The organism is Chromobacterium haemolyticum (assembly GCF_002081825.1).
Classification (GTDB): Bacteria; Pseudomonadota; Gammaproteobacteria; order Burkholderiales; family Chromobacteriaceae; genus Chromobacterium; species Chromobacterium fluminis.
Map to the genome: position 1 here is coordinate 55,951 of NZ_MUKU01000018.1, position 42,781 is coordinate 98,731.

The 42,781-nt window shown below is 63.9% G+C and carries 42 protein-coding genes and 1 pseudogene; 22 read left to right on the top strand and 21 right to left on the bottom strand.

Annotated features, from left to right (window positions below; translation table 11 throughout):
* Window positions 1–60: 60 nt before the first annotated feature.
* From B0T39_RS14650 to B0T39_RS14670, 5 genes are all read right to left on the bottom strand, one after another.
* On the bottom strand, window positions 61–582 hold the full coding sequence (locus B0T39_RS14650) for a hypothetical protein (RefSeq protein WP_081547849.1): 522 nt from the start codon (window positions 580–582) through the stop codon (window positions 61–63).
* Between the two features lie 483 nt (window positions 583–1,065).
* The gene (locus tag B0T39_RS14655; RefSeq protein ID WP_081547851.1) at window positions 1,066–2,283 is read right to left on the bottom strand and encodes an L-lactate MFS transporter; all 1,218 of its coding nucleotides are present in this window, start codon (window positions 2,281–2,283) and stop codon (window positions 1,066–1,068) included.
* Window positions 2,284–2,679: 396 nt separating this feature from the next.
* Window positions 2,680–3,411: a LytR/AlgR family response regulator transcription factor gene (locus tag B0T39_RS14660; protein WP_043634264.1), complete on the bottom strand. Its 732-nt coding sequence runs from the start codon at window positions 3,409–3,411 to the stop codon at window positions 2,680–2,682.
* Window positions 3,405–5,075: a sensor histidine kinase gene (locus B0T39_RS14665; RefSeq protein WP_081547853.1), complete on the bottom strand. Its 1,671-nt coding sequence runs from the start codon at window positions 5,073–5,075 to the stop codon at window positions 3,405–3,407. Before B0T39_RS14665 ends, B0T39_RS14660 begins: the two co-directional genes overlap by 7 nt.
* A 104-nt stretch (window positions 5,076–5,179) precedes the next feature.
* Window positions 5,180–5,566: a MerR family transcriptional regulator gene (locus tag B0T39_RS14670; RefSeq protein ID WP_081547855.1), complete on the bottom strand. Its 387-nt coding sequence runs from the start codon at window positions 5,564–5,566 to the stop codon at window positions 5,180–5,182.
* A 146-nt stretch (window positions 5,567–5,712) separates the two neighbouring features.
* Here B0T39_RS14670 and B0T39_RS14675 point away from each other — a divergent pair, with 146 nt between their 5' ends.
* Together B0T39_RS14675 and B0T39_RS14680 are read left to right on the top strand one after the other, a co-directional pair.
* Window positions 5,713–7,401: an AMP-binding protein gene (locus tag B0T39_RS14675; RefSeq protein ID WP_081547857.1), complete on the top strand. Its 1,689-nt coding sequence runs from the start codon at window positions 5,713–5,715 to the stop codon at window positions 7,399–7,401.
* Window positions 7,402–7,494: 93 nt separating this feature from the next.
* A complete protein-coding gene (locus tag B0T39_RS14680) occupies window positions 7,495–8,166 on the top strand; it encodes a UPF0149 family protein (RefSeq protein WP_081547859.1) in 672 nt (223 codons plus the stop codon).
* 88 nt (window positions 8,167–8,254) lie between these two features.
* On the opposite strand, the gene B0T39_RS14685 is transcribed toward B0T39_RS14680, so the two are convergent.
* From B0T39_RS14685 to B0T39_RS14700, 4 genes are all read right to left on the bottom strand, one after another.
* A complete protein-coding gene (locus B0T39_RS14685; protein WP_081547861.1) occupies window positions 8,255–8,677 on the bottom strand; it encodes a hypothetical protein in 423 nt (140 codons plus the stop codon).
* Between the two features lie 435 nt (window positions 8,678–9,112).
* On the bottom strand, window positions 9,113–10,213 hold the full coding sequence (gene nemA, locus B0T39_RS14690) for an N-ethylmaleimide reductase (protein WP_081547863.1): 1,101 nt from the start codon (window positions 10,211–10,213) through the stop codon (window positions 9,113–9,115).
* Between the two features lie 48 nt (window positions 10,214–10,261).
* Window positions 10,262–11,002 carry an NADPH-dependent oxidoreductase gene (locus B0T39_RS14695; protein WP_081547865.1) on the bottom strand — a complete coding sequence of 247 codons (741 nt, stop codon included), beginning with the start codon at window positions 11,000–11,002 and terminating at the stop codon, window positions 10,262–10,264.
* Between the two features lie 90 nt (window positions 11,003–11,092).
* Window positions 11,093–11,689, bottom strand: a complete 597-nt coding sequence (locus B0T39_RS14700; RefSeq protein WP_081547867.1) for a TetR/AcrR family transcriptional regulator — start codon at window positions 11,687–11,689, stop codon at window positions 11,093–11,095.
* A 307-nt stretch (window positions 11,690–11,996) separates the two neighbouring features.
* Between B0T39_RS14700 and B0T39_RS14705 the strand changes: the two genes are divergently transcribed.
* Both B0T39_RS14705 and B0T39_RS14710 read left to right on the top strand, forming a co-directional pair.
* Window positions 11,997–12,845: a 5'-nucleotidase, lipoprotein e(P4) family gene (locus tag B0T39_RS14705; RefSeq protein ID WP_081547869.1), complete on the top strand. Its 849-nt coding sequence runs from the start codon at window positions 11,997–11,999 to the stop codon at window positions 12,843–12,845.
* A 136-nt stretch (window positions 12,846–12,981) separates the two neighbouring features.
* Window positions 12,982–13,548 (top strand): MarR family winged helix-turn-helix transcriptional regulator, encoded by a 567-nt coding sequence (locus B0T39_RS14710; protein ID WP_081547871.1) that lies wholly within the window; start codon window positions 12,982–12,984, stop codon window positions 13,546–13,548.
* Between the two features lie 10 nt (window positions 13,549–13,558).
* Here the strand turns inward: B0T39_RS14710 and B0T39_RS14715 are convergent, their stop codons facing one another.
* Complete coding sequence (locus B0T39_RS14715; RefSeq protein ID WP_081547873.1) at window positions 13,559–14,038, bottom strand: VOC family protein; 480 nt, start codon at window positions 14,036–14,038, stop codon at window positions 13,559–13,561.
* A gap of 292 nt (window positions 14,039–14,330) precedes the next feature.
* Here B0T39_RS14715 and pgaA point away from each other — a divergent pair, with 292 nt between their 5' ends.
* The 4 genes from pgaA (at window position 14,331) to pgaD (ending at window position 20,497) form a co-directional block, all read left to right on the top strand.
* The gene (gene pgaA, locus B0T39_RS14720; protein ID WP_081547875.1) at window positions 14,331–16,754 is read left to right on the top strand and encodes a poly-beta-1,6 N-acetyl-D-glucosamine export porin PgaA; all 2,424 of its coding nucleotides are present in this window, start codon (window positions 14,331–14,333) and stop codon (window positions 16,752–16,754) included.
* Window positions 16,754–18,712, top strand: coding sequence for a poly-beta-1,6-N-acetyl-D-glucosamine N-deacetylase PgaB (gene pgaB, locus B0T39_RS14725; RefSeq protein WP_141111235.1), 1,959 nt, complete (start codon window positions 16,754–16,756; stop codon window positions 18,710–18,712). Before pgaA ends, pgaB begins: the two co-directional genes overlap by 1 nt.
* 67 nt (window positions 18,713–18,779) lie before the next feature.
* Entirely contained in the window at window positions 18,780–20,027 is a 1,248-nt protein-coding gene (pgaC, locus tag B0T39_RS14730; RefSeq protein ID WP_254894563.1) for a poly-beta-1,6-N-acetyl-D-glucosamine synthase, read from the top strand.
* A complete protein-coding gene (gene pgaD, locus B0T39_RS14735; RefSeq protein WP_081547877.1) occupies window positions 20,024–20,497 on the top strand; it encodes a poly-beta-1,6-N-acetyl-D-glucosamine biosynthesis protein PgaD in 474 nt (157 codons plus the stop codon). Before pgaC ends, pgaD begins: the two co-directional genes overlap by 4 nt.
* 1 nt (window position 20,498) lies before the next feature.
* Here pgaD and B0T39_RS14740 read toward each other — a convergent pair whose 3' ends face one another.
* Window positions 20,499–21,074, bottom strand: coding sequence for a YIP1 family protein (locus tag B0T39_RS14740; protein WP_081547879.1), 576 nt, complete (start codon window positions 21,072–21,074; stop codon window positions 20,499–20,501).
* An 82-nt stretch (window positions 21,075–21,156) separates the two neighbouring features.
* Here B0T39_RS14740 and B0T39_RS14745 point away from each other — a divergent pair, with 82 nt between their 5' ends.
* Window positions 21,157–21,579 carry a MarR family winged helix-turn-helix transcriptional regulator gene (locus B0T39_RS14745; protein ID WP_081547881.1) on the top strand — a complete coding sequence of 141 codons (423 nt, stop codon included), beginning with the start codon at window positions 21,157–21,159 and terminating at the stop codon, window positions 21,577–21,579.
* A 136-nt stretch (window positions 21,580–21,715) separates the two neighbouring features.
* On the opposite strand, the gene B0T39_RS14750 is transcribed toward B0T39_RS14745, so the two are convergent.
* A complete protein-coding gene (locus B0T39_RS14750) occupies window positions 21,716–22,468 on the bottom strand; it encodes a substrate-binding periplasmic protein (RefSeq protein ID WP_081547883.1) in 753 nt (250 codons plus the stop codon).
* Window positions 22,469–22,548: 80 nt separating this feature from the next.
* A complete protein-coding gene (locus B0T39_RS14755; RefSeq protein ID WP_081547885.1) occupies window positions 22,549–23,154 on the bottom strand; it encodes a LysE family transporter in 606 nt (201 codons plus the stop codon).
* Between the two features lie 100 nt (window positions 23,155–23,254).
* On the opposite strand from B0T39_RS14755, the gene B0T39_RS14760 reads away from it, so the two are divergent.
* The gene (locus B0T39_RS14760; protein ID WP_081547887.1) at window positions 23,255–24,133 is read left to right on the top strand and encodes a LysR substrate-binding domain-containing protein; all 879 of its coding nucleotides are present in this window, start codon (window positions 23,255–23,257) and stop codon (window positions 24,131–24,133) included.
* Here B0T39_RS14760 and B0T39_RS14765 read toward each other — a convergent pair.
* The 4 genes from B0T39_RS14765 to rtcR form a co-directional block, all read right to left on the bottom strand.
* Entirely contained in the window at window positions 24,123–24,533 is a 411-nt protein-coding gene (locus B0T39_RS14765; protein ID WP_081547889.1) for a hemerythrin domain-containing protein, read from the bottom strand. The two genes, B0T39_RS14760 and B0T39_RS14765, sit on opposite strands and share 11 nt — an antisense overlap.
* Window positions 24,530–25,621 (bottom strand): hypothetical protein, encoded by a 1,092-nt coding sequence (locus tag B0T39_RS14770; RefSeq protein ID WP_081547891.1) that lies wholly within the window; start codon window positions 25,619–25,621, stop codon window positions 24,530–24,532. Before B0T39_RS14770 ends, B0T39_RS14765 begins: the two co-directional genes overlap by 4 nt.
* Window positions 25,618–25,950, bottom strand: a complete 333-nt coding sequence (locus tag B0T39_RS14775; RefSeq protein WP_081547893.1) for a metal-sulfur cluster assembly factor — start codon at window positions 25,948–25,950, stop codon at window positions 25,618–25,620. The genes B0T39_RS14770 and B0T39_RS14775 overlap by 4 nt, the downstream gene beginning before the upstream one ends.
* Before the next feature lie 78 nt (window positions 25,951–26,028).
* On the bottom strand, window positions 26,029–27,621 hold the full coding sequence (gene rtcR, locus B0T39_RS14780; RefSeq protein ID WP_081547895.1) for an RNA repair transcriptional activator RtcR: 1,593 nt from the start codon (window positions 27,619–27,621) through the stop codon (window positions 26,029–26,031).
* Window positions 27,622–27,885: 264 nt separating this feature from the next.
* Between rtcR and B0T39_RS14785 the strand changes: the two genes are divergently transcribed.
* The 4 genes from B0T39_RS14785 to B0T39_RS26405 all read left to right on the top strand — a co-directional run bounded on the left by B0T39_RS14785 (window position 27,886) and on the right by B0T39_RS26405 (window position 32,524).
* On the top strand, window positions 27,886–29,112 hold the full coding sequence (locus B0T39_RS14785) for an RtcB family protein (protein WP_081547897.1): 1,227 nt from the start codon (window positions 27,886–27,888) through the stop codon (window positions 29,110–29,112).
* Window positions 29,113–29,465: 353 nt separating this feature from the next.
* Window positions 29,466–30,290: a nucleotidyltransferase domain-containing protein gene (locus B0T39_RS14790; RefSeq protein WP_081547899.1), complete on the top strand. Its 825-nt coding sequence runs from the start codon at window positions 29,466–29,468 to the stop codon at window positions 30,288–30,290.
* A 103-nt stretch (window positions 30,291–30,393) separates the two neighbouring features.
* A complete protein-coding gene (locus B0T39_RS14795) occupies window positions 30,394–31,026 on the top strand; it encodes a lytic polysaccharide monooxygenase auxiliary activity family 9 protein (RefSeq protein WP_081547901.1) in 633 nt (210 codons plus the stop codon).
* 67 nt (window positions 31,027–31,093) lie between these two features.
* Window positions 31,094–32,524, top strand: coding sequence for a carbohydrate-binding protein (locus B0T39_RS26405; RefSeq protein ID WP_081547903.1), 1,431 nt, complete (start codon window positions 31,094–31,096; stop codon window positions 32,522–32,524).
* 54 nt (window positions 32,525–32,578) lie between these two features.
* Here the strand turns inward: B0T39_RS26405 and B0T39_RS14805 are convergent, their stop codons facing one another.
* Window positions 32,579–33,613 (bottom strand): ABC transporter substrate-binding protein, encoded by a 1,035-nt coding sequence (locus B0T39_RS14805; RefSeq protein WP_081547905.1) that lies wholly within the window; start codon window positions 33,611–33,613, stop codon window positions 32,579–32,581.
* A gap of 407 nt (window positions 33,614–34,020) precedes the next feature.
* Window positions 34,021–34,605 (bottom strand): cupin domain-containing protein, encoded by a 585-nt coding sequence (locus B0T39_RS14810; protein WP_081576009.1) that lies wholly within the window; start codon window positions 34,603–34,605, stop codon window positions 34,021–34,023.
* Window positions 34,606–34,742: 137 nt separating this feature from the next.
* Here B0T39_RS14810 and B0T39_RS14815 point away from each other — a divergent pair, with 137 nt between their 5' ends.
* Window positions 34,743–36,698 (top strand): oxidoreductase, encoded by a 1,956-nt coding sequence (locus B0T39_RS14815; protein ID WP_081547907.1) that lies wholly within the window; start codon window positions 34,743–34,745, stop codon window positions 36,696–36,698.
* A gap of 6 nt (window positions 36,699–36,704) precedes the next feature.
* Here the strand turns inward: B0T39_RS14815 and B0T39_RS14820 are convergent, their stop codons facing one another.
* Window positions 36,705–37,478 (bottom strand): NAD(P)H-dependent oxidoreductase, encoded by a 774-nt coding sequence (locus B0T39_RS14820; protein WP_081547909.1) that lies wholly within the window; start codon window positions 37,476–37,478, stop codon window positions 36,705–36,707.
* A gap of 94 nt (window positions 37,479–37,572) precedes the next feature.
* On the opposite strand from B0T39_RS14820, the gene B0T39_RS14825 reads away from it, so the two are divergent.
* The 7 genes from B0T39_RS14825 to B0T39_RS14855 all read left to right on the top strand — a co-directional run bounded on the left by B0T39_RS14825 (window position 37,573) and on the right by B0T39_RS14855 (window position 41,994).
* Window positions 37,573–38,508: a LysR family transcriptional regulator gene (locus B0T39_RS14825; RefSeq protein WP_043634192.1), complete on the top strand. Its 936-nt coding sequence runs from the start codon at window positions 37,573–37,575 to the stop codon at window positions 38,506–38,508.
* A 408-nt stretch (window positions 38,509–38,916) separates the two neighbouring features.
* On the top strand, window positions 38,917–39,438 hold the full coding sequence (locus B0T39_RS14830; RefSeq protein ID WP_081547911.1) for a hypothetical protein: 522 nt from the start codon (window positions 38,917–38,919) through the stop codon (window positions 39,436–39,438).
* 173 nt (window positions 39,439–39,611) lie between these two features.
* Window positions 39,612–40,133, top strand: coding sequence for a PAAR domain-containing protein (locus tag B0T39_RS14835; RefSeq protein ID WP_081547913.1), 522 nt, complete (start codon window positions 39,612–39,614; stop codon window positions 40,131–40,133).
* A 2-nt stretch (window positions 40,134–40,135) separates the two neighbouring features.
* Window positions 40,136–40,747, top strand: coding sequence for a hypothetical protein (locus B0T39_RS14840; protein WP_217806256.1), 612 nt, complete (start codon window positions 40,136–40,138; stop codon window positions 40,745–40,747).
* Window positions 40,744–41,070, top strand: coding sequence for a hypothetical protein (locus B0T39_RS14845; protein ID WP_081547915.1), 327 nt, complete (start codon window positions 40,744–40,746; stop codon window positions 41,068–41,070). Before B0T39_RS14840 ends, B0T39_RS14845 begins: the two co-directional genes overlap by 4 nt.
* Window positions 41,070–41,279 carry a hypothetical protein gene (locus tag B0T39_RS14850; RefSeq protein ID WP_081547917.1) on the top strand — a complete coding sequence of 70 codons (210 nt, stop codon included), beginning with the start codon at window positions 41,070–41,072 and terminating at the stop codon, window positions 41,277–41,279. Before B0T39_RS14845 ends, B0T39_RS14850 begins: the two co-directional genes overlap by 1 nt.
* A gap of 238 nt (window positions 41,280–41,517) precedes the next feature.
* On the top strand, window positions 41,518–41,994 hold the full coding sequence (locus B0T39_RS14855; RefSeq protein ID WP_081547933.1) for an FKBP-type peptidyl-prolyl cis-trans isomerase: 477 nt from the start codon (window positions 41,518–41,520) through the stop codon (window positions 41,992–41,994).
* Between the two features lie 144 nt (window positions 41,995–42,138).
* Here B0T39_RS14855 and B0T39_RS14860 read toward each other — a convergent pair.
* Window positions 42,139–42,781 (bottom strand): annotated as a pseudogene (locus B0T39_RS14860) (hypothetical protein); the annotation flags it as partial.

The window sequence follows — 42,781 nt, forward strand, 5'->3', positions numbered from 1 at the left end:
GCGTAGGGTGGGAGGAGCCGCAGGCGATACCCACCAGCCAGCTCTGTTCCCAGAAAAGTTTTAGCCTTTCTTCTTTCTACGCAGCCTCCGCGGCAAGGCTTCCAGCTCATCCAGGCTGAGATGGAGGCGGTTCACCGCCTCCACATGCCTCGGCAAGTCCACCTGCTCCACCCCCAGGTTCAACAACAACTCCAGATAGTTGAAGAAGCTCTTGCACAGGCGGCGGCGGTGGCCGCGTTGGCTGAAATCCATATCGCTGGCGATGCGGAACAGCAAGCCACGCGCCGAGTGTTGGCGGTTGAGTTTCAGCATCTGCGCCAGATGGGCGGCGTACTGATGGCCCAAGGCGCGGGCTTCACATTCATCCTTGGCCTCGGCCGGCTGCCAGTAATGCGGATAGGTGCGGCCTTTGATGCGGCGGATGAAGGGCAGGCTGAGGTCTTTGGCGTGGGGGCCGGCAAAGCGGTAACGGGAGCGCGGCCCTAGCGGCGGGAGTAGAGAGGCGTCCTGATGGACGTCTTGGGTTTCAGTAGAGGACGGAGAGAGTTCGATGCCTAGCACCGGACGGACAAGCTTTACCATTTGCAACCTCCTGAGCAGAAGGGCCATGCCGCAAAGCGGCAGGGCGGGCACATGACAAGAGTTGGTCTACCGGTGAATACTTGCACAAGCCGGCGCGCCCATCAGGGCGCCACTTGCCACGGCCCGCCCGATAGGCAAAGCAATGGCAACGGATACGCTGTGAAAACAGCGCATCCGCGACAAGTATTCATGATCGGGAGACCAATCCCGAGCGCCGCGATTGTTGCGGCGCGGGGGCTATTGTTGGGGAGGAGGGGAAGGGCGTCAAGCCGGCGGGGTCCGGCAAGGTGGATCTCCGCCATCATCTTGTGTGACGCAGCGGGGTTCCGCGTGGGTATCGCTACGCTCCACCCACCCTACCGAAGGCGAGCGGCGGCCCGTAGGGTGGGAGGAGCCGCAGGCGATACCCACCAGCGATCCCTTCCCGACTCCCCAAACAACAACGCCCCCAAAGCGGGGGCGTTGCAGAGAGCGGCGCGGGAATCAGGCTTTGCCCAGATGCGGCTCGGCTTCGAATTCCTCGTCCTTGGTCGTGCCCGGCTGACGTATGGTCAGCGAGAACAACAGCGCGACGATCAACAGCGCCAGGATCAGATGGAAGGTGGCCAGGAAGCCGCCAAACAGCGAGGCGACGATGGAGCCGACGATGCTGCCGATGCCGAAGCCCAGATAGATCACGCCGTAGTTCTTTGTCAGGTTGTTGAGGCCGAAGAAATCGCTGACCAGCGACGGGTACACGGTGATGGTGCCGCCGAAGCTGAAGGCGACGCAGGCGATGGCCAGGAAGAACAGGGTGGCGTTCAAGGGCACGAACAGCAGGGTCAGCATGCCGGCCAGCGCGGCAATCTGAGCAATGGTGATGACCCGGATGCGCGGCATTTTGTCGGAGAGGATGCCCAGCACCAGGCGGCCGGACAAATTGGCCACGGCGATGACCGCGACGGCGTTGGCGGCGGTCAGCGCCGGCAGGTGCACATAGCTCTCGCCGATGTCCTTGGCCACGCCGATCACGTACAGGCCGCTCATGCACACGGTCAGGAACATCAGCGCCAGCATCCAGTACTGGGGTTGGCGCATCGCCTCGGCCAGGGTGTAGTCATGGCTGGCGGTTTGTTGCGCGGCGGCTTGCTGCTGCGGCGCGTCGCGCATCAGCAGGCTGCCGGCCACCACCATGGCCATGGCGATCAGGCCCCACAGCTCAAAGGTGGTTTCCAGGCTGAAGCGGGCCAGCAGCGCCAGATTGATGTATTTGAAACCCAGGCTGCCCAGGCCGTAAGCGCCGATGGCGCAGGCGGACACCAGGCCCTTGCGCTCCGGAAACCATTTGACGCAGTTGGACAGCGTCAGCAGGTAGCCGGCGCCGTCGGCCAGGCCCACCAGCACGCCGGCGCACAGATACAGCATGATCAGGTTGTTGGCCTGGGCGGTGAGGAAGAAGCCCAGGCCCAGCATCAGGCCGGCGCCCAGGGTGACGCGCTGCACGCCGAAGCGTTCTTGCAGTTTGCCGGCCAGCGAGGAGGCCACCGCCAGCGCCAGGCTCAACAGGCCGAAGGCGAAAGCCACCTGGCTGACCGGCTCGGACAGCTTGGCGGAGAGTTGGGCGTTGAACAGGCTCCAGGTGTAGACGGAGCCGAGGGCGAACTGGGTGAGGACGGTGCCGGCCAGGGTACGGTAGCGGATGGCGTTGCTTGAGGCGTTCATGGTGCTGCTCGCTTAAAGTCATTACTGTTGGTGTGACTATAAGCCTGTGCTTATGTAGGGGGCGCGGCGGCGGCATGAGATGCAGGCGGCGCGGAATGAAGTGCAGGCGGCGGCGAATCAGTTACAGGCCCGGAAAATGGCGCGCATGAGTGGATGGCATTTCCATTGCCAAGCTGGCTTGCCAATGGAATGTCTGGCCTTAGAGCCTGTTCAAAATCTCGCGAGCCAGAGCGAGACAAGGCGAAAACGGCTGAGAAAGCGGAGTGTACATAGGGTACATGAGCATTTCGAAGCCGGTTTCAACGCCGTATCGCCGCAGCGCAGCAGATTATGAACAGGTTCTTATTCAGGAGCCGGCTGGCAGCCGGTTTGATGCGCCGCGTGGGTGACCAACGCTCAAAGATGCATCAACTGCCGGAAAGCCTTGATATTGCTGCGGCTGACCGGAATCTCGGCTTTCAGGTCGTACAGTTTGATGATGTAGGTGCTGTTGAGCCAGGGCGCGATCTCGCGGATTTTGTGGATGTTGACGCAGTAGGAGCGGTGGCAGCGGAAGAAGCTGTCGGCCGGCAGGCGGGCGACGAACTCGCTGATGCTCATCGACATCACGTAGCGGTCGTGCGCGGTGTAGACCAGGGTGACTTTCTCGTCGGCCTCGGCGTAGTAGATCTGCTCGCAGGGGGTGACGATGATGCTGTCGCCCTTGACCAGGTTGACGGTGCGGCTGGCGGCCGGGGCTTCGGCCGGCGCGGCGGCGGCGGCCGGCGGCGTCTGCGCTTCCAGCTTGGCCAGCAGATTGATGATGCGGGCCTCGTTGTAAGGCTTCAGGATGTAGTCGAAGGCCTCCACCTCAAACGCTTCCACCGCGAACTCCTTGTAGGCGGTGACGAAGACGATGCGCGGCGGCCGCGACGATTTGTGCAGGTTCTTGGCCAGCAGCAGGCCGTCAATGGATGGGATGTTGATGTCCAGGAACACCACGTCCACTTCGTGTTCCTGCAGGAATTTGAACGCTTCCAGCCCGTCTTCCACGCTGGCGACGATGTCGATGCGGCTGTGCTCGCGGATCAGATAGGCCAGTTCCTCGCGCGCCAGGTATTCGTCTTCCACGATCAGGGCTTTCAGCATGCCGGCTCCTCGGTGGCGGGCAGGTCGAAACAAACGGCGGTGCCGGGCTCCAGCCGGGTCAGCCGCAAGCCCTCGCCGTACAGCAGTTTGAGCCGCTGGTTGACGTTGCTCAGGCCTATGCTGCGGCTGGACAGCGTGCCAGCGGCCACGCCGTCCAGCACTTCCTGGCTGACGCCGTAGCCGGTGTCGCGAACGCAGACATGCACTTTGTCGCCGTCGCGCTTGACCGCGATGCTGACCCGGCCCGGCTCTTTGCGCGGCTGGATGCCGTGGAGGATGGCGTTTTCCACCAGCGGCTGCAAGAGCAGGCTGGGGATGCGCACGTGCACATCGTCGATATCGAACTCCACCGTCAGCTTGGCGCCGAAGCGCGCCTGTTCTATCGCCACGTAGTCGCGCACTTGCTGCAGTTCTTCCTGAATGTCGATCAGCCGGTCGCCCAACGACAGGTTGTAGCGCAGGTAGTCCGCCAGGTTGGAGATCAGCTGGCGCGCCTGCTGCGGCTGGATGCGGATCAGCGAGGAGATGGCATTGAGGGCGTTGAACAGGAAGTGCGGGTTGATCTTGCTTTGCAGCGCGCTGAATTCCGCCTTGCGCGCCATCTCTTCCAGCTGTTTGACCCGCGACACTTCCATCTGGGTGGAGATCAGCTGGGACAGGCCCACCGCCACTTCGCGCAGCGGCGTGCTGATGCCGTGGCTCTTGCGGTAGAAGATTTTCAGGGTGCCGCTGACGCCGGCTTTTTCGCGCAGCGGGATGATGATGACGGAGTGGAAATCCGCCAGGTGGTATTGCTGCAGATTGTTCTCGATGATGATCTGATCGCCGGCAATGGCCTGGCGAGTGATGGCGCCGATGGCGGAGTGCTCGTCCATCTCGTAGTAGTCCTTGCCCAGGCCCACATAGGCCAGCACGTCCGAGGTGTTGGTGATGGCCACCGCGTCGGCGTCCAGCTGGTCCCGGATCACGGTGCAGACCTGAACCATGGCGTCGCGGTCCAGATTCTGGAAATAGGGCAGGGTGCGGTTGGCAATGGTCAGCGCCAGCTTGGCCTGTCGCGCGGCCAGCAGCTCTTTTTCGTCGTTGACGTCTTGCACCAGCTTGATGATCAGGCCGACGCACACGGTGCCGAAGATCATCGGGAAGGCAATGTGGCGGACGATGGGCACGCCCACCGCTGGATCGGTCAAGAGCAGGATCAGGCCCATGGTCAGCCCTTCGCACAGCATGCCGGCCAGGATGCCGTACAGCCACAGCCGGCTCCTGCCGGCGCGGAAGTGTATCCAGGTGGCCAGCAGGCCGGCGCAGACGCTGGAGATCAGGCAGGGCAGCGAGGTGTAGCCGTTGATGTCGATCAGGTAGCGGTGCAGGCCTGAGACGATGCCGGCCGGTATGCCCACCCAGGGGCCGAACAGGATGCCGCCGGACAGGATGGCGATGATGCGCACATTGACCAGGGAGCCGTCCACCGGAATGCCGGTATAGGTGCTGAACACGGCGAACAGGCAGAACAGCAGCGACACCGCCGCCAGTTCGGCCGGGCTGTGGTCTTGTTTGCGCAGCAGGTGTTGAAACGGGCGGGTGCGGGTGAGGAAGAACAGCGCCATCAACATCAGCGCCGCCCGTTCGAACACCGCCAGCAGCATGGCTTGGTTTTCTATCATGGCTTAGGGAGTGGGGCGGCCGCGCCCGGTCGGGCCGGCCTCAAGCCCTGATTTTAAGCCATGCGGCGCGCTTTGGCCGCTGGCGGGCGCAGATTAGGCGGGCGTCATGCCGCTGGCTGCGCCAGCACGGTGCGGCAGTGGTGTTCCAGGCGGGTGATTTCTTCCAGCACCGCGTCGATGTCGCGGCGTTGTTCTTCCAGCTGGCGGCGGCGCTCCAGCACCAGGTCCAGCAGTTTTTGCGACTGGCCGGCCTCGTCGTGGGCCTGTTCGTACAGGTCCAGGATGTCGCGGATGTCGGACAAGGACAGACCGATGCGCTTGCCGCGCAGGATCAGCTTGAGCCGGGCGCGGTCGCGGCGGTTGAACACCCGCTGGCGGCCGTCGCGCTGCGGTTCTATCAGGCCCTGTTCCTCGTAGAAGCGGATGGTGCGCAGGGTGACGTCGAAGTCGCGCGCCAGGTCGGAGATGCTGAAGAATTCGGGTTCGGTCATGGTGTGTTCCAAGGCAAGCGGCGATTGTAGCTTTTTTTTAACGCGTTCTCAGCCCTAGCATGATTTACGTTTACGTAATCGTCAACTTGTGGGATGAATGAAAAAAACAACAGCGATACGTACCGTCCACCAGGAGAGAGATTCGGATGACCTTGCCCAGCTATGTCCATGGCGCCTGCCCCCAGCCCTTGATCGGCCAGACCATAGGCCAGTTGTTCGACCAGACCTGCCGCGAGCATGCACGCCGCGAAGCCTTGGTGGTGCGTCATCAGCAGATACGCTGGAGCTACGAGGAGTTGCGCGAGCAGGTGGACCGGCTGGCCTGCGCCTTGATCCGGTTGGGCCTCAAGCCCGGCGACCGCATCGGCATCTGGTCGCAGAACAACGCCGAGTGGGCGCTGACCCAGTTCGCCACCGCCAAGGCCGGCCTGATCATGGTCAACATCAATCCGGCCTACCGCCGCTCCGAGCTGGAATACGCGCTGGGCAAGGTGGGCTGCCGCGCGTTGATTCTGTCGCCCAGCTTCAAGAGCAGCGATTACCTGGCGATGGCGGCGGACCTGCTGCCGGAGCTGGCCGTCGGCGAGCCGGGCCGGCTCAAGTCCGCGGCCATGCCGCAGTTGGAGATCGTCATCCGCCTGGGGCAGCAGCACACGCCGGGCATGCTCAATTTCGCCGACCTGATGGCCGCGCCGTCGGCGGAGGAGAAAGCCGGGTTGCAGCGCTTGGGCGAGACGCTGCAGTTCGACGACGTGATCAATATCCAGTTCACCTCCGGCACCACCGGCAGCCCCAAGGGCGCTACGCTCACCCATCACAATATTCTGAACAACGCTTACTTCGCCGGCGCGGCGATGGCGTTCGGCCCGGACGACCGGCTGTGCATCCCGGTGCCGCTCTACCATTGCTTCGGCATGGTGCTGGGCACCTTGCTGTGCCTGAGCCACGGCGCGACCATGGTGTTTCCGGCGGAGAGCTTCGACGCGCAGGAGGTGTTGCGCGCGGTGCAGGAGGAGGGCTGCACCGGTCTGCACGGGGTGCCGACGATGTTCATCTCGCTGCTGGACCGGCCGGACTTTGCCGATTACGACGTGTCCACGCTGCGCACCGGCATCATGGCTGGCAGCCCGTGTCCGATCGAGGTGATGAAGCGGGTGACCAGTCAGCTCAATATGAGCCAGGTGACCATAGGCTACGGCATGACCGAGACCAGCCCGCTGAGCTTCCAGAGCGCCACTGACACGCCGCTGGACAAACGCGTGGCCACGGTGGGGCGCATCCATCCGCACGTGGAGGTGAAGATCGTGGACGTGGAAGGCCGCATCGTGCCGCGCGGCCAGAGCGGCGAATTGTGCACGCGCGGTTATTCGGTGATGCCGGGCTATTGGGGCGACCCGGCCAAGACCGCCGAGGCGATAGACGCCGCCGGCTGGATGCGCACCGGCGACCTGGCGGAGATGGACGCGGACGGTTACGTCAATATTGTGGGCCGGGTCAAGGACATGGTGATCCGCGGCGGCGAGAACATTTACCCGCGCGAGGTGGAGGAGTTTCTCTACCGCCACCCCAAGATTCAGGAGGTGCAGGTGATTGGGGTGCCGGACGATAGATTCGGCGAGGAGTTGTGCGCCTGGATCCGGTTGCGCGACGGCGAAAGCGCCAGCGCCGACGATATCCGTGCTTTTTGCCAGGGGCAAATCGCGCATTACAAGATTCCGCGTTACATCGAATTCGTCGATAGTTTTCCGATGACCATCACCGGCAAGATCCAGAAATTCGTGATGCGCGAGAAGATGAAGGAGAAGTTGGGGCTGGCGGACGGCAAAACCGCCTGAGCCGCCGCAAACTATGGGGACAAAAGCCCCGGCTTGTCGGGGCTTTTTGGCTTACAATGCCGCCAGACTGATCTTTAAGCTGAGGAATCCATCATGACTACCGTATTCAACGACGCCGATCTGCTGCGTCTGGAAAACCTGCTGACCCCCTTGTCCGCCAGCGGCAGCACCATGCGCCCGGACGAAGTGCAGGGCTTTTTCGCCGCGCTGGCGTGCGGTCCGGACGCGGTGGACGCCGATTTCTGGCTGGAAGAAGTGCTGGGCGATGCGCCGGTCTTTGAGAGCGCGGACGACGCGGCGGAACTGAAAACCCTGCTGCAGAAGTTGTACGACGCCACCGCCGCCGCGCTGGCGGCCGGCGACGAACTGGACCTGATCCTGTACGCGGAAGACGATAGCGACAGCGACGAGCCGGACTACTGGCCGTGGGCCAACGCCTTCCTCTACGCGCTGGACGTGGTGGAGACCGACTGGTTCGAAGTGGCCGACGAGGACGAGGGCTTTGAAAGCCTGATGATGCCTATGCTGGTGTTGGGCGGCGCTTTCGAGCAAGAGGACGGCGAAGATCTGCTGACCTTCAGCGACGAGGAAGTGGAAGGCTACAAGGAAGAAATGCTGGAGGCGCTGGGCGCGGTTTACACCTACTGGCGCGCCAAGGAACAGGCGCCCAGTACCGTGCGCCGCGAAGGCGACAAAGTGGGCCGCAATGATGTTTGCCCCTGCGGCAGCGGCAAGAAGTACAAGGCTTGCTGCGGCCGCAACTGATTTCCCGCGCGCCGCGCCGGGAGCAAAAAAAGGAAGCCGTAAGGCTTCCTTTTTTCATGCTGGGGCGCCTCGGCGCTTGCTGAAATTGTTAAGTACCGGGTGCGGCTGCGGGCTTTAGCGCGCGTTCGGCGGCCTCCCGGGCGTTGAGCCGGTCGATGTAGTCGAATACGTCCAAGAGAGAGGTGGTCAGCGCCAGCACTTGCTCCAGCAGGCTGAAGAAGCCTTCCCAATAGCCTTTGGCGGCGCCATCGTCGCTAAAGTCGATGTCCGCGGCGATTTGAGCGAGCAGATTGCGCAGCCCGTCGCCGGGGTTGTCCTGCAAATACTTGATGAAATGTCCTGCGAATTCGCGGCCCAGCAAATGCGCGGCGTGTTGGTCGTCTATGGGCGGAACTTGCCAGCAATGGATGCCGCGTCGGTTGGACGCGTTGCCGGCAAACGGCAACTCCGCGCGGGATGTTGGGTCCGGGTCCGGACGGTAATGGCGGCGGGATGGGGTTTTGATCGACATGGTCACCTCCGTGTAGCGGTTTTTCATTGCCACCCCCACGGCCAAGCGGAGGTGGCAGACCGAACAGGGTTGGCCGACCGGACTACACGACTCCGGCACACCCGCTAAGGTGTCCCCACCCGGCCCGCCATTGTGAGCGCGCACGAGTGCAGCGATCCAAACGCAAGACTCAAGCGCTTGTTCGCAGTGTAGTTCGCCGGACGGCCAAGTCCGGTGCCGCGAGGAACGGCACGGCAGCGATTGTGCACAGTTGCCCGCTGCCGGGTCAAGGCGCAGGCCGGGCGTAGAAAGCCCGTCAATGCTTGCTTACGCGGCTGGTATCGGCTGCGGGTGGAAAATAGCCGGCTGGCAAGCCTGGGTGGGGGCGGCCATGAAAAAGCGGCGCGTTCCCGTGGATGGGAAGACGCGCCGCGTGTTTGGCGGTTAGCGGCAGGCTTAGATGTTCATGGACGGATAATCGGTATAACCGCGCTCGTCGCCGCCGTAGAAGGTCGCCGGGTCCGGCTCGTTCAGCGGCGCGCCGCTTTGCAGGCGCTCGGCCAGGTCCGGGTTGGCGATATAGCTGCGGCCGAAGGCGGCGGCGTCGATATAGCCTTTGCGGATCAGGGTTTCGGCCTTCTCGGCGGTATAGGCGCCGGCGCCGATGATCACCCCCGGGTAGCGCTGGCGCAGCGCTTGGCGGAAGCCCTCGTCCAGCACCGGGCCGCCGGCCCAGTCCGGCTCGGAAATGTGCAGGAAGGCCAGTTTGCGCTTGGCGAGTTCCTCGGCCAGGTAGAGCGCCATGTCCAGTTGGTCGGTGTTGGAGACGCCGTTGAAGATGCCCAGCGGCGAGATGCGGATGCCCACGTGATCGGCGTCCCATTCCGACACCACCGCGTCCACCACCTCCAGCAGGAAGCGCGCGCGATTGGCCACGCTGCCGCCGTATTCGTCGGTGCGGACATTGGCTTGCGGCGACAGGAATTGGTCCAGCAGATAGCCGTGGGCGCCGTGGATTTCCACCAGGTCGAAGCCGGCGCGGCGCGCGTTGTCGGTGGCGCGGCGGTAGTCTTCCAGAATGTCTGCCAGCTCGGAGACTTCCAGCGCGCGCGGGGTATCGCATTGCTCGCGCACCAGGCTGCCGTCGGCGGCGCGGATATTGGTGCGGCTGTCGGCCTGGATCGCCGACGGCGCCACCGGCGCTTCGCCGTCCGGTTGCAGCGAGCGATGAGAGATGCGGCCGGTGTGCCACAGCTGCAGCGCCGTCAGCCCGCCCTTGGCGTGTACTGCGGCGTTGACCTTGGTCCAGGCCGCCACTTGCGCTTCGTTGTAGATGCCCGGCGCGCCGGCGTAGCCCTTGGCGGTGGGGGAGATGTGGGTGCCTTCGGCCACGATCAGGCCGGCGCCGGCGCGTTGGGCGTAATAGGTTTCCGCCAGTTCGGTGGGCACGTCGCCCGGCTCGGTGTTGCGCAGCCGGGTCAGCGGCGCCATCGCCACGCGGTTTTTCAGGGTCACGGCGCCTACGCGCAGCGGGGTGAACAGTTTGTCGGCTTGCATTGCGATGTCCTTGGCTCTATTTAAGCGGGGAAAAGTGGGCGGGCGCGATCACAGATCGAAACCGAAACCCTGTTTGCGCGCCACCGGCGCGACCTGCGGGAAATACACGTTGCGGTAGTACTGCGCGGTGTTGGCGGACCAGGGCTGGCCGTCGGTGCGCTGAATGCTCTTCCAGTAATCCATGATGGACGCGTCGTACTGCGCGATCATAGCCGGCAGTTCCGCCGCCTGGTAGCGTTCGCGGTGCACAAAGCTGGCGCGCGGCAGCCGCGGCTTGACCGCGCTGTCCTGATCGGCGTAGCCCAGCACCACTCCCACCAGCGGGAAGGTCAGTTCCGGCAGCTCCAGCAGCTCCACCATGGCTTGCGGGTCGCGGCGGATGCCGCCGATGGGCACCACGCTCAGGCCGGCGGAACGGGCCGCGGTCATGAGGTTGCCCAGGGCGATGCCGGCGTCCACAGCGCCGACGGCGAAGGCTTCCACGCTGTTGTGGATCACTTGCTCGGCGCCGGCTTTTTCCACGCCGATCCGAGTTTTGTAGAAGTCGGGAACAATGGCGACGAAGACCGGCGCCTGGGCGATCCATGGCTGGCCGCCGGCGATTTCGGCGATTTTCCGGCGACGCTCCGCGTCCTGCACCACGACTAGCGACACCTGCTGGCCGTTGATGGAGGTGGGGCCTTTCCAGGCGGCGTCCAGCACCGCGTCCAGTACCTCGGCGGGAATGGGCTTGTCCTGGTAGCTGCGCACGCTGCGGTGCTCTTGCATCAGTTCCAATGTCGAGTTCATGCTTTGGGCTCCTTGAAGTAGACCAGTCGTCTAGTTTTAATTTCAAAATAACCCGCTCCGGGGAGCGGGGTGTGAGCGGCCTCGCCTTGGCTAGGGCGCGCGCAGAATTTGTTGCGTGTGCGCCATCGCCGCCAACAGCGGCGCGCGTGAATGTTGAGTCTTGAACAGCAGCGCGCTGCCCACCCACAGGCTGTACAGCGCGCTGGCGGTTTCGTCCGGCAGCAGGTCCGCGTCCAGCGAGCCCTCCTGTTGACCGCGGCGGATGCAGGCGGCCAGATTGCGCACCACGAAACTCATGCCTTCGGCCAGCGCCTCGCGCATCGGCTCGGACAGGTCGGAGACCTCGGCGGCCAGCTTCACCGCCAGGCAACAGCGCTGCGGCTGATCGCAACGGTGGGTTTCCAGCCAGCCGTCGAAATAATGCAGCAGGCAATCGCGGGCGCTGCCGGCGTCCTTGGACAGAAAGCTCACCAGTCTGCCGTCGTATTTCTCAAAATAACGACGCAGCAGTTCCACGCCATAGCCTTCCTTACTGCGGAAGTAATGGTAGAACGAACCCTTGGGCACCCCGGCCGCGCCGAGGATTTCCGCCAGGCCCACGGCGGAGAAGCTCTTGCCTAGGATGATGGCTTCGCCGGTGGCCAGCAGGTGTTCGCGAGTGTCTGAAAACTGGTTGGAGCGTGACATGGGCTGAAGTCTACTAGACCGGTCGTCTAGTATCAAGGAATTTTTCAATCCTCGGGGGAGGCGACGCATTGGCGGCAAGGGCGAGGGCGGCGAATCAGGCGGACAGTTCATGCTTTTGGTATGTCATTTATTGATAATAATAATCAATTGTAATTAAAGTGCAGGGTTTACGCTAAGAGCCTGTGCAAAGTTTCGCTCTAGCTCGCGAGATCATAAGCAGGTTCAAAGCTAGGTCGTCTCAAGGTAGATTGTCCAGGTTCCGGGGCGCCCGGAACCTGGACAAGAGCAAACGACAAAGGAGATCCCCATGAACAAATTCAGCCGCGCCGCCATTGCCGCCCTGTGCGCGCTTAGCGTTGGGCACGGCGCCCAGGCCGCCGAGGCCGACAACCGCAACGGCCCGTCCGGCAAAGGCGGCAATAATCTACTGATCGCCGCTGCGGCCTGGAAGCAGACCGCGGCGGAATACCGCGCGCTCTACCACCAGGCTTTCAATCTGGCGCGGATGCGGCTGGATCAGGCGCTGGCGGCGCGCAAGCCCGGCGACAAACCGCTGGCCGTGATCACCGACATCGACGACACCGTGCTCAACGCCGTCAATTACTGGGGCTATCTGATCCAACAGGACCGGGATTTCTTCGACGACGCGATCTGGGATAAATGGATTCCGGAAAACAAGCTCACCGCCACGCCCGGGGCGCTGGATTTTTTCCACTACGCCAAAGCGCAGGGGGTGGAAGTGTTCTACGTTAGCAGCCGCGACCAGGGCGACAAGACCTATGAATACGCGCTGGGCAATTTGCGGGCCGCCGGTTTTCCCTTCGTCGACGAAAAACACGTGACCATTCTGCGCGACAGCTCCAACAAGGAGCCGCGGCAGAAGGAGATCGCCGCCCAATACAATGTGGTGGCGATGTTGGGCGACAATCTCAATGATTTTCAGCGCAAATACTATGTGAAAGATGTGGACGAGCGCGCGCGGCTGATGGAGGAAGACCGCGAGTTGTTCGGCCGCAAATTCATCCTGATGCCCAATCCCACCGACGGTCACTGGATGCGCGCCATCTTCGGCGATTCCGAACCGCCGGCCACAGACCGCAACCGTGAGATCTTCAAGAAGGCCGCCAGCAAATCTGCCTGGAAGCCGGCGCCCTGAGCGGCCGGGCCCTGCGGGCGTTTGCGTCGCGCCGGGCCGGCCACTATGATAGCCGCGGGAGCGCCGCGCGCTGCCCTCGTTTCCGCGGCCGGCAAAGCCTGCCGCGGGTTTGATTCCTCCTCATTATCTTGAAGCCATGTCCGCCGACGCCGCCACTTCCGTTCCTCCGTCCGATGCTTCCGCCGCCGCGCGCGCGCTGGAGCCGGCCATCGCCCCGCATTTACAATTGCTGGCGCATAGCGCCGGCGAGGAGGTGAGCCAGACCCACGCCAAGCTCGGCCTGCTGTTGCTGTGGTTGAGCGACGACGTGCTGGATGCGGTGAACGCGGATTTGCAGGCCTTGGATGTGACTGAAAGCAAGCTGAACGTGTTGATGCTGTTTTCGCTGCAAGAGCGGGGATGGTGGCGGAACGGGCCGCTAACCCCGTCGGCGATAGCCGATTATCTGGGCGTGACCCGCTCCACCGTCACCGGCCAGCTGGATTGGCTGGAACGGCGTGGCCTGCTGCAAAGGCAACTGCGCGACGAAGACCGCCGCAGCCTGGAGCTGAGCCTGACCGAGGCCGGCCGGGAACTGCTGAGACAGGCGCTGCCGGGCTTCTGGCGCGCTTGCCAGCGCCTGACCGAGGCGCTGGACGAGAGCGAATGCGCGGCGCTTTGGTCCTTGCTCGCCAAAGTGTGGAGCAGATTGAAAACGGACTGAAGCAGCCGTTTCAGCGCGGCGCGCCGGGCTGAGCGCCCGCCGCCGCCAGCGCGTCGGCGCGGGCGCGGTCGCTGGCTTTGCAGCGGCAATGGCCGATCTGATGCAGCTCTATCAAGTGGCCGGCCGGGTCGCGCAGGAACAATTGCGTCAGTTCCGGCGCGGCGACGTTGGCCTGTTTCCAGTGGGCGATGCCTTGCCGCAGCAATTCCGCCTCCGCCTGGGCGATGTCCCTCACCGCCAGCGCCACGTGATTGTCCACCGGATCCTGATCCGCGCCCTGCGCATACGGGGACACGCCGTCGTTGCCCAGCAGATGGATCTGGCAGTCGTTGCCCAGGTCCAGGAAAAACCCGGGCACCCCGGGGATGTGCCAGCGGCCGGCGTCGGCGTCCAGGCCCAGCACGTCGCGGTAAAACGCGCCCATGGCCTCAAGCAGGTTCAGCGGCATGCGCAAGCCATGATGGTGCAATTCCAATACTTCGATAGCCATTAGTGTGCTTCCTTAAGTGGATGAGGCAAGGCGGCCGCCTGTCGCTATATAGTACGCTATACGTACTATACGTCAAGCATATTTTTGTTGGGAAGAACGGAATCATTAGTCGAGCCAGCAAGCCGCGCGCCAGCGGCTATATTGGCCTCATGCGAGTAGGGTAGGTTTCCATGCGGATTATTTTAAATAATAGATTTAAATAGAAAAAAAACTTGCTATCTAATTGAGTGAAATTTAGTATTCGTTTAATAACTTATAACTTGATATTGATAGAGACCATGACGGGTCAAGCATGACGCGAAATCTATTTACCAGCCTGGCGGCTGGTTTGTTGTTGGCCGGCGCCGCGGCGGGCGCGGAAACGCCGGTCTGGAAACAGCCGGAGTATGCGGCGGCCATCGTCCAGGCCAGGGCGGGGCAGACCGCGCCGGCGCTGGCGTTGCTGGAGCGGGAGCGCGCGCGCGGACCGTTGGCCGCGCCCTTGCTGGACGATTATTTGACCCTGCTGTGCTGGAGCGGGCGCGGTGTGGAGGCCCTGCGGCTGCTGCCGGGGCACGAAGCCGACATGTCGGCGGACACGTTGGCGCGGCTGGCGCGCGTAGCGCGCGATCAGCGCGACGCGGTGGAGGCCGAACGGCTGTACCGCTTGTTGTTGGCGCGTCAGCCGGCGGCGGGCTACCGCGCCGGGCTGGCGATGGCCCAGGCCGAGGCCGGGCAGGCCGCCGCCGCGCTGGCCACGCTGGACGCCGCGCCGCCCGGCTCGCCGGCCGACGAACTGGAGTTGGCCCGCGCGCGCGCTTACGTCTTGCTGCAAAGCGGGGACCTGACCCAGGCGCTGGACTATCTGATCCGCGCGCGGGCGCGCTTTCCCGGAGACCCAGAACTGGAGCGCAGTTATCTGGGCTGCTTGCTGCGCCTGGGCGCGCCGTGGCAAGCGGGCCAGGCGTCCATCGCGGATCCCCGGCTGGCCTTGCAGGTCGATTTCGACCGCGCGGCCACCTTGAGCCGCTGGGGACGCATCCAGGAAAGCCAGGACAGCGGGCCTGGCCGGCACGCGCAAACCGACGCGGCGCTGAAGCTTAATCAGGACATCGCGGCGCGGCCGGAAGCCGCGCGGCCGCCGTTCGCCGCGCTGGCGGCGGACGACCGCGTGCAAATGCTGCAGCAGCGAGGCTTGTCGGCGCAGGCCATAGACCTGGACCGGCAGCAGGCCGGCCAGGCGTGGTCGCCGTACGCCCGCGCGGCCTTGGCCGACGCCTATCTCAACCTGCGCCAGCCGCTGCGGGCCGAGGCGCTGTACCGCTCGGCGTTGCGCGACGCGCCGCAGGCGGACGAGGCGCTGGATTGGCGCATCGGCCTGGTTTACGCCCTGTTGGAGTCCGGCCAGCACGCTGCCTGCCGCCGGGAGCTGGCCGTGTTGCAAGCCGCAGCTCCCCGGCAGAAAACCGACCGCGCCAGCGGCAGGCGCGTGTTTAATCCGGCCTTCCAGCGCGTGGCCTTGCTGGACGCGATGGTGACCGCCTATCAAGAGGACACCCGCGGCGGCTGGGAGAAGATGGAGGCTTTGCTGGACGAGGCGTCGTTCAATCCCGAATTGCGACAGAACCAGGGCAGCCTGGCCCTGATGCGCGGCTGGCCGCGGCGGGCGCGAGGCGTGTTCACCCGGCTGGGCGTGGACGAGCCGGACCAGCCGGAAGCGGCGGCAACCGGCTTGGCCGGCGCCGCGCTGGATTTGCAGGAGCTGGACGAGGCGGACCGCCAGCTGCTGAAGCTGAGCGAGCTGGATGTGGACAACGCCGGCGTGCGCCAGCTGAGGGAACGCGCCCGGCTGGAACGGCGGCCGGAACTGGTGCTGGAGGGGAAGAAGGATTTGAGCGGCGGCCAGGGCGCGGGCGAACAAAACGCCTGGGAGAGCTCGGCGCGCTTGTATTCGTCGCCGTTCGGCCACTGGCGCTTGTTTGGTCTGCACCAGTTGCAACGCGCCAGCTATGTGAACGAGACGGCCTCGGCCCGTTACGAGGCGCTGGGCATGGGCGCGGAATGGCGCGGCGAACAAGGGCGCGGCGAATTCGGCCTTACCGGCCAGATAGACGGCGGGCGGCGCGGCGGCGCTTTCGCCGGCTACGACTGGACGCCGGACGACTATTGGACGCTGGGCGCTCGCTTTGAGCTGAACAGTGCCGAAGCGCCGTTGAAAGGTCGCCTGGACGATGTGCGCGGCAACCGGACCCAACTGAGCTTGCAGTACCGCGCCGACGACTATCGCAGCTACGCCTTGCAAGCCGAGGCTCTGTCCTTGTCCGACGGCAATCTGCGCCGCGCCGTGTCCGCCAACTGGGACCAGCGCTGGGTCAGCGGCCCGCGCTACAAGCTCAACACCATTCTGACGCTGGCGGCCAGCGCCAACGACGTGGTGCCGTCCGCCCGCTACTTCAACCCGCGCGCCGACGGCGAGGCTTCGGTGACGGCGATGCAGGAATGGAAGCTGTGGGGCGAGTACGAAACCACCTGGCATCAGCGCCTGGGCTTGACGCTGGGCAGCTATACCCAGCGCGATTTCGGCGCCGGCGGCGTGTGGGGTCTGCTGCTGGAACAAGAGTGGCGCTGGGGCAGCCGCGGCAGCCTGCGCTACGGCTTCACCCGGGTGCGCCATCCCTATGACGGCAAGGCGGAAACCGGCAACAAGGTGTATCTCAATCTGGATTGGCGCTTCTGATGAAAATGAAACAATGGCTGGCGGCCCTGATGACGGCCTGCCTGTTGTGGAGCGGCTGGGCGCAAGCGGCGGCCGGGCGGCTGGTGATCCTGTGCTACCACGAGGTGGACAAGACCGATAGCGGCGCGTCGGACCCGTTCGCGGTGGACGCCCGCGCGCTGGTGAAACAGATGGAATGGATGCGGGGCCAGGGCTACAGCTTTGTCAGCTTGCAGCAGGTGCTGGATGACCGCGCCGGCGGCAAGCCCTTGCCGGACAAGGCGGTGCTGCTGACTTTCGACGACGGCTATCGCAGCGTGTACACCAATGTCTATCCGGTGCTGAAGCTGTTCCAGGCGCCGGCCGTGATTGCGCTGGTGGGCAGTTGGCTGGAAGCGCCCGAGGGTAGCCAAGTCAGCTATGGAGACAGCATGGCGGGGCGGAGCAAATTCCTGAGCTGGGAGCAAATCCGCGAAATGCGGGCCAGCGGCCTGGTGGAAGTGGCCAGCCACAGCTATGCCTCTCATCTGGGGGTGCAGGCCAACCCCCAGGGCAATCTTGAGCCGGCCCTGACTGCCCGCGCCTACCGCGCTGGCGGTTATGAAAGCGAATCGGCTTATCTGGCGCGCATCCAGGACGATTTGCGCCGCAACAGCGCGCTGCTCAAGGCGCGGCTGGGCGCGGCGCCCAGAGCGATGGTGTGGCCTTACGGCAGCTATTCGCCGCAGGCGGCGAAGGTGGCGGCCAAGGAGGGCATGCCGGTGACCATGGGCCTGGGGGCGGGCATCAACGACCGTGCTACCCCGCTGTCCTCGCTGCGCCGGGTGCTGCTGGACGCCAATATGGACCTGGCCGATCTGGCTTACCAATTCAAGCAGCTGAACGGCTGGCCGGACGGCGTCCGGCCCGAACCCAGCCGCATCATGCACGTGGACCTGGACTACATCTACGACCCCGACCCCAAACGGCAGGACGAAAACCTGGGCCGGCTGCTGGACCGGGTCAAGGCCATGGGCGTGAGCACCGTCTACCTGCAGGCCTTCGCCGATCCCGACGGCGACGGCGTGGCGCAGGCGCTGTATTTCCCCAACCGTCACCTACCGATGCGCGCGGACCTGTTCAACCGCGCCGCCTGGCAATTGCAGACCCGGGCCAACGTCAGGGTCTACGCCTGGATGCCGCTCCTGGGCTTCGCCCTGCCGGCCGGCCATCCTCTGGCAGGCGAACGAGTGCTGGCGGAGCAGGCCGGCGGCGCTCAGGCCAAGGCGCAGGGCTATGCGCGGCTGACCCCGTATTCCCCGCCTGTGCGCCAACTGATCCGGGAGATTTACGAAGACCTGGCGCGCAGCTCCCGTTTCGGCGGCCTGTTGTTCCACGACGACGCCACCTTGTCCGATTTCGAAGACGCCGGCCAGGCGGCGCGTCAGGCGCGGCAAGGGCAGGGCCTGGCCGCCGGCGTGGCCGAAGTGCGCGCCGATCCGGAGCAAATGGCGCGCTGGACCCACGCCAAAACCGCCTTGCTGGACGACTTCAGCATGGAACTGGCGGCCGTGGTGCGCCAATACCAGCCGGACTTGCGCACCGCGCGCAATCTCTACGCCGAGGTGGTGCTCAACCCGGATTCGGAGACCTGGTTCGCCCAGTCCTTCGACAGCGCGCTGAACCGCTACGACCGGGTGGCGGTGATGGCGATGCCGTATATGGAAAACGCGGCCGATCCCAAGGCCTGGATGCGGCGCCTGTTCGACAAAGTGGCGGCCAGGCCGGGCGCGCTGGAAAAAACCGTGTTCGAACTGCAGGCGGTGGACTGGCGCAGCCGCAAGCCTATCCCCACCGCGGAGCTAGCGGCCACGGTGCGCGAACTCAACACCCTGGGCGCGCGGCATATCGCCTACTACCCGGACGACTTGTTCCATGACCAGCCCAGGCTGAAGACGTTCAAGCGAGTGTTCTCGCTGACGGCGAGGCCGGAAGAATGAAGGCAGGCGGCGGGGGACCGCATAGACGATTGATGATTCATCGCATCAAGGGGCGAGGAGACGCGTTGTGAACCTGGCATTGATACTGCTGTTGGCATATGCCTTTTTTTATCCGTTGTTCATGGCGTATTTGTGGATGGTGGGGGCGGTGCATTACTACCTCCACTACGAAAGAAAAGATCCGCCGCTGAACCAGCCGCCAACGCTGGATTACCCGCCGCTGAGCGTGGTGGTGCCGTGCTACAACGAGGAAGACAATGTGCGCGAGACTTTGGCCTACGCGCTGGCGCTGGATTATCCGGATTTCGAAGTGATCGCGGTCAACGACGGCAGCCGGGACGCCACCGGCGCCATCCTGGACGAACTGGCCGCCGCGCATCCGCGGCTGCGCGTGGTGCACCAGGCCACCAACCAGGGCAAGGCGGTGGGGCTCAACACCGCGCTGGCGCTGGCGCGCCATGAATACCTGCTGTGCATAGACGGCGACGCGCTGCTGGACCCGTACGCGGGCAAATGGCTGATGCGCCATTTCCTGACCTCGCCGCGCGTGGGCGCGGTCACCGGCAACCCTCGCATCCGCAACCGCACCACCTTGCTGGGGCGGCTGCAAGTGGGGGAGTTCACCGCCATCATCGGCCTGATCAAGCGCGCGCAGCGCACTTACGGCCGATTGTTCACCGTGTCCGGCGTGATCACCGCCTTCCGCAAGACCGCGGTTTACCAGGCGGGTTACTGGAGCGAGGACATGCTGACCGAGGATATCGATATCAGCTGGAAACTCCAGCTCAAGCACTGGAACGTGCGCTTCGAACCGCGCGCGCTGGTGTGGATATTGATGCCGGAAACCCTGCGCGGTCTGTGGAAGCAGCGGCTGCGCTGGGCCAAGGGCGGCACCCAGGCGCTGATGCGCAACGCCTGGGTGCTGCGCACCTGGCGGCACCGCCATATGTGGCCGGTGTATTCCGAGTACTTCCTCAGCGTGGTGTGGTCCTACACCATGGCCGGCATCATCGTCTATTGGCTGCTGAGCCTGGTGTTGGACGACTGGCTGCCCCAGATGGGCACGCCGCTGATCCCGCGCTGGCACGGCATGGTGCTGGGCGGCACTTGCATGCTGCAGTTCATGATCAGCAAGATGATGGATAGCCAGTACGACGCCAAACTGGGCAAGAACTACTACTGGATGGTGTGGTATCCGCTGGTCTACTGGCTGCTGAACGTCTGCACCACGATCGTGGCTTTCCCGCAGGCCGTGTTCCGCAAAAAGGGCAAGCGCGCGCGGTGGGTCAGCCCGGACCGGGGAGTGAGGGCATGAGCCGGTTGGGAGACGGCCTGATCATCCAGGCCGCGCACAATATGAGCGCCTTGCAGCGGCTGCTGTCCTGGCTGATGACTCTGGTGTGCTGGTTGGCGTGGTTCTATCTGTGGCTGCCGGCCCTGGCCTATGTAGGCTACCTGATCTGGGGCCGGGACGTGTTGCCGGCGGCGCTCCGCGCGGAGGACGCGCCGGAACACCTGAGCAAGCTGCGCGGCTACGGTTTGGAGATCGCGCTGATCGGGCTATGCCTGCTGCTGTGGTCGCGCTTGAATTACTGGCGCTTCACCGGCAAGCAGAAACGCAGCCCTATTCCCAACGTCACTTTGGAGAAATTGGCGGAAGACCTGGGCTTGCCGCCGAAGGAGCTGCGCAAGGGCCAGGCCGCCAAGGTGGTGGTGGTCCACCATTGCGGCGAGGGCGGCATCGCCCGCATCGAAACCGTGACGCGCTTGCCGCCGCCCGCTTGAATCACCAGCCGCCGAACAAAGGCAGCAGCACCAAGGCCAGCAACAACGCCCAGGCGGCCGCGCCGGCGCACAACGCGCTATAGGCGAAGTGCTGCGACTCCACTTCCTCTTCCAGTCCCAATATGGCCGGCAGCCCGTGGTAGAGCAGGGCGAAGGACGCGGCCAGGCCCAGTAGCGCGCCCAGCAGATTGAAGGCGAAATCCGGCGCCAGCAAGGCCAGGCTGGACAGCCACAGCGGCACCGCCGCGCCGGCCGCCAGCAGGAAGCATTGATCGAAACCCGCGGCCAGTTTGTGGCTGGAGGCCAGGGTTTGCAGCGTCCAGGCCATCAGCGGCACGGTGGCCAGCTCGGCGACGAAAAACAAGGCGGCGGCGGCCAGCCAGCGGTCCAGGCCGGCTGCGGGCGCGTAGAGCTGGCCGTGGGCCAGGCCGGCATAGCAAATCATCAAGGCGGGCAGCAGCGAGAACGGCAGCACCAGCTTCAGCATCAGGCTGCGCGGCGACGGCGGTCGTCCGCGCAACTCGTCCCAGCCGCCGTGGCTGGAAAACAGCATCTTCGGATAATGGCTCAGTTTCATGGCAAAGCTCCTTGAGGACGGTCTGGCATGGCGGGTGGTAAGCTACTCTCAATATGTATCATGATGTGATATAAATTCAAGCATGAATCCCTTTTCAGACTCCCCCGTCCTGAGCAAGGCGGATTTTGAACGCCTATCCGAATTCCGCCATCAACTGCGCGTGTTTCTGCGTTTCAGCGAAGACGCCTGCCGCGGCCACGGCCTGACCCCGCTGCAATACCAACTGCTCTTGCATGTGCAAGGCTATCCGGGCCGCGACTGGGCCACGGTGGGCGAACTGGCGGAGCGTCTGCAATCCCATCACCACGGCGTGGTGGCGTTGGCCAGCCGCTGCGAGGAGCTGGGCCTGGTGCGGCGACGGCCCGGCCGCGAGGACCGGCGGCAGGTGGAAATCCATCTGACCGAGGCCGGCCGCAACCAGGCGCAGGCGCTGGCCGCGCTGCACCGCGACGAAATCCGCCTGCTGCGCGATAAGCTTGCGCCGCCGGGCTTCGACCCGACTTAGACCCAGCTTTGACCCAAACCCTGATCCTGCGTTGCGCCTCCTTGGCGTACGACTTGTACTGTAGCTTCGCAGAAACTTTGTTTTCTGCGTCGACGCGCCTTGGCTCAGGTTCTCTGCGAGGTTTTGTCAGCGGCTCTTAATCGCCCAGATAGCGCCGGCGCAGCAGTCGCAGCCGGCCGTCCGCGGCGACGCGGTTCAAGGCCTTCTGCAAACCGAGGACGCGCTGGGGCGGCGTGTCCGGATTGAGCGCGAACCAGTATTGCCCCCCGCCGTCCAGCAAATAAGCCGGCGCGGCCGTGCGCGGCGGCAACTTCAGCTTGTCCAGATGCCAGCGCATCGCCCAGTCCAGCATCGCCACCAGATCGACGCGGGCCAGCAGCAGTTTGTTCAGGTTGGCCGCATCGTCTTGGCCGGCGTCCAGCCCTTCGCGCCGCGGGTCCAGCGCCGCCAGCCGGCTGAAGGCGGCGGAGCCGGCCAACGCGCCTACCCGATAGCGCCGCGCGTCGGCCGCGCCGGCCAGGCGGATGTCGCGGCGGGCGGACAGCCGGTACAGGAAGACGCGACGCGGGCCTATCGGCCCCACCCATTGAAACTGCGTTTCCCGCTCCGGCGTGCGCACCATGGCGAACAACAGCGCGTTCGGCGTCTTCCGCACCGTGGCGTAAGCGCGCAGCCAGGGCTGAACGTCAATTTCCAGGCTGAGCCCGGCCTCTGCCGCGACCAGGCGCAAAGCCTCGGCAGCATAGCCCTTGATCCGGCCGTTTTCCACATAGCTGAGCGGTGGCAGGTCCTCGGTATAGGCCTTGATGTCGGCCGCCGCGGCCGACAGCGCCCAGCATGTGCCAAGCGCCGCCAGCAGCAGGCGGATGAGAGTCCCCGGTATGACCATTTTTTGTCCGTTATGCGTGATGGTTCACAGCATGGCAGTTTGCCAGACAAAAGGACCTGCTTGATGACAAATGGGCGGTTTCAGCGTAGCGCCAGCGCGGCGCCCAGGCCGATCAAGGCGCAACCTATGATCCGGTTCAAGCCGCGTTGGCGGCGCAGCATGCCGGCGTGCAGCCGCGGCTGAGTGAACAGCAAAGCCACTAGCGCGAACCAGGCCAGATGCGCGGCGGAGATGAACAAGCCGTAGCCCGCGCGCAGCGACAGCGGCGTGTCCGCGTTCACCGCCTGGCTGAACAGGCTGAGCACGAACAGCGAAGTCTTGGGATTCAGCGCATTGCACAGCAGGCCGGCGCGCAGCGCGGCCCAGGCGCTCTGCTGGCCGCCCCTATCCGCGGGGCCGGCGGCCAGCGGCGGCTGGACGAAGGTGCGGTAGCCGATGTAGAGCAAGTAGGCGGCGCCCAGCAGCTTGAATCCGGCCAGCAGCCAGGGCGTGCGGCTGAGCAGCAGGCTGACGCCCAGCAGCGCGCACAGCACATGGAATTGCACGCCCAAGGCAATGCCGAAGGCGCCCAGCAGCCCGTGGCCGCGCCCGTATTGCAGGCTGTTGCGGGTGATGACGGCGAAGTCGGAGCCGGGGCTGATCACGGCGAGCAAGGTAAGCAGGGCTACGGTCAGGAGTTCATTCATCGCGACAAGGCTTTCAGAAGAAGACGCCGCGATTGTCGCGGGCTTGGCGCGCGGGGAAAATCGATTTATTGTCCTTGCATTGCGTGAGGAAAAATCACAGATGAGCTATCGCATTCCGGCCTTGACCGCCGTCCGCGCCTTTGAAGCCGCCGCCCGCCACGGCAGCTTCGTCAAGGCGGCCGCGGAACTGTGCGTGACCCACGGTGCGGTCAGCCGTCAGGTCAAGCAATTGGAGGAGGGGCTGGGTGTGGCCCTGTTCGAACGACGCAACCGGGCGGTGTTTCTGACCGCGGCCGGCGAGAGCTTTCGCCAAAGCTGCGCCGAGGCTTTGCGCGTGCTGGAGCAGGGCGCGGCCCGCGCGCAACGACAGGCGGACGCGCCGCTGCGGCTGTCCTGCGAGCCCACCATTGCGATGCGCTGGTTGATTCCGCGTTTGCCGGCTTTCCAGGCCGAACATCCCGACATCGAGTTGCTGCTGTCCGCCGCCGGCGGGAAAGTCGATTTTTCCTCACAGAGAATCGACCTGGCGCTGCGCCGCGACGATAGCGGCTGGGGCCTGGGCGATCACGTGGCCGAAGTGGCGCGGGAGCGGATGGGGCCGGTGTGCGCGCCGGCGCGGCTGCTGGCCGCGGGCGGAGACTGGCGCGCCTTGCCCCTGTTGCACACGGACAGCCGGCCGGAGGCCTGGAGCCGCTGGCTGGCGGCGAAGGGCGTGGAAGCAGCGGGAGAAGCTGGGCGTTTCGAACATTTTTACCTCAGCTTGCAGGCGGCCGAAGCGGGCATGGGGCTGGCCATCGCCTCGCTCTATATGGCGGCGGATGCGCTGAGGCTGGGCCAGTTGACGGCGCCGGCCGGCTTTTGCGAGGACGGTTCCGGTTATGTGCTGTTGTCGTCGAGGCCGTTCGACGGCGACGCGCGCCGGCGGGCGGTGCTGGAGTGGCTGCGCCGGCAGATGGCGCTGGATTTGCCTAGGGACTGAGCGCCGCGCCGTCGGCAGCGGGCAGGCCAGCCTGAAAACGTTCGAACAGCTCGCGCTCCTCAAAGCGCACGTGGGCTTCCATCAACTGGGCGAAGCGCGTCAGCGCGGCCGCTTGCGGCGTGGCCAATTCCGCGATCAGCTCGCGCAGGCGGCGGTGTTCGTCCAGCGCGCGCGCGGCCAACGCCGCGTGCTCGGTCTGCGCCAGCCGCGGCAACAACGTGGTTTCTTCTTCCGCGAAATGTCGTTCCAGCGCGTCGGCGCTCCAGGCGCGCAGCGCGGCGGCCTGTTGCGCTTGCCGTTCCGGGTCGCCGGACTCGGCGGCCAGCCGGGCCTGGCGCGCCATTTTCAAGGCGTGGTGGTGTTCGCGGGACAATTCTTGCAAGGCGGGGTGTCGCTTCATGATGAGGTTTCTTTCCGGGGTCTATCCGCCGGGGCGCGGCCGCGCCGCAGGCTGCTTAGCAGCAGGACGACGAAAAACAGCAGGGTCAGCGCATTGAGCAGGCCGGCCGCGCGTCGCCAGGCGAAAGCGCCGTCCAGCATGCCGTACAGCCGCAGCAGCAAGGACAGGTGCAGAGCCGCCAAGGGCGCGTAGAACAGCGGGTGGTAAGGCAGCTTCAGCCGCGTCAGCGCGGGAATGATGATGGGCGCATGGCCGAACACCATGGAAAACACAAAGCCCAGGCCCGCCGCGTGCAAAGCCGCGTCGCGCCAGGGGTGGCCGGGCAGCAGCGCGCCGGCCAGGCCCAAGGCGCCGGTCACCGCCAGCCAGCCGTAGCCGCAGAGCAGGGCGACGGCGATGTAGCGGGTCAGCCCGCGCTGGCGCGCGTTGCGCCGAGCGATGTCGTGGCGCAGCAACCAGACGGCCAGCGCCAACAAGGCAGCCGCGTACAGCCGCAGACCGGCGTCCGGCCACCACAGGGACAGCGCCGCGCCGCCGCACAGCGCCAGGGCCGCCAGCGCGAAGCCGCGCCGGGCCGAGGGCGCAAGCGGCAGCAAGCGGGTCAGCTCCAGCCGTTCGCCGGCAATGGTCAAAATCAGGAAGGCCAGCCACCAGGGGATGGCCGCTTGCAAATCGCCGCCCAGCAGCCAGGCCAGGCTGCCGATCAGCCAGCACAGCGCCGCGGCGGCCAGGGTCAGGGTGAAGGCGGCGGGCTGACGCCGCAGCACCTGGACGCCGCCGGCCAGCAAGACGACGGAGGCCAGCGTCTGCAGCCACTGCGCCGTCGGCGGCGGCAGGCCGGCGATCAGGCTCAGGCCGGACAGGCCCGCGGCCGCCGGCGCCAGCAAGGCCCAGCGGCGATTCAAGGCCACCGCCCGTTCCAGGCTGATTACCCCGCCGAAGAAGGCGCCTATCATCAACGCGCCGTGCCAGCCGGCCAGCGCCGCGGTGGCGGCCGGGACGGCCCAGCCCAGGCGCGCCAGGCCGGCCAGCGCGCCGCAGAGCAGGGACAGCGCGGCCAGGCCCAGCCAGGGCAGCCGGGCGCTCATGCCTGCCAGCCGAAATGGCGGCGGCTGTCCTCGCTCATTCTTTCCGGCGACCAGGCCGGCTCCCAAACCAGATTGACATGAATGCGGCGCTGCGGCGGCAGGCCGTGGGTGAGCGCGAATTCCACTTCGTCCATGATCATTTCGCCCATGGGGCAGGCGGGCGAGGTCATGGTCATCTCGATCAATAATTGCTCCGCTTGCGGGTCAATGCGATAGACCAGGCCCAGGTCGATGATGTTGACGCCGATTTCCGGGTCTATGACCTGGCGCAGCAAGCTGCGCGCCAAGTCCACTTCCTGTTGCTGTTCGGATGAAAGCGAGTCGGACATGGTGGCCGCCTTTTAAGATATATATAATTTACACCTTATGGATGCTACGCCGCCGACCGCGCCCGGGCAATAGGCCGTTCAGCCTAAATCACTGCGGCGCACCTGCTCCCAATCCAGGCCGAAGCGCGCCAGATATTTGCGCAGCCGGTCCGCGTCGTTGGGCTGGGCCTTGAACTGACGCGAGGCGGCGAACAGCCGGCGGCCGGCCTCGGACAGCGAGGCGGCGTCGCGGCAGACGCGCAGCACGCCCTCCAATTGCATGCGGTCGAACAGGTCCAGCTGCGTCAGACGCTCCGGGTCCAACGCCGCCAAGGCTTCGTCCGGCGCTGGCTCTTGCCAGCCGTGACGCAGCCGCGCGATCTCCTCGCTGACGCCTTCCTCGTCAATGCGGCCGGCGTCGGCCAGCGTGGCCATTCGCGTGACCGAGGCGGACAGCTCGCGGAAATTGCCTTGCCAGCGCGCTTGCGGAGACGCGGCGAAGGCGAGGTAGGCGCGGCGCGCCTCGGCGTTGAAGCGGGCGCGCAGGCCGTGCTGCTCGGCGTGGCGTGCCAGTTCAAACTCCAGATTGGGTTCGATGTCCTCGCGGCGTTCGGCCAGGCCGGGCAAGTCGAAGCTCCATAGATTGATGCGCGCGTACAAATCCTCGCGGAAACGGCCGGCGCGCACCCATTGGCGCAAGTCCCGCACCGTGCCGCAGATCAATTGGAAATTGCTGTGCACCTCGCAATCGCCGCCAAAAGGGAAGAAGCGTTTCTCCTCGATGGCCTTGAGCAGCATCGCCTGCTCGTCCAGGCCCAGTTCGCCTATCTCGTCCAGAAACAACATGCCGCCGTCCGCGCTGCGCAACAGGCCGGCGCGCTCGCCGTGCGCGCCGGTGAACGCGCCCTTCACATGGCCGAACAGAGCCGACATCGCGCTGTCGCCGCGCAGGGTGGCGCAATTGACCTCGACAAAGCGGCCGTCCAGCCGATGGCGCGTCTTTTTCAGCTGGTAGAGCCGGCGCGCCAGCTGGCTCTTGCCCGCGCCGGTGGGGCCGCTGAGCAGGATGGGGGCGTCGGAGCGCACCGCCACTCGCTCGATCTGCTCGATCATGCGGTTGAAGCGCGAGTTGCGGGTGGCGATGCCGGACTTGAGAAAGGACACGGTGTCGTCGCTCTCCTGGCGGAAACGTTGCGCGATCTGATCGTAGCGCGACAGATCCAGGTCGATGAGGCTGACCTCGCCGGCCAGGCGCTGGCCCTGGCGCGCCGGCGAGCTTTGCAGCAGCCGCGCCGGCAGGTGGCGGGATTCGGTGAGCAGAAACCAGCAAATCTGCGCCACGTGGGTGCCGGTGGTGATGTGGACCAGGTAGTCCTCGCGTTCGGTGTCGAAAGCGTAGCGCGCGGCGAAGTCGTGCAGCGCCGCGTACATCTCCTCAAAATCCCATGGGTCTTGCAGATTGACCGGATGCAGCCGCACTTCGGTGCCCGGAGACACCGCGGCGATATCCTGAGCCGTCAGCTGAGCCAGCCGCGAATGATGGTTGTCGTGCAGCAATTCCAGCCGCCGCAGCGGCATGTCGGGCTGGGCGCAAATGCCCACCGAGGGCCGCCATTTTTTCCAGCGCTCGGCGCCGTGGCCGCGCCGGTCCAGCACCGTGCCCAGGAAACCAATCGCCACTCTCTCGCGCATATTTTATCTATTTGGATAATTGAATAGATTATTTTATCAAAAAAGACTTACCCGTGTTTTTGCGAAATACGACGGCTCGTTCCCTCGTGGAAGGTTTGTTATTGTTTAATCAATGGCTTGTTGGTTTTATTTCGAGTTGTCATCAAGCTGGCACGATTCTGGCAATAAGCGAAATGGGTGCGGAGGCGCAAGCCTGTCCGCGCCTTGGGGCGAAGCGCGCCGGCAGCGCGCCAAAAACAGATATGCACAAAGAAAGACAAGAATATGACCGTGAATCCCTACCAAACCCTGCAAGCGCCCAACGGCGCGCCCATCAAGATGTGGACGCAAGGCGTCCCGGTGGAGGACGCCGCGCGCGAGCAACTGCTGCAAACCGCGCAGCTGCCTTTTATCTTCCAGCACCTGGCGGTGATGCCGGACGTGCACCTGGGCAAGGGCTCCACCATCGGCAGCGTGATCCCCACCGTGGGCGCCGTCATTCCGGCGGCGGTGGGCGTGGACATCGGCTGCGGCATGATGGCGGCGCGCACCACGCTGAGCGCCGCGGATTTGCCGGACCAACTGGGCGGCTTGCGTGGCGCCATCGAAGCCGCGGTGCCGCACGGCCGCAGCCCCCCCCGCTCCGGGCGCGACAAGGGCGCCTGGCAACGGCCGCCGGCCGGCGTGGACGCCGCCTGGGCGCGGCTGCTGCCGGGCTTCGACGTCATCGCGGCCAAATATCCCAAGCTGGCGAAAACCAATAACCACCTCCACCTGGGCACGCTGGGCACCGGCAATCACTTCGTCGAAGTGTGTCTGGACGAGGCGGACCGGGTCTGGTTCATGCTGCACTCCGGTTCGCGCGGCGTGGGCAACGCCATCGGCAACCTGTTCATTGAACTGGCCCAGGCGGATATGCGCCGGCACATCGCCAACTTGCCGCACCGCGAACTGGCCTACTTCGAAGAGGGCAGCCCTCATTTCAACGACTACGTGGAAGCCGTGGGTTGGGCTCAGGACTATGCGCGTCAAAACCGCCAACTGATGATGCGCCACGTGGTGGACGCCGCGCGCGGCGTGATCGCCAAGTCCTTCGACGCCGAGGTGGAAGCGGTGAACTGCCACCACAACTACGTGCAGCGCGAGACCCACTTTGGCCGAGACGTGCTAGTCACGCGCAAGGGCGCGGTGGCCGCCCACAAGGGCCAGCTGGGCATCATCCCCGGCTCCATGGGCGCCAAGAGCTTCATCGTGCGCGGCCTGGGCAATAAGGAGGCCTTCTGCTCCTGTAGCCACGGGGCCGGCCGCGCGATGAGCCGCACCGAAGCCAAGCGCCGTTTCGATCTGGAAGACCAGCGGCGCGCCACCGCCCATGTGGAATGCCGCAAGGACGCCGACGTGATCGACGAAATCCCGATGGCTTACAAAGACATCGACGCGGTGATGGCGGCGCAGTCCAGCCTGGTGGAAGTGGTGCATACCTTGCGCCAGGTGGTGTGCGTGAAAGGGTGAAGGCCCGTTCCCGGTCCGGCGCGCGCGTTTTTTAACGCCCTTTGCTAGCCGTTTGGCTGGCGCGCGGCGGACATTGAACAGGTTCAAAGAGCGTGTTTGCGATCTTGCGAGCAAGGGCGAAACCAGGCGTTGCGCCCGAAGACGCGTACGGTGCAAGAGCATTTCGCGGCGGCATTCGCCGTGTGAGGTCTCTCTACGCGAAGCGGATCGGAAATAGGTTCTAGTAGCGGCTAACAAACCCCTGAAGCGGCGTTGTGCCGATTTGCCTCAGGCGTGAAACGAACCATGTTAGCCGCGCTAAAGAAAGGCGCCGACAGAGCTGGAGGCTCTGCGGCGGCCTGGAGACAGAGACAATGCGAAAATTTTTATTTCAACACCCGCTGGAAGACGCGATGCGCGAGCGGGTGGGGCGTGAACTGGACGCGCTGGAACGGCGGAATCGGGTGCGGGTGCTCTACGCCTGCGAATCCGGCAGCCGCGCCTGGGGCTTTCCATCGCCGGACAGCGACTACGACGTGCGCTTCATCTACGTGCACGAGCCGGAATGGTATCTGCGCGTGATGCCGCAGCGCGACGTGATCGAACTGCCGATCAACGATGAGCTGGACATCAGCGGCTGGGAGCTGCGCAAAGCGCTGCGCCTGCTGCAAGGCTCCAACCCCACGCTGTGCGAATGGTTGCAATCGCCGCTGGTGTACCGGGCGGACCCGCAGGCCCTGCGCCTGTTGCGCGGTTTGGCGCCGGACTTCCGTTCGGACCTCAAGTGCCGTTGGCACTACCTGGCGATGGCGCGCAAGAACTTCAACGCCCATTTGCAGGGCGACAGCGTGTGCTTGAAAAAATACCTGTACGTGCTGAGGGCTTTGCTGGCGGTGCGCTGGCTGGATACCGGGCGCGGCATGCCGCCGACGCGCTTCGCCCAACTGGCTGCCGGCGTTGTGGACGACGCCGAACTGGCTGTTGAGATCAACCGCCTGTTGGCGGTGAAGATAGCCTGCGGCGAGTCCATGCGCGGACCGCGCCGCCCGCGGATCCACGCCTTTATTGAACAAGCACTAGCGGCGGCGGAACCGGCGCCGGCACTGCCAAAGCCCCGCGGCGACAACGCGAGGCTGGATCAGGCGCTGTGGCGTCTGGCCAGGCCGCTAGACCATGAACTGAAATTGGTGTCCAGCTGAAAGGACAGCATTGCGCATTCCATCGGGATAATAAGATGTGGGCGGCGGGCGGTCCGGCTTGCGCCGGACGCCGCCGTCCTGACATCAACCCGGGGGTATCCTGATGAGCTACACCAATGTCGAATCCAGGCCTGGCCAACAGCCGCGCCATGGCCAAGTGTTCAAGCCGGAATCGCGCGGCCAGTTCTGCGTGGACGGCGTCAACGCCCAATGCTCGCTGCAAAGCTGGCAGGTCAACGGCCTGGAAGGCGGCAAATTCTTCCCCGCTGGCGCGGGCGGCCTGCGCGACCCGCTGGCGCCGGACGACGTGGCCAATGTGGCCCCGCCGGCGGACGGCAAGATCGCCAGCGCAGGCCAGGCCTTCGCCGCGGTGCTGGACGAGCAGAGCGCCGAGCGTTGGCACAAGCACCCGGTCAAACCCGGCCAGACTCAGGAATTCCACTGGAGCTACCACGCCGTCCATCTGACCCGGCGCTGGAACTACTTCATCACCAAGCCCGGCTGGAATCCCAACCAGCCGCTGAGCCGCGCCCAGTTCGAATCCGAGCCCTTCTACAAAGTGGAACTGACCGCCCAGCCGTACTGGTCCCACGGCGCCGAACTGATGCCGCCGGACCCCACCATCCACAATGTCAGGCTGCCGGAACGCCAGGGCTACCACGTGGTGCTGGCGGTGTGGGAAGTGGCGGACACCGGCAACGCCTTCTATCAAGTGATCGACTTCGACTTCAGCTAATCAAGGCGCTTCTGGCAACGCGCGGCGGCCTGGGCCGCCGCCGTCGCCACCATGAAAGGAAGGGCAGATGAACCAATTCGCCAAGCCGGAACAGCGCGCGCTGAGCGACGACGCCGCATTGATGCCGGAGATTGAAGGCAACTTTTTGATGGGCTTCTGGCACAACTGGCCGTCGGAGCCGGGCAACGGCTATCAGGGCGGCCAATCCGCGGACCTGCCGCTGGCGGAAGCGCCGGCCGACTACAACATTGTGGCGGTGGCCTTCATGAAGGGCGCCGGCATTCCCACCTTCAAACCCTACAATCTGAGCGATCAAGCCTTCCGCGAACAAGTGGGCGAGCTCAATCGCCAGGGGCGGGCGGTGTTGATCTCGCTGGGCGGCGCGGACGCCCACATCGAACTGCATGCCGGGCAAGAGCAAGCGCTGGCCGACGAAATCATCCGCCTGGTGGAAACCTACGGCTTCGACGGCCTGGACATCGACCTGGAGCAAAGCGCCATCGCCGCCGCCGACAACAGCGCGGTGATCCCCGCGGCGCTCAAGCGGGTCAAAGACCATTACGCCGCCCAGGGCCGGCATTTCATCATCAGCATGGCGCCGGAATTTCCCTATTTGAAAGTGGGCGACAAATACGCGCCGTATCTTGCCGCGCTGGACGGTTACTACGACTTCATCGCCCCGCAGTACTACAACCAGGGCGGCGACGGCGTCTGGGTGGACGAACTGAACGCCTGGCTGTCCCAGGACAACCAGGAACAAAAGGAAGATTTCCTTTACTACCTGACGGATAGCCTGGTCAACGGCACCCGCGGCTTCCTGCGCATTCCGGCGGACAAGTTCGCCATCGGCTTGCCGGCCAACAACGACGCCGCCGCCACCGGCTACGTGGCGGACCCCGGCGCGGTGTACCGCGCCTTCAGCCGCTTGGCCGCCGACGGCAACCCCATCCGCGGTTTGATGACCTGGTCCGTCAACTGGGACGCCGGGCATAACGCCGAAGGCCGGCCCTATGACTGGGGTTTTGTCCGCGACTACGCCGAACTGATCCACGGCGGCGACGAAGGCGGCCGTCCCGGCGCGCCGCAAAACCTCAAAGTGGACAGCCGCAGCGACACTGCCATCAGCCTGAGCTGGGAAGCCTCGCAAGGCGGCGAGCAGCCGGTGACGCATTACCAGCTGAACCGCGACGGCCAGCCGGCTGGGGAGACCAGCGCGCTCAACTATCTGGATAGCGGCCTGCGGCCCGGCACCACCTACCGTTACTTTGTCACCGCGCTGGACGCCGCGGGCCAGGCCTCCGGTCCCAGCAACAGCGTGAGCGCCAGCACCACCGGCGGCGATCCGGGGCCGGAATTTCCTGAGTGGCTGAACGAACACGACTACCAAGTGGGCGACAGCGTCAGCTATCAGGGCCTGCATTACCGCTGCCTGCAGGCGCACCGGTCCAACCCCGGCTGGACGCCGGATGTGGCCTTCACTCTGTGGGGGCTGGTCTGAGCCTAGCCTGACGGCCCGCCGTCGTGGCGGCGGGCCGATCAAGGCTGGCGTTTCTTACGGCCGCTTGGCCGCCCAACTAGCGAAGCGCTGCTCCAGCGCCTCGCCGTTATCGGTCCAGAACGCGGCGTCCATCGCCAGAGAGCCGGCCATATTGGCCGGGTGGCTGGGCAAGTCGGCCTGGACCGCGGCTGGCAGCAGGCTAAGCGCCTTGCGATTGCTGGGGCCGTAAGGCATCTGCTCCGAATACAGCTTTTGCTGTTCCGGCCGGCTGGCGAAGGCGATGAACTTCAGCGCCTCGTCCTTGTTGGGCGAGCCCTTGGGAATCGCCCAATAGCTGAACTCGCTGATGTTGTTGAGCCATACCATCCGCAGTTTGCGGCCCTCGCGCCGCGCCAGGCTGATGCGGCCGTTGTAGGAAGAACTCATCACCACGTCGCCGGACAACAAGTATTGCGGCGGCTGCGCACCGCTCTCCCACCACTGGATATAAGGCTTGAGCTGATCCAGCTTGCGAAAGGCGCGGTCCACCCCGGCCGGCGTGGATAAGGTCTTGTAGACCTGGGCCGGCAGCACACCGTCCGCCAGCAGCGCGATCTCCAGCGTGTAGGGCGCGCCGCGGCGCAAAGCCCGCTTGCCGGGGAAGCGCTTCACATCCCAGAAATCGCGCCAGCTTTGCGGCGCGGTTTTCAGCTTGTCCTCGTTGTAAGCCAGCACCATGGAGGCCAGGAACATGCCGATAGCGCAGGGCTGGGCCGCGCCGGGCACAAAGTCCGCCTTGTCGCCTATCCGCTTGTAATCCAGCCTCTCCAGCAGGCCCTCCTCACAGCCGCGCCCCTGCGCCGCGGCGTCCACCTCCACTGCGTCCCAGCGCGCGCGGCCAGTGGCCGCCATCGCCTTGATCTTGGCGAACTCGCCGTTCCAGGCGTCCGCGACGATGCGCACGCCGCTTTGGCGTTGATAGGGCGCGTAATAGGCGCGCGATTGCGCCGCCTGGTTCTCGCCGCCGTAGGACACCACCACCAGTTCGCTGGCGGAGGCGACGCCGCCGGCCAGCAGGCTGGCGGCGATGCTCAGATGCGTCAATTTCATGATCGGTCTCCTCTGATGCTGCGTGGCCGGCTTATCCGCGCCGGCCGGGACAGTCTAGGAAGCGATCAAAAAACTGTAAAATTTATTTTGATTTTATTAAAAAATTGTTGCGGCAGCGGCAGGCTTTGAGCGGGCCGGGCGCTGCGCAAGCCCGCGCGGGAAAAGACGAAAGCCGCTGAGGGAGCGGCTTTGCTGGGGACGTGAACATTTTGAGCTCGTTTTCAACGCCGTATCGCCGACGCGCAGCAGATCGTAAACAAGTTCTCAGAGCCTGTTCAAAGTCTCGCGAGCAAGAGCGAGACAAGGCGAAAACGGCTGAGGAAGCGGAATGTACAAATGGTACATGAGCATTCTGAAGATGGTTTCAACGCCGTATCGCTGAAGCGCAGCAGACTTTGGCCTGGTTCTCAGAAGCTGGGCGGAGTAATCACCCAGATCACAATGGTCTCGCCGCTGCCCGGGTTGCGGTAGCGGTGCGGCTCGCTGCTGGAATAGGCGAAACTGTCGCCCTGTTCCAGATGAAACTGGCGCTCGCCCACAAACAACTCCAGCGAGCCCTTGAGCACGAAGCCGGCTTCCTCTCCGTTGTGGCTGTAACCCTCGTCGCAGCTGGCGCCGGGCGGGATCAGGCAATGGATCATCTCCAGCTGGCGCTGGTTCCGGGGCGTCAGCAAGTGGTCGACGAAGCCGCTCTGGTAGTCCAGCCGCGGCCGCTGCTCGCGGCGCACGATGTAGTCCTTCTCATCCTCGGCCTGCTCGGCGGAGTCGTTGAAAAACCATTGCACGGTCACCCCCAGGCTGCGCGCGATATTGACCAGCGCGTTGATGGACGGCTGGGCCAGCTCGCGTTCTATCAGGCTGATGTGGCCCACGGACAGGCCGCTGGTTTCGGCCAGCCGGCTCAGCGTCAGGCCCTGGCGCTTGCGCAGTTGGCGGATGCGGGCGCCCAGCTGCAGCGGGGCCTCGGCGGCGGATGTTGCGTTTTTGCTCACGATGAAATCCTGTGCCGCGGCGTGTGTTCGCGGTTCTGACTTGTATTTTATTAAAAAAATTTGCAATAAATTTTAATTTAAGCAAAATCAAAGCGCCACTGCGATGGCGTCCGCCAACCCGATCAAAGGTCCACGCGATGAGCACCTTGTTCCCCTTGCTGTTCTCCCCGCTGCGCATCGGCCCGGCGCTGCTGAAGAATCGTATCATGTCCACCGGCCACGACACCGTGCTGCCGGAGGATGGCCGGGTCAGCCCGGCGCTGGTGGCCTACCACCGGGCGCGGGCGCGCGGCGGCGTCGGCCTGATCGTGCTGCAAGTCTCCGGCGTTCACGAAACCGCGCGCTACACCTCGCGCGCCTTGATGGCCACCGACGACAGCTGCGTGCCCGGCTACCGTCAACTGGCCGAGGCCGTGCACGCCGAAGGCTGCAAGCTGTTTGCCCAGCTGTTCCACCCCGGCCGCGAAATCATGGAAAGCGCCGACGGCCTGCTGAGCGTGGCCTACGCGCCCTCGGCGACGCCCAGCGAGCGCTTCCACGTGCAGCCGCGCGCGCTGAGCCGCGAAATGATAGACGACATCATCGCCGGCTACGGCGCGGCCGCGCGGCGGCTGCGCGCCGCCGGCGTGGACGGCGCCGAGATCGTCGCCAGTCACGGCTATTTGCCGGCGCAATTCCTCAACCCCCAAGTCAACCGCCGCCAAGACGGCTATGGCGGCGACGACGCCGGCCGGCTGCGCTTCCTGCGCGAAGCGGTGGCCGCCGCCCGTGCCGGCGGCGGGCCTGGCTTTGTGGTGGGTCTGCGCATTTCCGCCGGCGAGGAAGAAGGCGAGGGGATGGACGCCGAGCTGGCGCTGGCGGCGACGCGGGCGCTGGAGAGCGAACTGGACTACGTCAGCCTGGTGGCCGGCAGCTCCGCCACCCTGGGCGCGGCCATCCACATCGCGCCGCCGATGGCGTTGCCGGCCGCCTACCTGGCCGCGCAAGCGGCGCGCTTCAAGCGCGCGCTGAGCATCCCGGTGTTGCTGGCCGGGCGCATCAATCAGCCGCAGGAAGCAGAACAACTATTGGCCGGCGGGCAGGCCGACGGCTGCGGCATGACCCGCGCGCTGATCTGTGACCCGGAACTGCCGGCCAAGGCCGAGCAGGGCCGGCATGACGACATCCGCGCCTGCATAGGCTGCAACCAGGCCTGTATCGGCCGCTTCCACCGCGGCCTGCCCATCTCCTGCATCCAACACCCGCAAAGCGGCCGCGAACTGGAATACGGCGAACTGCGGCCAGCCGCCGCGCCGCGGCGAGTGCTGGTGGCCGGCGGCGGCCCGGCCGGCATGAAGGCGGCGGTGATCGCGGCGCAGCGCGGCCATCAGGTCAGCCTGTACGAAGCGGGCCCGCAACTGGGCGGCCAGGCGCTGCTGGCGCAACTGCTGCCCGGCCGCGCCGAGTTCGGCGGCCTGATCACCAATCTGGAACGGGAGCTGCAACTGGCTGGCGTGGAAGTGAGGCGCAACGTCAGGGTGGACCGCGAACTAGTGCGGCGGCTGGCCCCGGACGCAGTAGTGGTGGCCACCGGCGCGCGGCCGCGCTGGCCGGCGCTGGAAGGCGGCGGCGCAATGCAAGTGCTGGACGCCTGGCAAGTGCTGCGCGGCGAAGCGGTGAGAGGGGGCAAGGTGTTGGTGGCGGATTGGCGCTGCGACTGGATTGGCCCCGGCATCGCGCTGCGGCTGGCCGCCGCCGGCCACCAGGTGAGGCTGGCGGTCAACGGCACCCACGCCGGCGAAGCGCTGCAAATGTATGTGCGCGACCACCTGGCCGGCCAACTGCAGCGCGCCGGCGTGGCGGTAACGCCGTACGCGCGGCTGTACGGTCACGACGACGACAGCGTGTATCTGCTGCACACCGCCAGCGAGGAAGCCATGGTGGAAAGCGATGTGGACTGCCTGGTGCTGTGTCAGGGGCACCAGGCCGAGGATGGTTTATTGGAGGAATTGAGCGGCTGCGGCGCCGAACTGCACGCCATAGGCGATTGCCTGGCGCCGCGCACCGCGGAAGAAGCCATCTATGAAGGCATGCGGCTGGGCTGGCGTTTGTAGCTGCCGTCAGCCGGCGATATGCGCCGTCAGGCCGCTGGCGCAGGCGGCGACCTGCTTGCCCAAAGTGTGGCCGTCCGGGTAATCGCCGCCGTTCTGGCGGCGGAAGGGAATCGGTGCTTCATCCCACACCCCAAGCAGCCTCCGCCGCCAGGCGTCCTTGGCCGCATCCATATCGGTGGCGGAAAGACGGTTGGCGTCGTACACCGCATGGGTGGGCAGCACCTCCATGCCGGGGTAGAACAGGCAGCCATGTGTCACGGGAAACAACAGTTGCTCCAGCGGCCCGTTGATGCCGCGCGGACCGTAGTCCCGCTCCGGCCCGCCCACCATCGCGGCCAGCATCGCGCGCTTGCCGCTCAGCGCGCCGTCGCCGTAGCGCCAGCGGTTGCCTTCGTTGCGATAGCCATAGGCGAAGCCGTAAGCGTAGACTCGGTCAATCCAACCCTTGAGTAAAGCGGGCAAGCCGTACCACCACAGCGGAAACAGCATGATCACCAAGTCCGCCGCCAGCAGTTTTTGCTGTTCGGCCGCCACATCGGCGCTCTGCCGGCCGTTGGCGTAAGCGTGCTGGGATTCGGAGATCAGGAACAGCCGCCGCGGGTTGAGCCGGTCCGGGAAATCCTGCGCGTCGGCTCCGGCTTTCCAGCCCATTGCGTAGAGATCGGACTCCATGACCTCGCAGCCCTGCTGTTGCAAGGTCTGCCGCGCCAGCGCGGCGAATTGGGCGGTTAGCGACGCCGGGTCCGGGTGGGCGTGGATGATCAGGGCGTGTCGGTTCATGCGGCCTCCAAGCGTTTAAAGGTGGAAAGCCGTCAGTCTGACGCGTGGTCAACAATTCGTGAAATCACGGTTTTTATTGCTTACTATTCATCAGATGGATACCAAACGACTCGACCTCAATCTGCTGGTAACGCTGGAAGCCTTGCTGGTGGAACAGAACGTGACGCGCGCGGCCGCGCGGCTGAGCTTGAGCCAGCCGGCGGTGAGCGCGCAATTGAACCGCCTGCGCGAATTGTTTGACGATCCGCTGCTGGTGACCGTCCACCGCGGCATGTACCCCACGGCCAAGGCGCTGGAAATGTTCGAGCCCTTGCGCAAGGCGCTGAACGAAGTGCGCGCCACCGTGGCCGGACACCAGGACTTTGAACCGGCCAGCGCGGACCTCACCGTGGCTATCGCCTGCACGGATTACCTGCAAGCCGCGCTGCTGATCCCGCTGGCGCGGGAACTGCACAAAAGCGCGCCCGGCGTGCGGGTGGCGGTGCGCACGCTGGACCCGCACCGGCTAGAGGCGCAGCTGGAGCAGGGCGATCTGGACCTGGCGCTGCTCACCCCGCCGGCCGCCCCGTCCAAACTGAACAGCTGCCGGCTGTTTGACGAACACTATGTGCTGATTGGCCGCCGCGACCACCCCGCCCTGAAGGAGGGGCTGAGCGTGGAAGAATACGCGGCGCTGGACCACGTCATCGTGTCCTTGGACGGCAACGGCTTCTTCACCCCGGTGGACCGCACGCTAGCGGCGCTGGGCCTGCGCCGCAACGTGGTCTTGTCCGCCGCGTCCTTCCTGTTTGTGCCGGAAATGGTGGCGCAGTCCGACTTTGTCGCGCTGGTGCCGCAGCGCCTGGTGCAAGACCGCGGCGACGCGCTGAAGCAAGTGGAGTTTCCGCTGCCCACGGAAAGCTTTGAAGTGGGCATGGTCTGGCATGACCGCACCCAGCAGCACCCCGGCCATCGCTGGATGCGGGACTTCATTGTTACCCTGGTTAATGCTCAGGCGGGGTCGGCGGCGGATGCGGTGCCTCTCTCTTAAGAACCTGTTTACGACCTTTTCTGATCGGAAATATTGTTCAAGACATTGAATCCGCTACGCGGATGATGTTTAGGGTACATGGCTTGCCACCGACTGCACTCGATGCACGGCTACTCTTGTCTTGTCGGACCCCGCCGGCTTGACGCCCTCCCGCTCCTCCCCAACAATAGCCCCCGCGCCGCAACAATCGCGGCGCTCGGGATTAGCCTCCCGCTTATGAGTTCTTACTGCGGATGCGCTGTTTCCACAGCGTATCCGCTGCCATTGCTTTGCCTATTCGGGCGGGCCATGGCAAGTGGCGCCCTCGCGGGCGCGCCGGCTTTCGTAAGAACTCACCGGTAGGCTAACTCTTGTCATGTGCCCGCCCTGCCGCCTTGCGGCCGGGCCCTTCTGCTCAGGAGGTTGCAAATGGTAAAGCCAGTCCGTCCGGTGCTAGGCATCGAACTCACTTCGTCCGCTACTGAAACTCAAGACGTCCATCAGGACGCCTCTCCACTCCCGCCGCTAGGCCCGCGTTCCCGCTACCGGTTTGCCGGCCCCCACGCCAAAGACCTCAGCCTGCCCTTCATCCGCCGCATCAAAGGCCGCACCTATCCGCATTACTGGCAGCCGGCCGAAGCCAAGGATGAATGTGAAGCCCGCGCCTTGGGCCATCAGTACGCGGCTCACTTGGCGCAGATGCTGAAAATCAACCGCCAGCACTCCGCGCGCGGCCTGCTGTTCCGCATCGCCAGCGATATGGATTTCAGCCAACGTGGCCACCGCCGCCGCATGTGCAAGAGCTTCTTCAACTATCTGGAGTTGTTGTTGAACCTGGGAGTGGAGCAGGTGGACCTGCCGAGGCATGTGGAGGCGGTGAACCGCCTCCATCTCAGCCTGGATGAGTTGGAAGCCTTGCCGCGGAGGCTGGGGCGGAAGAAGAAGAGCTAATTCTTCTGGTGTAAAAGTGGGGGAGCTCCTAATGGGGTCGACAGGGGCTCCCTCCGTACTCCGCTTTTTCTCGAAGCGTTGAAGAGTTTCCCTTGGTGATGGACCAAAGGACAGTTCTTTTGAAAGCGAATGCAATCTAAAGTGACAGATTTACTTTTCCGTAAGGCAGATCAATGAAGCGAGTTATCAGGCTGGGGGATCCAACCGATCACGGCGGCTTTGTCACCAGCGCTGCGTCAACTACGGTTTTGTTTGGTAAGCCGGTTGCTTTGTACGGCGACTCCGTCAGCTGTCCGCAGCAGGGGCATGTGAACTGTGTCATTGTCGAAGGGGACCTAACTTGGATCGTAAACGGTAAGGGGGTAGCGTTGGAGGGACACAAGGTCAGCTGCGGAGCGACATTGATTTCCACCATGCCAGAAGTGGGTCGCTCGTATGAAAGCAGCGACTCCTCCGTGTCAGGTGTCGGAGTTGGCGCAGCTTTGGCAGCTACTGGCGCTACTTTACTTCAGATGTTCAATGAAAAGTTTCAGATTATGGATGAGGTGTCCGGCTTGCCTCTGGCTAATCATCAATACGCCATTGTGCGAGCGGATGGAAAAGTCGAGCATGGCGTTACCGACGATGAAGGGCATACTCATCTTACAAAAGCTACGGTTGAGTCGGAAGAACTCAGCATTTTTCTGGAGGGCTGATTGTGGTGGGACCGAGTCAAACCATCAAGTCGCCGAGCGGCAAGGACTTATTTCTGGTAAGCAAACGCAGTTCAACGCCGACTACGAACGATGAAATCAAAAAGGTGCTGTTAAAGCGGGAGCTGATCGAGGTTATCATCAGTGACTCAAGGATGCGCAGCATGGGTTCTCAGTGGGGGCATGCCGCTGTCGTCATTGATGGTCAAGTTTATAGCCGAGCACATGAAGAGTATGTGAAAACGGATAAGAACACCTATCTTAACGGCGGTGTAATTCAGCGGGCAAATGACTCTATCAATGTCGGCGGCAACCGCTGGCGTGACAATGTGGGTGTCTATCTCTCCGTTTCCGAAAGAGAGAAAGATATTGTAAAGAATGAATTGGAGCGGCGGGTTAAAGTTGATAGAGAGTTCAAACGCAAGCATCCGAACGAAACTTCTTATAGCCTGTTCAGCAACAGTTGCTCATCCAATGTGGCCGATGTTTTGGAGTTAATCAACATCTTGGCTCATGACCCGCGCTGGATACCCTTTCCAGTGGCTCCAGCCGAGTTGCTCGTTATTATCGAAAAATCCAATCGAACCGTAAAGAAAGAGTTATATCCAAAGAAATGAAAAAAACCTTGATTATTAACTTGATTGTAGCTGCTGTTGCTGTTGCTGCTACCTCATTCTATTTTATGCGTCAGGATCCCAGCTTTTGGGGAGAGCATCTGGAACTACAAAAATTTGAGATCATGAGCGCTACGCCGACCAAGGTTTATGAATCTTCGGAACTAAACAAGGCAAGCTTTGAAGTAAAAAAAGGAGATCAATGTTTCTATATAAAAGAAGGCAGCTTTTCTTTTGGTGAAGTAACGGCGGATATGGCATGGTATAAAAAGTTGATTGTCATCTGCCCGGAGAAAGGTATTGGCTGGATTGAGAATGGAAAGTGATGGACGATCTCTCCTCTTATCTGGCGGTATTAGCCGATAGTGATCTATTTGGCACATTGGCTTTGATCTGCTTGAGCGTTTTCTTGTGTGGTCTTTCCCGAAGGGTGCGGGAGTCCAAGCAGCATGTCTGGCTGGCAATGGGGTGCTTGCTGTTCATGCCGATGCTACATTTTGTTGGAACGTACTTTATCAATGCTGTGAGGTATTGATTTTATTGAGTCATTGTCGCTCCCCTGATGATCAGGCAGCTATCTGAGAGGCCGTGTGCTGTGATGCCGGCGCATTGGAAGCCTTACCATGGAGGCGCGCCGCGCAATGAAGGGGGAGCCGGGGAGGGCTTCGCCAGAAAATAGCTGCATCCATATCCAGCAAACCGGGGCGTTTCGGTTGACACTCCCTCGCTGAACTGAGAACCTTCCCGCTTCCATTTTTTTGTTATTGCCCGCCATGAAAATCACCGCCAACACCGCCGTTACCCTGCGCATGAAAGTCACCGACAGCCAGGGCCTGGTTTACGACGATGGCAAGAAGCCTGTCTCCTACCTGCACGGCGATTACGACAACCTGTTCGCCAAGCTGGAAGCTGCGCTGGAAGGCCAGGAATCGGGTTTTCAAACCACGCTGGAACTGGCTACCGAAGACACCTTCGGTGAACGCGACGAAGCCCTGGTCACCACCATGCCCAAGTCGGACTTCCCGCCCGGCGTCAAGGTAGGCGGCCAAATCCAGCGCATCGGCCCGGACGGCGAGCCGCGTTACTACTTCGTCACCAAGATCAAAGGCCCCACGGTATTGTTGGATGGCAACCACCCGCTGTGCGGCAAAACCCTGCGCTTTGTCGTCAAAGTGGTGGATGTGCGCGCGGCAACGGCCGAGGAAATCGCTCACCAGCATGTGCATGGCGAGCACGGGCATCAGCACTGATTTCCCCCGCTTCATTCAGACAAAGCCCTCCCCATTTGGGAGGGCTTTGTTTTGTCTGGAGTCTGGCGGTTTGGGTGGTGATTGGTTGCTGAGATGAGGAGGAGGTGAATAGAGCAGGGGGCTGCTAGCAGTCAAAAGTAGTGGCTACTTGATCCAGTGCGCGTATGCAGTCCCCGCCTTTGCGGGGACTGACGAGGCATCAATAAGTTGCACAAGCGCCTTGTACCTGGCACGGCATGATGCAGAGGCCTTAAGTCGTTCTCCCAATACGCATTTCTTCGCCGGCAGGCTAAGCATGATTTCAACCTCGCTGGGTGAGAAGTTCTTAATCATCTTGTGAAGGTAGGATACTGCAGCAGTAGATACGCCATAAGGATTTCCAGAGGCGCAGGTAACGACCGCTTCCACCAGTTCCTCTTTCACGGTGTCAGGTGTGGCAACCTGCCCAGAGAGTTGCAATAACCTCTCGGCAAACGGCGGTTCGTTGTAGAAATTGTCGTAAGACTGATGAACTGACATAAGACGCTTGCAGGCATTTGAAAGCAACGAGTGCACTTCATGGTCTCCAAGCAGTGCAAGCATGCCCAACTTCTCAAAGAACTGTTGAGATGCTTTGTGGCGTTTCTCGTCACCCTTTGCTATGTAGTCGTGGTGACGGTTTGATCTTCCCCCTCCAGCCATACCAGCGATAAGGAGAGAAGTCCTAGGTTTGCATGGTAGTGGTACTGCTTGATAGTTCGGTGGTCCGCTGCTGGCGATAGCGTGCCGCAAACACTGCTGGTGGTAT

Excerpts from the sequence above, each read along its gene's own strand:
- B0T39_RS14650 (WP_081547849.1), bottom strand. The coding sequence starts at position 582 with ATGGTAAAGCTTGTCCGTCCGGTGCTAGGCATCGAACTCTCTCCGTCC.
- B0T39_RS14655 (WP_081547851.1), bottom strand. The coding sequence starts at position 2,283 with ATGAACGCCTCAAGCAACGCCATCCGCTACCGTACCCTGGCCGGCACC.
- B0T39_RS14660 (WP_043634264.1), bottom strand. The coding sequence starts at position 3,411 with ATGCTGAAAGCCCTGATCGTGGAAGACGAATACCTGGCGCGCGAGGAA.
- B0T39_RS14665 (WP_081547853.1), bottom strand. The coding sequence starts at position 5,075 with ATGATAGAAAACCAAGCCATGCTGCTGGCGGTGTTCGAACGGGCGGCG.
- B0T39_RS14670 (WP_081547855.1), bottom strand. The coding sequence starts at position 5,566 with ATGACCGAACCCGAATTCTTCAGCATCTCCGACCTGGCGCGCGACTTC.
- B0T39_RS14675 (WP_081547857.1), top strand. The coding sequence starts at position 5,713 with ATGACCTTGCCCAGCTATGTCCATGGCGCCTGCCCCCAGCCCTTGATC.
- B0T39_RS14680 (WP_081547859.1), top strand. The coding sequence starts at position 7,495 with ATGACTACCGTATTCAACGACGCCGATCTGCTGCGTCTGGAAAACCTG.
- B0T39_RS14685 (WP_081547861.1), bottom strand. The coding sequence starts at position 8,677 with ATGTCGATCAAAACCCCATCCCGCCGCCATTACCGTCCGGACCCGGAC.
- nemA (WP_081547863.1), bottom strand. The coding sequence starts at position 10,213 with ATGCAAGCCGACAAACTGTTCACCCCGCTGCGCGTAGGCGCCGTGACC.
- B0T39_RS14695 (WP_081547865.1), bottom strand. The coding sequence starts at position 11,002 with ATGAACTCGACATTGGAACTGATGCAAGAGCACCGCAGCGTGCGCAGC.
- B0T39_RS14700 (WP_081547867.1), bottom strand. The coding sequence starts at position 11,689 with ATGTCACGCTCCAACCAGTTTTCAGACACTCGCGAACACCTGCTGGCC.
- B0T39_RS14705 (WP_081547869.1), top strand. The coding sequence starts at position 11,997 with ATGAACAAATTCAGCCGCGCCGCCATTGCCGCCCTGTGCGCGCTTAGC.
- B0T39_RS14710 (WP_081547871.1), top strand. The coding sequence starts at position 12,982 with ATGTCCGCCGACGCCGCCACTTCCGTTCCTCCGTCCGATGCTTCCGCC.
- B0T39_RS14715 (WP_081547873.1), bottom strand. The coding sequence starts at position 14,038 with ATGGCTATCGAAGTATTGGAATTGCACCATCATGGCTTGCGCATGCCG.
- pgaA (WP_081547875.1), top strand. The coding sequence starts at position 14,331 with ATGACGCGAAATCTATTTACCAGCCTGGCGGCTGGTTTGTTGTTGGCC.
- pgaB (WP_141111235.1), top strand. The coding sequence starts at position 16,754 with ATGAAAATGAAACAATGGCTGGCGGCCCTGATGACGGCCTGCCTGTTG.
- pgaD (WP_081547877.1), top strand. The coding sequence starts at position 20,024 with ATGAGCCGGTTGGGAGACGGCCTGATCATCCAGGCCGCGCACAATATG.
- B0T39_RS14740 (WP_081547879.1), bottom strand. The coding sequence starts at position 21,074 with ATGAAACTGAGCCATTATCCGAAGATGCTGTTTTCCAGCCACGGCGGC.
- B0T39_RS14745 (WP_081547881.1), top strand. The coding sequence starts at position 21,157 with ATGAATCCCTTTTCAGACTCCCCCGTCCTGAGCAAGGCGGATTTTGAA.
- B0T39_RS14750 (WP_081547883.1), bottom strand. The coding sequence starts at position 22,468 with ATGGTCATACCGGGGACTCTCATCCGCCTGCTGCTGGCGGCGCTTGGC.
- B0T39_RS14755 (WP_081547885.1), bottom strand. The coding sequence starts at position 23,154 with ATGAATGAACTCCTGACCGTAGCCCTGCTTACCTTGCTCGCCGTGATC.
- B0T39_RS14760 (WP_081547887.1), top strand. The coding sequence starts at position 23,255 with ATGAGCTATCGCATTCCGGCCTTGACCGCCGTCCGCGCCTTTGAAGCC.
- B0T39_RS14765 (WP_081547889.1), bottom strand. The coding sequence starts at position 24,533 with ATGAAGCGACACCCCGCCTTGCAAGAATTGTCCCGCGAACACCACCAC.
- B0T39_RS14770 (WP_081547891.1), bottom strand. The coding sequence starts at position 25,621 with ATGAGCGCCCGGCTGCCCTGGCTGGGCCTGGCCGCGCTGTCCCTGCTC.
- B0T39_RS14775 (WP_081547893.1), bottom strand. The coding sequence starts at position 25,950 with ATGTCCGACTCGCTTTCATCCGAACAGCAACAGGAAGTGGACTTGGCG.
- rtcR (WP_081547895.1), bottom strand. The coding sequence starts at position 27,621 with ATGCGCGAGAGAGTGGCGATTGGTTTCCTGGGCACGGTGCTGGACCGG.
- B0T39_RS14785 (WP_081547897.1), top strand. The coding sequence starts at position 27,886 with ATGACCGTGAATCCCTACCAAACCCTGCAAGCGCCCAACGGCGCGCCC.
- B0T39_RS14790 (WP_081547899.1), top strand. The coding sequence starts at position 29,466 with ATGCGAAAATTTTTATTTCAACACCCGCTGGAAGACGCGATGCGCGAG.
- B0T39_RS14795 (WP_081547901.1), top strand. The coding sequence starts at position 30,394 with ATGAGCTACACCAATGTCGAATCCAGGCCTGGCCAACAGCCGCGCCAT.
- B0T39_RS26405 (WP_081547903.1), top strand. The coding sequence starts at position 31,094 with ATGAACCAATTCGCCAAGCCGGAACAGCGCGCGCTGAGCGACGACGCC.
- B0T39_RS14805 (WP_081547905.1), bottom strand. The coding sequence starts at position 33,613 with ATGAAATTGACGCATCTGAGCATCGCCGCCAGCCTGCTGGCCGGCGGC.
- B0T39_RS14815 (WP_081547907.1), top strand. The coding sequence starts at position 34,743 with ATGAGCACCTTGTTCCCCTTGCTGTTCTCCCCGCTGCGCATCGGCCCG.
- B0T39_RS14820 (WP_081547909.1), bottom strand. The coding sequence starts at position 37,478 with ATGAACCGACACGCCCTGATCATCCACGCCCACCCGGACCCGGCGTCG.
- B0T39_RS14825 (WP_043634192.1), top strand. The coding sequence starts at position 37,573 with ATGGATACCAAACGACTCGACCTCAATCTGCTGGTAACGCTGGAAGCC.
- B0T39_RS14830 (WP_081547911.1), top strand. The coding sequence starts at position 38,917 with ATGGTAAAGCCAGTCCGTCCGGTGCTAGGCATCGAACTCACTTCGTCC.
- B0T39_RS14835 (WP_081547913.1), top strand. The coding sequence starts at position 39,612 with ATGAAGCGAGTTATCAGGCTGGGGGATCCAACCGATCACGGCGGCTTT.
- B0T39_RS14845 (WP_081547915.1), top strand. The coding sequence starts at position 40,744 with ATGAAAAAAACCTTGATTATTAACTTGATTGTAGCTGCTGTTGCTGTT.
- B0T39_RS14850 (WP_081547917.1), top strand. The coding sequence starts at position 41,070 with ATGGACGATCTCTCCTCTTATCTGGCGGTATTAGCCGATAGTGATCTA.
- B0T39_RS14855 (WP_081547933.1), top strand. The coding sequence starts at position 41,518 with ATGAAAATCACCGCCAACACCGCCGTTACCCTGCGCATGAAAGTCACC.